This window comes from Aurantimonas sp. 22II-16-19i, assembly GCF_002088275.1.
Taxonomy (GTDB): Bacteria; Pseudomonadota; Alphaproteobacteria; order Rhizobiales; family Rhizobiaceae; genus Jiella.
In genome coordinates this window covers 1-57,023 of sequence record NZ_AQQS01000007.1, presented here as the reverse complement: position 1 = coordinate 57,023, position 57,023 = coordinate 1, and the positions used below count along the sequence as shown (strand labels likewise).

Below are 57,023 nucleotides of genomic sequence, written 5' to 3'. Positions count from 1 at the left end.
AGCCGTTGACGTAGCTCGACTGGTTCGAGCAGAGGAAATAGATCACGTCGGCGACCTCCGACGTCTGTCCGAGCCGGCGCAGCGGGATGTCGTCGATCATGTTCTCGGTCCCAGGCGACAGGATCGCCGTCTCGATCTCGCCCGGCGCGATGGCATTGACGCGGATTCCCGCCGGCCCGAAGTCGTGGGCCATCTCGCGGGTCAGCGAGTTCAGCGCCGCCTTCGACGTCGCATAGGCCGTGCCGGCGAAGGGGTGGACCCTGCCGCCGGCGATCGAGGTGACGTTGACGATCGAGCCCTTGGCGTTGGACAATTCCTTGAACAGCCCGCGCGCCAGCATGATCGGGGCGAAGAAGTTCACCTGGAAGACGTCGCGCCACATATGCATGGGCGTCTGGATCGAATCGAGCCGCGAGCCGCCCTGACCCTTCGGCGAGATCGCCGCATTGTTGACGAGGGCGTGCAGCTTGGAGCCGTTCGCCTCGAGCCGGCGGCGGATCTCGGAGGTCGCATAGCCGACATCCTCCTGGTCCGACAAGTCGACGCGGATGTGATCCTCGGGGCCGGCCGGCCAGGGGCAGTTCTCGGCAAAATCCTGCCGCGAACAGGTGATCACCCGCCAGCCTTCGCGCGAGAAGCGCTTCACGGTGGCATGGCCGATGCCCCGGGAGGCCCCGGTCAGCACCAGTGTCTTGCGTTCGTCGGTCATCTGCCGCGTCTCCTGAGCGAGCCCATGGCCCGCCGTTGAATCGTATGTCCGTCTCGGCATTCAATAGACGATGCGCGAGCGCTTGGCATCAGCCGATGCGTGCCGCGTCGGCATGCCTCGTGCCTGCCTGCTTTGCGGGCGCAGGTCGTGATGCGTCCGAGACGACCCGGTTCGGACCGTCGCTTGCCCGCAGGCGGTTCGTCGGGGTTGCGGAAACAAATTCAGCCGAGTGACGAAGTTATGTAGGAACGGGCGATACGTCGACGCAAGCGCTTGAAGCGGAGGAAGCATGATCGGATTTCGGATCGGGGCCATGATGCTGGCAGCCGGCATGTTGGTCTCGGGCGCGGCGAGAGGCGAGGCGGCCAGCGATCCCGGCTGGCAGGCCGTCCTCGAGGAGGCGAAGGGCGAGACGGTCTACTTCGCCGCCTGGGGCGGCTCGCAGAACATCAACGACTATGTCGCCTGGGTCGGCGATGAGGTGAAGCAGCGCTTCGACGTCACGCTGAACCACGTCAAGCTGGACGACACGGCGTCGGCCGTCGCCACCGTGCTGGCCGAAAAGGCGGCCGGCAAGGCCACGGGCGGCTCGATCGACCTCATCTGGATCAATGGCGAGAATTTCGCCGCCATGCAGGAACAGGGCCTGCTGTCTGCCGGGTTTGCCACCGATCTTCCCAACTGGGCCTATGTCGACACGCAGAACCCGACCGTGACGGTGGACTTCACCCTGCCGACCCTCGGACAGGAGTCACCCTGGGGCGGGGCCAAGCTGGTGTTCTTCGCCGATACCGCCCGCTCCGGCCCCGTCGAGACGATGCCGAAATCGGCAGGCGAACTACTCGAATGGGCGAAGGCCCATCCCGGCCGCTTCTCCTATCCGGCGCCGCCGGATTTCGTGGGTTCGAGCTTCCTGAAGCAGGTGCTGGTCGAGACGACCGCCGACCCCGCGGTTCTCCAGAAGCCGGTGGACGAGGCTAACTTCGAGGCGGTGACGAAGCCGCTCTGGGACTGGCTCGACGCGATCCAGCCGGTGCTCTGGCGCTCTGGCCGCGATCATCCGCAGAACTATCCGGCGATGAAGCAGCTGCTCGCCGACGGCGAAGTCGAGATCATCTTCGCCTTCAACCCGGCCGAAGCCTCGTCGGGCATCGCGGCGGGCGAGCTGCCGGACACGGTGCGCTCCTTCACCTTTCCAGGTGGCACGCTCGGCAACACCCATTTCGTCGCGGTCCCCTACAATTCCTCGGCCAAGGCGGCGGCCAAGGTCGTCGCGAACTTCCTGATTTCTCCCGAGGCGCAGCTCCGCAAGGAGGATCCGCGCTACTGGGGCGACCCGACGGTGCTGGCCATGGACAAGCTGCCCGAGGACGACCGCGACGCCTTCGCCGAGATCGATCGCGGCATCGCCACCCTACCGCCGTCGCAACTGGGCCCGGTGCTGGCCGAGCCGCATCCCTCCTGGATGACGCGGATCGAGGCGGAGTGGAAGCGGCGCTACGGGAGTTGAGGTGTGAGTGGCTGTTGGAGCTGTTGACAACGCATGGCAGCAGAGTCCTCATTGGCGTGAGATGAAGGCTGAACCTCTGATCCGTGAACGGCGCCAAGTTGCTCCAGACGCCTTCGTCGATGCGAAGGTCTGGCGTGTGCCTCATCCGGTTCGCGGCTCGGAACATGGATACAAGTATTCACTGGCACTTGTTGTCGAGGATGTCTGTGTCCTTCGTTATGACAATGAGGCCGGCAAGGGCGATCATCTGCACCATGGGGCGACCGAAATCCCCTATCTATTCACATCGATCGATCGACTGATCGACGACTTCACACGGGAGGTACGAGCATGGCTGGAAGACAGAACGTCGTGACCTTTTCCGTCGCTTCGGACGAAGATTTCAAACGGCGGATGAAAGATGCCTTCGCCGGCATCCCCCAGGGCAACCACATCAGCTTCGCGACCCCCGAGCTCTTGTGGCAGACCCTGACGGCAAAGCGCTGGGAGATTCTGAAGGCAATGACCGGCGCGGGGGCCTTGTCGATCCGCGAAGTCGCGCGCCGGGTCGGGCGCGACGTCAAGGCCGTCCACGGGGATGTCACCGCTCTCGTCCAGGCGGGCGTGATCGAGCGGAGCGAAGCGGGCGTGGCATTTCCCTATGATGAGATCCACGTGGATTTCGTCGTGAAGGCGGCTTGACCTCCAGATTGTTTCGGCCGTCGCCGGGTGTTAGTTGTACATGAATCTGTACGAGGATCGACCGATGCCCCATGTCAGCTTTTCCGAACTGAGGGCCAACATGGCCTCCCATTTCGACCGGATCGAAGCCGATCGGACGGAACTGATCGTCACCCGGCAGAACCACGAGCCGGTCGTCGTCATGGCGTTGTCCGAATGGGAGGCGATCCAGGAGACGATGCATCTTCTGAGTTCGCCGGCCAACGCCGAACGCCTTCTTCGCTCGATAGAGGATCTCGATGCGGGCAAGGGTGAGGCTCACGATCTGGTCGAAGATTGAAGATCATCTTCGCACCCAGCGCGTGGGACGATTACCAATATTGGTTGGTGAGCGACCGGGCGGTGCTGGAGCGTGTGAACGCGCTGATCAAGGATGTCAGCCGCTCCCCCTTCGCCGGTATCGGAAAGCCGGAACCGCTGCTCGGAAAATTCAAAGGCTGCTGGTCGCGCAGGATCAACAAGGACCACCGGCTGATCTACCGCGTCACCGGAACGGGCACCGAACAGAGCGTGGAGATCGTCGGTTGCCGCTGGCACTACAGCCGTTGAGAAGAATCGGGCTGGTCGCGACCGACAGCCGGCGGTGGTGCGTTGGCTGACGAGTGGAAGTCCCATTCCGGGAAGGGCGCAAGCACCGCAATCACCTTTGCCGTTCCTCTTCTCCTCGCCCTGCCGGTCGGCGTCGGGCTCGTCGGCGTCGTCCTGCCAGCCTTCGGCTACCTGCCGGCGCTGGGTGGCGAGGCTTTTTCCCTCGCCCCCCTCCGGCAGCTTCTGGCGGTGCCGGGGCTGGCGGCCTCGGTTCTCCTCTCCCTCGCCAGCGGCCTCCTCACCACGGCGATCTCGACGCTTGGCGTCGCTCTCTTCCTCGCCGCCTTCCACGGAACGGCTGGCGACCGCCTCGCGCGCCGGCTGCTGGCGCCGCTGCTTGCGGTGCCCCATGCGGCGGCGGCCTTCGGCCTCGCCTTCCTGATCGCGCCCTCGGGGCTGATCTTCCGTCTTCTCGCGGAGCCCTTCGGTCTGACGCAGCCGCCGGATCTCCTGATCATCGGCGATCCGCTCGGCCTTGCCATGATGGCCGGCCTCGTCGCCAAGGAGATGCCCTTCCTCCTCCTGGTCGCCTTCGCCGCGCTACCCCAGGCCGATCCCGTCCGGCGCAGCCGGCTCGCCGCCTCCCTCGGCTACGGGCGCATGGCGGGATTTCTCCTGACGGTCTGGCCCGGTGTCTACCGTCAGATCCGCCTGCCGGTCCTTGCGGTCGCGGCCTATGCATCGGGCGTGGTCGACGTCGCGCTGATCCTCGGGCCGTCGCTGCCGGCCCCGCTGGCGGTGCGGCTGGTCGCCTGGATGAACGATCCCGACCTGTCGCTGCGCTTCATGGCGTCGGCGGGCGCGCTGCTGCAACTCGCCATCACCGGGGCCGTGCTGCTCCTGTGGCTGATCGGCGAGCGCCTGGCGGGCCGGATCCGGCGCCGGATGGCGGCGAGCGGCCGGCGGCACGCACGCGACGGCGCCTGGCGCATCGCGGCAGGCGTTCCGGTGGCACTCGCCGGGGGCGCAGTGTTCTTCGGCCTCGCCTGGCTGTTCGTCTGGTCGATCGCCGGCTTCTGGGGCTTTCCGGCGATCCTGCCGCCGAGCGTCGGCCTCGCCACCTGGAGCCGCACGCTGGAGGCGGCCGGCGGCCCGCTCGCCACCACCTTCCTCGTGGCGATCCTGTCGGCCGGCATCGGCCTCGTCCTCGTCGTCATTCTCCTCGAGGCCCGGCGCCGACAGGTCCGTGCGTCGGCGGGCAGGGCGGTCCGCCTGTCGCCGGCAATCGCCGGGCTGATCTACCTGCCGCTGATCGTGCCGCAGATCGCCTTCGTCTTCGGGCTCCAGGTGGCGGTCCTGTCCCTCGGCCTGACGCCGTCGATCCCGCTGCTCGCCGCCGTCCATCTGGTCTTCGTCGCGCCCTACGTGGCGCTGGCTCTCGCCGATCCCTGGTATGCCGTCGATCCGCGCTACGAGCAGGTGGCGGCGAGCCTCGGCCATGGCGCCATGGCGCGGCTGTTCCGTGTCCGGCTGCCGATGGCGACGGCCGCGGTCCTGACGGCCCTGGCGATCGGCTTTGCGACCTCCGTCAGCCAGTATCTGCCGACGCTGCTGATCGGGGCCGGACGCTTGCCGACGATCACCACCGAGGCGGTGGCGCTCGCCTCGGGCGGCAATCGCCGGGTGATCGGCGCCTATGCGCTGTTGCAGACGCTGCTGCCCTTCCTGGCCTTCACCCTGTCCGCCACGCTGCCCCGCTTGCTCTTGCGCGGCCGAGGCGGCATGAGGCGGGCATGACGATCCACACGATGGCCGACGGCGCGACGGACGCTGGCGATCCGCAACCCGCGGACGGCCTCATCCTGCGCGACGTCGCGATCCGCCTCGACGGCCGGCGGCTGCTGGCCCTCGACCGCCGCATCGCGCCCGGCGAGACGCTCACCGTCATGGGGCCGTCGGGCTCCGGCAAGTCGACGCTCTTCGCCTTCGTCGCCGGCTTCCTCGATCCGGCCTTTTCGGCCACCGGCAGCGTCGTCCTCGACGGCCGCGAGCTGACGCATCTGGCGCCGCGACAGCGCCGCCTCGGCTTATTGTTCCAGGACGCGCTCTTGTTCCCCCACATGTCGGTGGGCGAGAACCTGCTGTTCGCCCTCGTCCCGACCCTTCGCGGCCGCCGGGCCCGCCGGCAGGCGGCCGAGCGGATGCTCGCCGAGGTGGGGCTCGAAGGCACGTTCGGCCGCGATCCGGCCACGCTGTCGGGCGGCCAGGCCGCCCGCGTCGCGCTCGCCCGTACGCTTCTCGCCGAACCGGGAGCACTGCTGCTCGACGAGCCGTTCTCGCGCCTCGACCAGGCGCTGCGCACCGCCACCCGCAATCTGGTCTTCGCACGGATCCGCGAGCGTCGGATTCCCGCCATCCTCGTCACCCACGATCCCGCCGATGCCGAGGCGGCCGGTGGCCCGGTGGTGGTCATCGGCGAGGACGGGCAAGACGGCCCGACCGACCAGCGGGTCCGGAATGGCGATGCGGCGGGCGCAGAGGGCGTGGCGGGCGTGGCGGGCGCGGAGCGGGCGCGATGAGCCCCGCTCATCCCGCCTTGCCGGAAGAAGCCCTCGGCCTGCCCGTCGTCGAGGTTCTGGCCGAGCTCTCCGACGCGCTCGCCCGTCATGGCAGCGCCGTGCTCGTCGCGCCGCCGGGGGCGGGCAAGACGACGCTGGTGCCGATCCATCTCCTGGCCTCGGGGATCGCCGGCAGGATCATCCTGATCGAGCCGCGCCGGCTGGCGGCCCGCGCCGCCGCCCGCCGCATGGCCTCGCTCATCGGCGAGGAGGTCGGCCAGACGGTCGGCTGGCGCATGCGGCTCGACACCAAGGTCTCGGGCCGGACCCGCATCGAGGTCGTCACCGAGGGCGTCTTCACCCGCATGATCCTCGACGATCCGGAACTCGCCGGCATCGGCGCGGTGATCTTCGACGAGTTCCACGAGCGGTCTCTCGACGCCGATTTCGGCCTGGCGCTGGCGATCGACGTCGCATCGGCCTTGCGCGACGACCTGAAGCTCGTCGTCATGTCGGCGACGCTCGACGGCGCCCGGGTGGCGGCGCTGCTCGGCGATGCGCCGGTCGTCGAGAGCCGGGGGCGCGCCCATCCGGTCACGATCACATACCGCGACCGGCCGGGCACGCTGCCGATCGAGGACGCCGTGGCCGGGGCGGTGCGCGCGGCCCTCTCGAGCGAGACGGGCAGCATCCTGGTCTTCCTGCCGGGCCAGAGGGAGATCCGCCGCGTCGCCGAGCGGCTGGGGGCGCACCTGCCGGCAGGCGTCCTCCTGGCGCCGCTCTACGGCGCCCTCGACGCCGCCGAGCAGGACCTCGCCGTGCGCCCGGCGCCGCGCGGCATTCGCAAGATCGTGCTTGCCACCGACATCGCCGAGACCTCGCTGACCATCGAGGGCGTCCGCGTCGTCGTCGATTCCGGCCTGAAGCGGCGGCCGGCCTTCGAGCCGGAGACCGGGCTGACGCGGCTGGAGACCGTGCGGGTGTCGCGGGCCTCCGCCGACCAGCGGGCGGGCCGCGCCGGGCGCACCGAACCCGGCACCGCGATCCGCCTGTGGCGGGCCGAGCAGACCGCCGCGCTGGAAGCCTTCGACCAGCCTGAAATCCTGGCGAGCGACCTGTCGGGCCTGCTCCTCGACTGCGCCGCCTGGGGGGTCGACGATCCGGCGCGGCTGCCGCTGCTCGATCCGCCCCCGCCGGCGGCGGTCAGGGAGGCCGCCAAGCTCCTCGCCGATCTCGGCGCCCTCGACGGGGCGGGGCGGCTCACCGGGGCGGGCGAGGCGATGCGGGCGCTGCCGCTGCCGCCGCGGCTCGCCCACATGGTCGCGGCCGCTAACCCGGACGACACGGCGACCGCCGCCGAACTCGCCGTTTTAATGACCGAGCGCGGCCTCGGCGGCACCGACGTCGACGTCGCCGAACGGCTGCGGCAGTTAAGGAGTGGCCGCGACCCGCGCTCGAGGGACGCGCAGACCCTCGCCCGCCGCATCGCCACAACGAGCCGCGAGGCGTCGCGCCGGCGCGGTGCTACTCTGGCGGACTGGACGACCGAGGGGGATGTGGGCGCGATCCTCGCCCTCGGCTATCCGGACCGCATCGCCCTGCGCCAGGGATCGCAGTTCACCCTCGCCAACGGTCGCGGAGGAACCATCGGCCAGACCAGCCGACTCGCCAAAGAGCGCGCCCTTGTCGCCGCCGAGATCGTCGGACCGGCGTCCGGCGGGACCATCGTTTCGGCCGCGGCGATGGGTAAGGCTTCGCTCGAGCGGATCATCGCCGCGCGTGCCGTCGAGGAGGAGATCGTCGCCTTCGTCCCCGAGGCGCGGGCGGTGCGCGCCTTCCGGCTGGCGCGGCTCGGCAGGGCCGTCTTGGGCCGGGTGCCGACGCCGCTGCCGCAGGACGAGCGGGTCGCGGCGGCGCTCGGAGACGGACTCCGTCGCTTGGGCATCAGGACGCTGGATTTCGGCAAGGAAGGGGAGCGGCTGCTCGGACGGCTGCGGTTTCTGGCCAAGGCGTTCGGCGAGCCGTGGCCGGACCTGTCGGATGCGGCTCTGTCCGAAGCGGCCGATACCTGGCTGCTCGCCTATGCCCCTGGCGCGGCGAGCTTCGCGGAGCTGACGCCGGACCGGGTCGTCGCCGCGCTCAACGGCCTGGTGCCGCCGGCCTTCCAGGGGCGGCTCGACGAGTTGGCCCCCGGTCATTTCGAGGCGCCATCCGGCTCGCGCGTGCCGATCCGCTACGAGGAGGACCAGCCGGTGCTGGCGATCCGGGTGCAGGAACTGTTCGGCCTGTCGGTCCATCCCGCCATTGCCGACGGCCGCCTGCCGCTGACGCTGGAGCTCCTGTCGCCGGCCCACCGGCCGATCCAGATCACCCGAGACCTTCCCGGCTTCTGGCAGGGATCCTGGCGGGACGTCCGCGCCGAACTTCGCGGACGCTACCCGAAACACGAATGGCCGGAAGATCCGGCCTCCGCAAAGCCGACGGCGCGGGCCAAGCCGCGCCGTTGACGTTCATCCAGCGCCACACGCCACGGGCGGCGAGCCTTGCAAGCTTCGCCGCCCGTGGGAGAGCTTCTGGATCCGGCCGCAGGCGGCGACCTGTCCGGTCCCGCGTCAGGCGGCTGCCTTGTTGACGCTGCCCTCGGCGATCTCGGTCATCGTCCGGTCGCCATGGGCGGTCGCGTCGAGGCATTTCTGCAGCTTGGCGGCATCGTCCTGGAGGCCGAGGCGCCTGGCGAAGGCGGCGAGGCAGCCATAGCCGGCGATGCCGTAATGGGTCATCCGCTGGTACTGGGTGATGATCATCGCGTCGCGGGCGTCGGCGTCGGTGATCTCTTCGTCGAGGCCGTGGGAGCGAGCCTCCCTGACGAGGCCTTCCATGCCCTTGCAGAACTCGCCCGTCGGATCCTCGCCATGCGCTTTGATGATCTCGGACAGCGTCTGGCGGCCTTCCTCGATCCCCTCGACGCCGGCCGCGAGGGCCTTCTTCAGATCCGGGTGATGGGCCGCTTCGGCGAGTTCCCGCGTGGCCTTGGCGGCCTGGGTGTCGGCGCTGTAGATGTCCTGCAGCTGGTCGATATAGATGTCCTTGAGGTTGGCAATCGCCATGAGATGTCTCCTTCGGTTTCCGAGGGGTCGGCGGAACGGCTCACCAGGGTGGAGCAAAGCTCGCAGCGGGCGCCGTCCTTGCCGAACCATTGCCGGTTAAAGATCTGACGGCGGGCTGGCGTTCCGCGCCGGGCGACGGGTTTGTGTAGCCGGCCACGGTTCTCCTCGCCTCGTCGACGGTCCCTTTGATGGGGCGCAATGCGGCGCGCGCCATCGGCGCGTCTTGCCCTATAGTCTCCCGAGTCAGGATGGGGGCAGCCGGAAGCGATGGGTCAGGAGAGCGCCAGGATGCGCAAGAGCGCGGAGACGCACGAGCCGCATTCGCTGGACCTCGCGACGGGCATGCGGGAGAGCCAGCGGCTGCGGCTGGCGACGCTGGTGCGGCTGCGCTGGCTGTCCGTGGCAGGCCAGGTGACCGCCTGCGTCTGCGTCGCCTGGATCCTGGAATGGTCGTTCCCCGTCCTGCCGTGCTTTGCGCTGATCGCCACGTCGGCAGGGCTCAATCTCTATCTCGCCAGCCGCTATTCCGGCAGCTTCCGCCTGTCCTCCACGGCGGCACTGGCGGTCCTCGCCTTCGACATCCTGCAGCCGACCGGGCTCCTGATGCTTACGGGCGGCATCCAGAACCCGTTCTCGATCTTTCTGATCGTCCCGGCGCTGATCGCCTCGGCGACGCAGCCGCCCCTGACGGTGGCCATCATCACCGGCTTTGCCGTCGCCGCCACCACGCTCCTTACCACGGTCCACATGCCGCTGCCCTGGTCCGAACCCGGCGGCGTGTCGCTTCCGGCGGGCTATGTCGGCGGCTTCTGGTTCGCGATCGTCGCGACCCTCGTCTTCGCGGCGGTCTACATCTACCGCGTGGCGGCGGAATCGCGGGCCCTTGCCGATGCCCTCGCGGCGACCGAACTCGTCCTGCAGCGCGAGCAGCATTTGTCCGCCCTCGACGGGCTGGCGGCGGCGGCGGCGCACGAACTGGGGACGCCGCTCTCGACGATCGCCCTCGTCGCCAAGGAAATGCAGCGGTCGGTCCCGCAGGACCAGCCGATCGCCGAGGACGTCATCCTTCTCGTCGAACAGGTGGAGCGGTGCCGGCTGATCCTGCGGCGGCTGACGTCGTTGTCGTCGTCCAGCGAGAGCCATCTCGCCAACCTGTCGCTCCTGGCGCTGCTCGACGAGGTCGCCGAACCCCATCGCAACTTCGGCGTCGAGCTCGACGTCGAGGTCGTCGAGCAATATGGCGAGGAGCCGCGCGCCCGGCGCAATGCAGCGGTGATCTACGGCATCGGCAACATCGTGGAGAATGCCGTCGACTTCGCCCAGTCCGCGGTGGTGATCCGGGCAGGGTGGTCGCAGAGTCTGGTCTGGATCGAGGTTCTGGACGACGGCCCCGGTTTCCCGCCGGCCGTTCTCGACCGGATCGGCGATCCCTACATGTCGAAGCGCGACTATCGCGATCAGCGCAGTGCCGGCGGTCTCGGGCTGGGCCTGTTCATCGCCATGACGCTGTTGCAGCGGTCCGGCGCGACGGTGAAGATCGAAAACCGGCCGAAGGCGGGAGCGATCGCGACCATCGTCTGGTCGCGGCATGCCTATTCCACCGGCCAATCCGCCGGGTGACGTTCCCGCCGCAGGAGGCTCGTCGCGCGGCGACTGATTCGCGGCCCTTGCGCGTGGTCTCCGCATCATGCAATCAAAGGGCGCGGAAACGTGTCGCACGGCCGGCCCGTCCGGGCGGCGAACCCGGACACGGAACGCCTTTGCCGATCGTCCCGGCTCACGACGCTTTGCCTCCGCCTCGATCCGGTTGCTGCAGGTGAGGCGTTCCCTGCCTGTTTCTGCGGCGGCTATGGTAACCTCGCGCGACCAAGAGCTTGCCAGGGGGCGTTGGCGCCGCCATCGACGCGGAGGCTGAAGTCCCGTGTCCGGCCGTTGTGCGGATGGCTGCCGGGCGTGACGACGTCTGGTGGCGGCCGGCAGCACCGCTGCGCAAAAAAGCGGCTGATCAACAAAAGTTTAGTTCACGTGTGATGCATCTGCGCAATTAGTCGCAGCGTAGTTTTGACGCGCACCGGCCCGGCCAGGACGGTTTTCTCCTGCGCACAGGCTTTCTGCCTGCGCCGAATGCCGGAGAGGTCGGCTGGGTGCGGGTGGCGGAGATCGGCCGGTTGCCGAAAAATGTATGGGACGAATAGATTGGGCCAGAGAATGCTCGACCAAACCATGATGCCGATCGACATGCCGCTTCCGGTCAGTGATCCGACCTTACTGCTCGTCGACGACGACAAGCCGTTTCTCCTCCGCATGAGCCGGGCGCTGGACCAGCGCGGCTTCCGGGTGAGCACCGCCGAGAGCATCGCCAGCGGCCTCAGCGCCCTCGAGGATCATGCGCCGGCCCATGCCGTGGTCGACATGCGGCTGGCCGACGGCAACGGACTGGAGGTGGTGGCGGCGCTGCAGCGCAAGCGGCCCGATGCACGGGCGATCATCCTGACCGGCTACGGCAACATCGCCACGGCGGTCACGGCGGTCAAGCTCGGTGCCATCGACTATCTGGCCAAGCCGGCCGACGCGGACGACGTGACGGCGGCCCTGCTTCGCTGCTCCGGCCTCAACGTCGAGATGCCGGAAAACCCGATGTCGGCCGATCGTGTCCGCTGGGAGCACATCCAGCGCGTCTACGAACTCTGCGACCGCAACGTCTCCGAGACCGCCCGGCGGCTGTCGATGCACCGGCGCACGCTGCAACGCATCCTCGCCAAGCGCGCGCCGCGCTGAGGCGCGCGGGGCCGCCGCCAGCATGATCCCGCGCCATTCGGCCCGGGCAAGCGACGCTTTCGCACTGGTGACCGGATGAGGGGACGACGGGGCGGGGCGGGACTGACGTTGCCCCCTCGGCTGAATCCCGTTCGAAGTTCGTTCTGGCCGATCGAGAGGATCAGGACATAACGCCGGAAGCGGCCTCACGGCTGGATGAGACTTGGGGCAGCGTCAATCACGATCGCACCAATCGCGCCCCACTGCTCTCTTCGAGGTGCTCGAGCACCCGCCCGCCGGCAACGTAGGCCCTGGGACGGCGCCGGGGCCACGCCGGCAACAGGCTCCTGCCGCGTAGACACCGCGGGAAGGCGTTTTCCTCTTATTTGGGCTGCAACCGCCTTTGTGACGAGAAGGACACCTTGGGCCTTGACCCTCCAACGGTGGGAAGGCGCACGTTTGCCCGATCACTCCGAATCGGGAAAAGAGACATGTCCGGATCGTTTCAAAAGCCCACACATTCCGCTCCTCACGACCATTCCGGGCATCGGCATGGGCCCGACCATCGGTGCCGTGACCACGAGGTCGCCGAGGGCCTGTCGGGCGAGGTCACCGACCCCGTGTGCGGAATGACGGTCGATGCAGACACTACGGAATATCGAGCCAAGGCAGACGGGAAGGCCTATTTCTTCTGCTCGCAGGGCTGCCTTGAGAAGTTCCAGGCGGACCCGGGTCACTTCACACGGCCCAAACCGGCCGCCGCGGCGGACGTTTCCGACGGTGCCATCTACACCTGCCCTATGCACCCGCAGATCCGGCAGGTGGGCCCCGGAAGCTGCCCGATTTGCGGCATGGCCCTGGAGCCGGAAACGATCACCGGTGAGGAGGGGCCAAGCGAAGAACTGCTCGACATGACGCGACGGTTCTGGATCGGGCTCGCCCTATCGGTCCCCCTGGTCGCCATCGAAATGGGCGGTCACTTTCTGGGAATCGACCGATACCTCAGTCCCGCGGTCTCCAACTGGGTGCAACTGTTCCTGGCGACGCCGGTCGTCCTTTGGTGTGGCTGGCCGTTTTTCGTCCGGGGCTGGAAATCGGTCATAGCCCGCTCGCTCAACATGTTCACGTTGATAGCGATGGGCACGGGCGTCGCATGGGTCTACAGCGTCGTAGGCACGCTGGTCCCGGAGATATTTCCGGACGCGTTCCGGGGCGACGGCGGAACGGTCGCGGTGTACTTCGAGGCTGCCGCGGTCATCACCGTGCTCGTGCTTCTGGGCCAGGTTCTGGAGCTTCGTGCCCGGGAGCGGACGTCAGGTGCCATCAAGGCTCTCCTGAACCTCGCCCCGAAGACAGCGCGTCGGATCGACGCCTCGGGCGGTGAGGAGGAGATCGCTCTCGAAAGCGTGAGGGTGGGCGACCTCCTGAGGGTGCGCCCCGGAGACAAGGTGCCACTCGATGGAGAGGTTTCCGAAGGCCGATCCAACGTCGACGAATCCATGGTCACGGGCGAGCCGCTCCCGGTGGTGAAGTCCGTCGGCGCAAAAGTGATCGGGGGAACCCTGAACGGGCAGGGCGGCTTCGTCATGCGGGCGGAGAAGGTCGGGCACGACACGGTTCTGTCTCAGATCGTCCAGATGGTGGCGAAGGCGCAGAGGTCGCGGGCGCCGATCCAGCGTCTCGTCGACGTCGTTTCGTCCTGGTTCGTTCCTGCGGTGATCGCGGTCGCGGCCGCAGCGTTCGTCGCCTGGTCCGTCTGGGGCCCAGAGCCGGCGATGGCCTATGGCCTTATCGCCGCGGTCAGTGTGCTCATTATCGCCTGCCCCTGCGCGCTCGGTCTGGCAACACCGATGTCGATCATGGTCGGGGTTGGACGCGGGGCGCAGGCTGGGGTCCTGATCAAGAATGCGGAAGCGCTTGAGCGGATGGAGCGGGTCGATGTCCTCGTGGTCGACAAGACCGGGACGCTGACTGAAGGCAAGCCCAGGGTGACCGGCGTTTTTCCTGCGGAGGGTTTAGACGAGAACGAACTGCTCGTCCTCGCGGCGAGCGTCGAACAGGCAAGCGAACACCCGCTCGCCGCGGCGATCGTTGCGAGCGCGAAGGAGCGCGGTCTGGCGCTTGTCCCGGTCTCCGATTTCAACTCTCCGACCGGAAAGGGTGTCGTGGGCACCGTCTCCGGAAGGAGGGTCCTTTTGGGCAACGCCCGATACCTAGCGGAAGCCGGTGCAATGGTCGACGCGATGGAAGCGCAAGCCGACCAACTCCGGCACGACGGCGCCACCGCTATCATTGCGGTCGTCGACGGACGTCCGGCGGGCGTGATCGCGATCGCCGATCCGGTGAAGGCGACGACCCCGGAAGCGATAGCCTCCCTCCACGAGGCCGGCATCCACGTCGTCATGTTGACAGGCGACAACCGAACGACGGCCGAAGCCGTCGCGAGGAAACTCGGTATCGACGAAGTTCGAGCGGACGTCCTGCCTCAGGACAAGGGCGACATCGTTGCCGGCCTGCGGTCACAGGGCCGCGTCGTCGCCATGGCTGGCGATGGCGTCAACGATGCACCCGCGCTTGCCGCGGCGGACGTCGGGATCGCCATGGGAACCGGCACGGACGTCGCCATGGAGAGCGCCGGGGTCACGCTCCTGCGTGGAGACCTGCGCGGCATCGCGCAAGCCCGTCGCCTCAGCCGAGCAACCATGAGCAACATCCGTCAGAACCTGTTCTTCGCCTTCGTTTACAACGCCGCGGGGATCCCGGTGGCGGCAGGCATCCTCTATCCGACTTTCGGGCTCCTGCTTTCGCCGATCATCGCTGCTGCGGCGATGGCGCTGTCGTCCTTCAGCGTGATCGTCAACTCGTTGCGGCTGCGATCGACCCAAATCTAGGAGGCGGACGTTCCGCCTCTTTCGACCGACGGGATCGATTTCCACTCGCTACAGGTTAGTCCCGACGAGTTTCCGTGGATTACACATCCGAAAGCAAGCAAGGAATACCAGTGACCTACACCCGCTTTGGCGCGATGATCGCCACCTCGACCATCGTCATGTTCGGTCTGATGTATCTGAACACCTACGCGCTGGATCACGTCTTCTACAGCCAGACGCGAACCTGGATGGCGATCTACATGGGCGCCGTGATGGCCGCCATCATGCTCGGCTTCATGTGGTCGATGTATCAGAACAAGGCCGCGAATATCGCAATTCTCGCGGCGGCGGTGATTGTCTTCGCGGGTTCGCTGTTTCTCGTCCGCAGCCAGGAGACGGTCGGCGATGTCGCCTACATGAAGGCGATGATTCCGCACCATTCGATCGCCATCCTGACCAGCGAGCGGGCGGAGATCACCGATCCGCGCGTGCGTCAGCTCGCCAACGAGATCATCGAGGCGCAGGTCCGCGAGATCGACGAGATGAAACGGCTGATCGCCGACCTGGAAGCAAATCCGCCCGCGGAGGGTGCCCCTGTGATCCCAGCGGTTGGTGTTGACGGATAAGGGTGTCGCCGGATGCACGGTCGATAGAGGATCAAGGGTCCGGGCGGCGTCAGTCTCCTCCCAAGAGACAGGTTGGCCCAAGGCCGGCTCCGCGTCGGAACCGGCCGTGGGCGCGACCTAACCCGCGACGACCACCGCAGGATAGCCGGCTGCACGAATGGCCTGCCTGATGAGTGCGCCGTCGGATTGGCTGGTTACCGAAACCGTTCCGGCTTTCAGGTCCACGGCGACGTCGGCAGCCGGGTCCACCGCGTGGACGGCCTTACCGACGCTCGAGGCACAATGGCCGCAGCTCATTTTGTCAACCTTCAACTTCATGATCGGGCTCCTGTGGTTCGATCACGTTCCAGATGGGGTTTCCCACGGTTGGAAGGTCAAGGCCGTCTCCCGCAATTGGGCCGTCATGCCCGCGAGAATTGTGTCGCTCGACGCTGACCTGGTTCTGGAGGCTCCGCGATCATGTCATGTGAAAGGCTCCCGATAATCGGGCAATCGGGTCGGCCATCGCCATGGCAATGCTCGGCGAGATGCCGGAGCGTCGATACAATCTCACCAAGCTCACGCATCCGCTTTTCCAGCTCTTCCACATGCGCGAGCGCGAGGCGCTTCACGTCGGCACTCGCTCGACCCCGGTCGATCCAGAGCGCCAGCAATTCCCGGATCCGTTCGATCGGAAAGTTGAGGTCGCGGGCGCGGCGGATGAACCGCAGGATGGCGACCTCCGATTGTGAGTACACCCGGTAACCCGCGTCGCTGCGTCCGGCCGCCTCGATCAGCCCGATGCTCTCGTAATATCGGATCATCTTGGAGCTGACGCCAGATGCCTCGGATGCCTTGCCGATGTTCATAGACAGCTCCTTGCCAGGGCGAGTAGACCAGAGATCCCGGCCGTCGATATCTGCTTTCGGTCCCGGGGGCGACGGCATCAATCCCGCAGACGGGGCGCAGGAAGCGCCCCCCGTCTTGGCGAGGGCTATCACGTTGGTGCTCGAATGAAGATGGAGCTTCCCCATCATGGGAGGTTCGAGCCCCCAATACTCAGGGGGCGGCATGCTTGCATCCCACCTTGCGTGTAGCCACGTGACTGAGAAGCAGGAGCGAAAGCGATGATGTCCGACGGAGCGATGATAAACCCGGGACAGATGGGGTGGATGATGGGAGGGATGGGTCTCATCGGCATCCTGGTGATCGTTGTGCTCGTCCTCGCTCTCTTCAGCCTGGTGAAATATCTTCGAAGCTAGGTGTCGTGCTCATCGCGGCCGTCGCGGGCGTTGCGACCAACCTATCTCCCCCCGCAGTGTCGGCCACAGGCGCGGACCATGGGAACGAGATCGTTCCCTGCGGTCAGGGGCGCTGGCTTCATCGCAGATGAGGCACGATTTGAAGAATTTGGTGCACGCGCCCCTCGCGACGTAGTTCGGCCGCAGTTCGAGTGTGTCGTTGTCTGGAAGTGGCGCGAGAGGTATACGCACCCGCATGTCGTTCCTTCTGAACAAGATGGCCTCGCTGCTCGCGACCTTGGTGGTCGTGGGTATCGCGCTGTTCTGTTCATCGTCGGCGCAGGCGCACACGAATCACGGGACCGAAACGGCCGAGGCTTTCGCACTGGCTCTTGCTGGCGATGTCGTCGCCGAAGATGCGGCGGCCGTCACAGGCGATGACGGGGAAGTGGCCGGGCATCGAGACAGCTCTCTATCATCATGCTGCGGGACGGGTGTCTCAACCTGCATGGCGGCGGCGACTAGCGCGCCGGCAATCCGCCTTCGTGCACCGCCCTCGGCGACGCATGGGCCCGCCCTCGAATCTGGGCTGCTTGACGGCACCAGTCTCGACGGCTTGATCAGACCTCCCAAAGCCCTCGTCTGACACCCCGCGGGCGCGCATGCGCGTCCCGAGCGATGTTCCAGACCTTGGGTTTTCCCGATGCACCTCCGTATCCTGACTGCGGCCGCGATGGCCGTCCTGACGCTTGCGTCGCCTGTTCGCGCTCACGAAGGGCACGACCACGGCACGCCGCCGCCGGTTGTCTCCGCACAGACCGCGCCCCGCGCCGAGGCGCAGAGCGCTCTCTTCGAACTCGTGGCGGTCGCGCGCGGACCTTCGCTCGAAATCCATCTCGACCGCTTCGACACCAACGAGCCCATCGTCGGCGCGACGCTGGACGTCGAGACCCCGGCCGGGCCCGTGACGGCGACGGTGGACGGCGATGTCTACCGCCTTGACGCCCCCTGGGCGGAGCAGCCGGGCACCTACGATCTCATCGCGACGATCGCCAGCGGCAGCGACATCGACTTTCTCACGGCGACGCTCGTCATTCCCGAGGCACCCGCGCCAGTCGTCGCGGCGAATTCCGGTTGGCTGGTCGGATCGGCCCTGGCGACCGAGATGCAGGAGGCGCTCGCCGTCGACCTGACGGATCGGCTGTCGCGCAATGACCCCGCCATCCTCGCGGTCGGAGCCCTCGGTTTCGGACTCGGTGTCCTTGCCATGGCGGTGTTTCGGCGGAGGGTCTTCGTGGCGGCCGGGACCGTCGCGGTCCTCGTCGTCCTTTTCACCGGATCGATCGCGGTTGCCCAAGAAGCAACCGCGGCGCCCGTCGTCGGCGTCCGCGACCTCGCCCAGCGGCTTCCTGACGGGTCGGTCTTCGTTCCCAAGCCCTCCCAACGCATTCTCGCCATCCGCACCCTCCTGACCGCCGCATCCGAGCATCGCCGCAGCGTCGAGATGCCCGGACGCGTCATCCCCGATCCCAATGCGAGCGGCTACGTCCAGGCCTCGATTGCCGGGCGGCTCTCGTCGCCGCCGGGCGGGTTCCCGCGGCTTGGCTCTAAGGTCGCGGCTGGTGACGTCCTCGCCTTCGTGACCTCGCCGATCCAGACGATCGACCAGTCCGACCTCCGCCAGCGCCTCAGCGAACTCGATCAGGCCATCTCGATCGCCGAGCAGCGGGTGCGCCGTTCCGAAACGCTGGTGAAGAGTGGCACGATCGCCCAGACGACGCTCGACGAGACGCGGATCGAGCTGGAGGGTCTTCGCGAACGCCGCGTGGCAATCGAGCAGGTTCAGGTCAAGCCGGAACCGCTGGTCGCCCCGGTCTCCGGGGTGATCGCGGCGTCGAACGCCATCGCCGGACAGATGGCGGAGAGCAATGCCGTCGTCTTCCACATCGTCGATCCCGAACGCCTGTGGGTCGAGGCACTGGCTTACGGCGGGGCCGGCTCCTTCGCCTCGGCCTCGGCTGAAGTCGGGGACGGCCGGGCGTTGTCCCTGACGTTCGAGGGCGCGGGTTTTGCCGGCACCTCGCCGGCGCTGCCAGTCCACTTCCGTGTCGAGGGCGAGACCACGGGCCTGCGGCCCGGGCAAATGCTGACGGTGCTTGGGCAGTCCGAGGAGACGGAAGCGGGCATCGCCTTGCCGCGGACGAGCGTGCTCCGAGGACAGAACGGACAGGACATCGTCTTCATCCATTCCGGCGCGGAACGCTTCGAGCCGAAGGAGGTTCGCGTCCTGCCGCTCGACGGGCAGCGGGTCCTCGTCGCCGCCGGCATCGAGGCGGGCAGCCGCGTGGTGACCGAGGGGGCCGAGCTCCTCAACCAGATCCGCTGAGGGCGAGCCGATGTTCACCTTTCTCGTCACGCAATCGCTGCGCAACCGCATGCTTGTCCTCGCCATCGCCGCTGTGCTGGTGCTCTACGGCGCCTTCGTCTCGATGCGCCTGCCCGTGGACGTTTTTCCCGACCTGAACCGACCCACCGTCACCATCATGACGGAAGCGGAGGGCCTCGCCCCGCCCGAAGTCGAGCAGCTCGTCACCTATCCGCTCGAGACGCAGATGAACGGCCTTCCGGGCGTCAGCCGGGTGCGCTCCGTCTCGGGTGTCGGCCTCTCGATCGTCTATGTCGAGTTCGACTGGGACACCGACATCTACCTGAACCGCCAGCAGATCGCCGAGAAGCTGGCACTGGTGCGCAGCCAGCTTCCGCCGGGCGTCTCGCCGCAGATGGGGCCGATCTCCTCGATCATGGGGCAGGTGATGCTCGTCGCCATGACCGCGCCCGACGATGTGTCGCCGATGGCGTTGCGCGAGGCGGCGGATGCGCTCGTGCGGCCCCGGCTCCTCGCCGTGCCGGGTGTCGCGCAGGTCATCCCGATCGGCGGCGAGGTCCGTCAGTACCGCGTCGCCCCGCACGCCGCCTCGCTCCGGGCGCTCGGCGTCACGATGGAACAGGTCGAAGGCGCGCTCGCCTCGTTCGGGGCCAATACCGGCGGCGGCTTCACCGACCAGTATTCCCGCGAGTTCCTGATCCGGAACATCGGTCGCAGCCTCAGCCTCGACGATCTGCGGGGCCTCGTGGTGGCGACAGTCGGAACGCGACCCGTCCTGCTCGACGAGGTCGCCGACGTCTCCTTCGGCGCCCGTCAGAAGCGCGGAGAGGCCGGGTACATGGGTCGCTCCGCCGTCATCGTATCGATCGAGAAGCAGCCCGACGTCGATACGCTTGCTCTGACCCGGCAACTCGAAGCGGCGCTCGGCGAGGTCAGCGCCTCGCTTCCGGACGGCATCCGGGCCGATCAGGTCCTCTTCCGGCAGGCGGACTTCATCGAGACCTCGATCAAGAATGTCCAGACGGTGCTGCTCGAGGCCATCGTGGTGGTGGCGATCGTCCTCTTCGCCTTTCTCCTGAACGTTCGCACGACGGTGATATCCCTGACGGCGATCCCCGTTTCCATCCTGGCGACGGGCATCGTCTTCCATCTGATGGGGCTCTCCATCAACACCATGACGCTCGGCGGACTCGCCATCGCCATCGGCGAACTCGTCGACGACGCGGTGGTGGACGTCGAGAACATCTTCCGGCGCCTCCGGGAGAATCGCGAGCTCGGCAACCCGCGCTCGGTGTTCGACGTCGTCGTCTCCGCCTCGCAGGAGGTCCGCTCAGGCATCGTCTACGCGACGGTCATCATCGTCCTGGTCTTCGTGCCGTTGTTCGCCTTGACCGGGATCGAGGGACGGCTCTTCGCGCCGCTGGGACAGGCCTACATCGTCTCGATCCTCGCCAGCCTCGTCGTATCGATCACCCTTACTCCGGTCATGGCCTACTACCTCCTGCCGAGCCTCAAGCGGCTGGACGAGCGCGAAGGCTTCATCGTGCGGTGGATTAAACGTGGCAATCGCGTCCTTCTGAACCGCGCGTTCCGCTGGCCGCGGCTCCTCATGGCGGGCGCCACGCTGGGCGTGGTTGTCGCCGCCGTCGGGGCGACGGCCTTGCCGCGGGCATTCCTGCCACCCTTCAACGAGGGGACGCTGACCATCAGCATGGCCTTCAACCCCGGCATCTCCCTGGCGGAGTCCCATCGCGTCGGGCTGATCGCCGAACGCATCATCATGGAGGTGCCGGAGGTGTCCGTCGTCGGAAGGCGCACCGGTCGGGCGGAACTCGACGAGCACGCCGAGGGCGTCCACTCCTCCGAGATCGAGGTCGACCTGGAGACGGGGCGAACCAAGACCGAGATCGAGGCCGACATCCGCTCGCGTCTTTCCGTCCTTCCCGTGGCGATCAATATCGGCCAGCCCATCTCGCACCGCCTCGACCACATGCTGTCCGGCGTGCGGGCGCAAATCGCGCTGAAGGTCTTCGGCGAGGATCTCGACACGTTGCGCACCGTCGCGGAGAGCCTGAGGGGCCGAATGGCGACGGTCCCGGGAATCGTCGACCTCCAGGTCGAGAAGCAGGTCCGCATTCCGCAGCTCGAGATCCGGATCGACTACGAGCGCGCCGCCCTGTTCGGGATACAGCCCGCGAAGATCACCGAGGAGTTGGAGCAGCTTTCCAATGGTCGTGTCGTCTCCCGCCTCGTCGACGGCAACCGCACCTACGATGTCGTCATTCGCCTGGGCGATGCGGAACGCACGACCGAGGCGCTCGGGGACCTTCTGATCGAGACGCCGGCAGGTTGGATACCGGTGCGCGAACTTGCCGAGGTGCGGGAGACCGACGGTCCGAACCAGATCCTGCGGGAAAACGGCCAGCGCCGCGTCGTCGTTCTCGCGAACGCCGCCGGTGATGCCGACATGGCCGGGGTAATCGAGCAAGTCCGGGCCGAGCTGGCCGCAGCAGAGCTTCCGCCCGGCTTCTCGACGAGCCTCGAAGGCACCTTCCAGGCGCAGGAAGAGGCGAGCCGCACCATCGGGCTGCTGTCGCTGGTGTCGCTCGCGATGATCTTCGCGATCCTCTACAGCCGCTATCGCTCGGCCGTCTTCACGCTGATCATCCTTGGCAGCATCCCGCTTGCCCTGATCGGCTCGGTCGCGGCGCTCTGGCTCTCAGGCCAGCCGCTGTCGGTCGCCTCGATGATCGGCTTCATCACGTTGACGGGAATCGCGGCGCGCAACGGCATCCTGAAGATCAGCCACTACATCAACCTCTCGATCCACGAGGGCATTCCCTTCGGGCGCGAGCTCGTCATGCGGGGAAGCCTCGAGCGGCTGACGCCCGTACTGATGACCGCCCTCTCGGCAGGCGTGGCGCTGGTGCCGCTGATGATCGACCCCTCGGCACCGGGCAAGGAAATCCTTCACCCCGTCGCCGTGACGATCTTCGGCGGCCTCGTCTCATCGACGCTGCTCGACACCTTCCTCACCCCCGTCCTCTTCCTGCGCTTCGGGGAAAAGCCCCTGAAGCGGCTCGTCGAGACGGCTCGCCTTCAATCAGCCCAAGGAACCCCGGACGCCGTGACCGACACGGCTGCGGCCCACACGTTCTGACCAACGGAGTTACCAATCATGATCGCTCGCACCTTCCTCCTCGCCGCCGCCATCGTCGCCTCGACGGCAGCCAACGCCCACGACCCGCGCAAGGGTCCGAACGGCGGGACGCTCGTGGACGCGGGAGCCCACCACGTCGAACTCGTCGCCGCGGGAAACGAAGTGAGGGTCTATGTCAGCGATGCCGCGGACGCACCCCTTCCCAGCGACGACTTCAAGGGCACCGCGATCCTGCTGATCGGCGGCAAGCCGGCGCGCGTGCCGCTCGCGCCGGCCGGCGCGTTTCTGTCGGGGCCGCTCGAGACGGCAGTCGAAGGGCCCGTGAAGGGGGCCGTGCAGCTCACGGCGTCCGACGGGAAGACCTCCCAGGCGAAGTTCGACTGAACGGCCGCCGAAACGGCGTTATGCCCGTGATCCGCAATCATCTGGCCCGAGGGCCATTCCAGGAGAACTACCATGCGCAAGACACTGATCATTGCCGCCACGATCGCTGCCCTTCCGTTCCTCGCTCATGCCCAGGATAGCCAGCCCATGTCCGGTCACTCGATGTCCGGCGGCGTGGCGGGGATGTCGGGGGAAGCGGAGCTTCCCGAGGCTTGCAACGGCGCCGTGGGAGCCATGGACATGTCGGCGATGACGGACGGCATGTCCGATATGATGTCGGGCATGGACGAAGCTCAGATGGCCAGCCACGCATCGATGATGAAGATGCACGGCCCGATGATGAGGGCTGCCATGATCGAGGACCCCGACCTGGCCTTCAACTGCGGGATGATCGCCCATCACTATGGAGCCATCGCCATGAGCGAGCTCGAACTGAAGATGGGCAAGGACGAGGCGTCGCGTAAGATGGCGCAGATGATCATCGATACGCAGAAGAAGGAGATCGAGGAGATGACCCTTCGCGTCGAGGCTCTTGCGAAGTAGGCCCGTTCCATGACGGGAGCGGCTTTCCCACCGCTGCCGAGTAGCGGTCAGCGGCGGCGCAGGCCGCTCAAACCCTGAAAAAACCAAAGAAGAGAGGACCAAGCCATGATGTCCAAGCGAACGACGTTCCTCGCCGGCGCGCTCGCCCTTTTGTCCACGTCGGTGCTCGCGGCCGAGAACGTCGAGATGTTCTCGACGTCGGGATGCGGGTGCTGCATCGGCTGGATGAAGCACCTCGAGGATGCCGGATTCGAGGTCGAGAACGAGAACCTCGCGATGGCGGATCTTTACGCGAAGAAGATGGAGGCCGGGCTTCGGCAGGGCCAGACCTCATGCCATACCGGGTTTGTGGGCGGCTACGTCGTCGAGGGTCACGTCCCGGCCGCCGAGATCAAACGGCTCCTCGCCGAAAAGCCCGACGCGATCGGCCTGACCGTTCCCGATATGCCTGCTGGCAGCCCCGGAATGGGGGAAAGCGACGAGCCCTACGAGGTGCTCCTGGTAGGGCGGGACGGCTCGTCCACCGTCTACGCACGCTATCCCCGGTGATGGATCTCCGGAGCCCTCGCTACGCGGCTCTTGCTTGCTTCCCGGTCCGGCCGCGCGACTGGCTGCGGGTGGGGGTTTCCGGTTGAACGTTGCGGATTACGGCCGCCGACGTCGGGCGCCGCGTCCGACAGGCGAGGGTGGGGTGCGCTTCAGTGGGGAATCATCATCACTGTGCCATCTTCGGCGCCGACTAGTTTCACCCTGTGTCAACGACGGCGCAAACAGGAAGCCGGTTCATTCATGAACTGAACAATACCGCGTTCGACCAGAGACCGATGCAAAGCGAATGCCATGAGGCTTTCGTGCGTCTTAACCGGTACCCGGCCTTCGCCATGAGGAAAGTCTACCTCACGCGGAGGTCGGACCATGGAATCGTCGCCGGTCTTCTCGAGCCATGGAAACCGATCCGACCCCTTTGGTCTGGTTCCCGAAATTCGATGTTCGTCAGAGGTTTGGCACCCGCGCTTGGGGCGGGCGTTTTGTGGCGGTGAGAGAGGGATTCGAACCCGCCAGTCTGACAGCTCAGCAAAATCAGGAACTTATGGAACGTTAGAGCGAAAGTGATCCGCGCCTGGGAACTTTGATGGGAACATAGAGACGCTTCTGTCCCTCGGCAACGCTCCGACATCTCGATATCTCCACCCATGGTGTCGTTATGGCGAGAAGTGAAGCGTTCCGGGCGTGTTTCGGGGTGCCGGTATGACCCCGCCCCCTGAATTGGGGGTGGAAAGGATTGCCGTGCAGCGTGGCTGGGAGGCCTTGTAGGCCTGCGGCTGGTCGATCCAGACGCCGCGCCCGAAGAACCCGAAGTCGGCATCGCCCGAGGTGGCGGCCGCGTTCAAAAAAAGCTTGCCGAAATCGTCGAACAGGAGGTCCAGACCCACCCCGAACGGCCGGTGGAGGTCTTCGCCAGCGACGAGCACCGGCTCGGCCTGAGGCCGGTCACACGGCGGGTCTGGGCGCCGGTCGACGAGCGGCCGACGGCGCTCGGCCATCATCGCTTCGCCTGGCTCTATGTCACGGCCTTTGTGTCGCCGGCCACCGGCGAGGTGTTCTGGTATCTGTCGAACGGCATCTCCAAGCCCTTGTTCGAAGCGCTGCTGGCCAGCTTCGCCTGGGAAGCCGGGGCCGGACGCGAACGCACCATCGTGCTGGTCATCGACAATGCGGGCTGGCACAGCGAGGCCGGCTTGACGGTCCCGGACGGGCTGCGGCAGGTCTTCCTGCCGCCCTACACCCCCGAGCTTCAGCCAGCAGAGACCCTGTGGGCGCTCGTCGACGAGCCTGTGGTCAACAAGCATATTGCCTCCATCGCCGAACTCGACGCCATTATCGCCGAGCGATGCTGCCACCTCGCCAAGCAGCCCGACATCATCAGAGGACGGGCCGGTTTCCACTGGTGGCCCAGAAAGACCAATCCGAACTAGTCATCCGGAAGTCGTATCACTTCAAGGGGTCGCAGAAGACCAGGTAGGACGAGACGATGTCGTTCCAGCCGTACTTTTCGAGATTGACCATGCCTTGCGAGCCCCAGAAGATCGCGTCGCCGCCGCCGATTCACAGACGTCGCGCCAGACCTCGGTCGAGCAACGTACGCTTGCACTGTCGTCGCAGCGAATGGAGGAGATCCTGTCGTTCCACCAGGGACCGACCGTGCTGACGGTCTGGGCGTAGGTGTCGGTCGAGCTGTTGCAGTAGGCGAGCCAACTGACGGTCTTGCGCCACGCCTGGCCGCCATGGCGGAGTCAGGGTCCTGGGATCAGACCAAGTTCCAACAGGCTTTCGGCACTCGCGACGATCGCCTCTCGCACCGGGCGCGGCGTCCAGCCGAAGAGACGCTGCGCCTTTTCGGATGACGCCGATCGCGGGACAGGCGGTTCCGAGCTTGCGCCGGAGCCCTCCCTGGTCGGAAGCCGATCGGCAAAGGCGGGAAAGGCCTCGCGCAGCATCGCCGCAATGGCGATCAGGGACGTGTCCCCGCCGGTTGCCAGAAAGCGCTCGCCGGCTGCGGCCGGATGGACCATGGCCCGCAGATGCAGGTCGGCGACGTCCCGCACGTCGACGGCGCCGAAATGCAACCGCGGCGCCTCCGCGATCTCGCCCGCCAGCATCTGCCGGATCATGTCGACCGATGTGGACAGAGACGGCCCCAAGGCCGGCCCGAAGATCCCGACAGGGTTGACGACGGCGAGTTCCGTATCGCCGCCATGCGCCTTCATGAAGTCCCAGGCGGCCCGCTCGGCGATGGCTTTCGACTGGATATAGGGATGCGCATCGGGCCCGGTGACGTCGGTCCAGTCGCGCTCGTCATAGGGTCGGCCTTCGACCACGTGGCCGTATCCCACGGCCGCGAAGGAAGACGTCAGGACGAGGCGCCGAACGCCGGCCGAAACGCCGGCGCGCAGCACGCGAAGCGCCCCGTCCCTGGCGGGGCGGATCAACTCCTGGGGGTCGGCGGGCACGGAGGCCGGGAATGGCGAGGCGACGTGCAGCACGTATTCGCAGCCGGCGACCGCCACGTCCCATCCCGCGTCGTCTTCGAGGTCGGCGGCAAAGAGGCTCAGCCGGTCGGCGCCGTCGACGCCGGCCCGCGCCAGCATGGCGCCGATCTCGGCTTCCCGCGAGAGCGAGCGGACGGTGGCGCGCACGCCGTGCCCGGCGGCAAGGAGCTGCGCGATGCAGTGGCTGCCGACGAAGCCGCTGCCGCCCGTGACGAGAATGCAGGCCATGAAATCTCCGAGGATGATCTTGTCGTTCGAACCGCTTGATCAGTGGGCGCGGCCGAAGCTGCGCCCACTGGGCTGAGAGGCTCAGCTTCGGATGAAGTCGAGAAGGTCCTTGTTGACCCGGTCCTGATGGGTCGCGGTGAGACCGTGCGGCGCGCCGGGATAATAGATCTCGACGGCGCCCTTCACGAGTTGCGCCGACTTCCTGGCAGAGTCCTTCACCGGGACGATCTGGTCGTCCTCGCCGTGCAGGACGAGCGTCGGCACGTCGATCTTCTTCAGGTCTTCCGTAAAATCGGTCTCCGAAAAGGCCTTTACGGATTCATAGGCGTTGTGCCGGCCTGCCTGCATGCTCCACAGCCAGAACTGGTCGAGGATGCCCTGCGAGACCTTGGCGCCCTCGCGATTGGCGCCGTAGAAGGCGATCGCCAGATCCTTGTAGAATTGCGAGCAGTCACCGGCGACACCGGCACGGATGTCGTCGAAGACTTCGATTGGGAGCCCCTCCGGATTGGCGTCCGACTTCAGCATGATCGGCGGTACCGCCGCCACGAGCACGGCCTTCCTGACGCGAGCGGTGCCGTGCCGGCCGATATAGCGGGCGACCTCGCCGCCGCCGGTCGAGTGGCCGATCATCGTCGCCTCCCGAAGGTCCAGCGCCTCCATGACCGCCGAAAGGTCGTCGGCGTAACCGTCCATGTCATTGTGTGCGAAGGCCTGTTCGGACCGTCCGTGGCCGCGGCGGTCCACCGCGACGCAGCGGAAACCCTGGTGGACGAGAAACAGGATCTGCGGATCCCAGGCATCGGAGTTGAGCGGCCAGCCGTGCGAAAAGGTGACGACCGGCCCGGTGCCCCAGTCGCGGTAGAAGATCTGCGTGCCGTCGAAGCTTTTGACCATACCCATCGTCTTGCGTCCCTGTGCTGCGGAGGTTGAAGGATTGGCGTCTGTCGCCGCCGATGCCGGCAGCGCCCATGCCGCGCCGGCAGCAAGGCCGGTCAGCATCAGGTCACGCCGCGTGAGTGCGGCGAATGCGTGTGAAGGCTGCTGCCCCATGGCGAGCTCCTCGCGGGTTCGATGGTCGGACGGTCGATCGTCGGCCGGGCCTCATGCCCGGAGGGAGATGTCCGCCGACGAGGAGAGAATGGCGGGCGGCGCCTTTCGCCGCGATCGCCCGCAGGGGGCGCCGGATCATCCCTTCGGATGAGTGCGCCGTGCGAGCGTGTGATGGCCGAGTGGGCGGCCGCAGGCTTCAATGCGCTCGAGGTTTTTCCCACGAAAGCTGGAGCGCAGAATGAAGATCGTGATCATCGGCGGAACCGGGCTGATTGGTTCCAGACTGGCGGCAAGGCTCCGGGCGAGCGGCCACGAGGTGGTCCAGGCGGCGCCGAAGACCGGGGTCGACGCCTTGACCGGCGAAGGCCTCGCCGAGGTCATGGCCGGAACCGCGGTCGTGGTCGACGTCTCGAACTCGCCGTCCTTTGCGGACGATGCGGTGATGGACTTTTTCGTCACCTCCTGCCGCAACCTCATGGCGGCCGAGAGCCAGGCCGGCATCCGCCACCATGTAACGCTGTCGATCGTCGGCACGGACCGTTTGCCAGACAGCGGCTATATGCGCGCCAAGGTGGCACAGGAGGCGATCGTCGAAGCCTCGGGGGTGCCCCATACGATCGTTCGCTCGACCCAGTTCTTCGAGTTCCTGACCGCGATCGCCGATGCCGGTGCTACGGCCGCAGGGGAGATCGTGCTCCCGGCCGTGCTCTTCCAACCGATCGCGGCGGACGACGTTGTGGAGATCCTGGCCGAGATCGCGACAAATCCGCCACTCAACGGCCGCGTCGAGATCGCCGGGCCGGAAAAGGCGCCCTTCGCCCGCTTCGTCAAGCCGCGCATCCGCGCCGCCGGAGACGGCCGGACGGTCAGAGCCGACAGGGACGCAGGCTATTTCGGGACGAAGGTCGACGACGGTTCCCTGACGCCCGGCGCATCGCCCCGCCTCGGATCCACCCGCTTTGATGCCTGGCTGAGCCGCCTCTGACCCCCTTGCAACATCAGGAGAACCGCCATGCCGAAACTTCTCTTCGTCATCGCTGCGGCAGCAGCGACATGTCTCAGCATGTCGAAGGCCGCGGCGCACGACAGCGCCAAGGACGCCAGCGTGACGCTCGTCTTCGATCAGGCCATCCCGAACGTTCCCGGCAAGAGCCTTCGCGCCGTCCTCGTCGAATACGGACCCGGCGGTCACTCGCCCTCCCACACCCATGCGCATTCGGCGTTCATCTATGCGACGGTGCTCGAAGGTGCGGTCAAGAGCCAGATCAATGACGGCCCTGCGCGGGTGTTCTCGGCCGGCGAGAGCTTCGTCGAGATGCCGGGCGATCATCATCGCCTCAGCGCCAATGCCAGCGCTACGGACCCCTCGAAGCTGCTCGCGATCTTCGTGGTCGATACCGGCGAGACCGAGCTGACGACGCCGGACCACGAATGACTGGGCTCGATGCCTTTCCTGAAGCTGCACGCGGAGCTTGAGAACATGACACGGATGCGTCTGATGGCGGGCGTCGAGGTGCCTGCGACGGCGGTCGTCGATCGGGCGATCGACCATGCCCGGCACCATTGCGAGCCCTACCTCTTCAACCATGTCATGCGCTCTTGGCTGTTCGCGGCAAGGCTGGCGCAGCTTCGGGAACGGCAGCACGACGCCGAAGTCCTGGCGGTAGCCACGCTCCTTCACGACGTCACCCTCAATGAGAGCTTCGCCGGCCCCCGCCGGTTCGAGGTGGAAGCGGCCGACATCGCCCGGGACTTTGCGAGAAGCGCCGGGTTCGAGGAGCGCCGGGCGCAACTCGTCTGGGACGCCGTCGCGCTGAACTCCACCCCCTCCATCGGGCTCCACAAGGAAGCCGAGGTCGCCCTCTGCACGGCCGGGATCGGCCTCGACGTCATCGGGTTCGACTATGACCGGCTGCCGCGCGAGACGGTCGCGGGGATCGTCTCGGTCTTCCCCCGTCTGGCGATGAAGCGCCGGATGAGCCACTGCTTCTGCCATATTGCCGCGCACTATCCCGGGACGACCTACGACAATTTCGTCCGCGACTACGGCGAGCGTCATGTTCCCGGCTATGCTGCGCCGTCGGTGGTCGATCTGGTCGACGGCACTCCCTTCGAGGAGTGACGGCACCTCGCTGCCGCGATGGGCCCGGGCCTGTCCGTCATGGAAAACCATGACAGGCATCGGCCGTCTCCTCGGCTATGATCGGCGCGTTCCAATTCGACCTGTCGAAGGTTCGCGCGGATGTTCTGGTCATGCCTGGTCTTTGCTATTTTGGCGGCCGTCGCCGGATTTGTCGGCGGTGTCTCGTGGGAGCGCCGGCGGGACAGGCGGGAGCGGACCATCGATCGCGTCGCCCGGCGGATCGTCGAGGGCATGCCCGCGCAGGGTTGGGCGGCGGATCCCGACGGCAACTTCACCTATATCAATCCCGTACTCGCCGGCTTCTATGGCCTCGGCGAGGCGTTTTTCCTGCTCGACAAGAACGCCACGCCGGATTTCGACGCGGCCTTTCGAAACTTGCAGAAGACGGTTCTGCATCCGGACGATTTCGAGCGCACCTCCGAGGCGTGGCGCCGCTGCCGGGCGGAGGGGACGCATTTTTCCAACGAGCACAGGGTCCGCCGCGCCGATGGCGTCTATCGCTGGATCCGGGCGGCGGCCAATCCGGCGCGCGACGCGAAGGGCAGGATCGTCGCCTGGTACGGAACCTCGCTCGACATCGACGATCTGAAGAAGACCGAACTGGCGCTGCAGCAGCGCGAACAGGCCCTGCAGCGGCTGATCGACACGGTTCCGGTCCATATCTGGTGTGCCGACCCGGACGGCGAGCCGACCTATATGAACGAGCGGTTGCGATCCTATCTCGGCCTCACCGTGGAAGACTTCGATCCAGCCCATCGATCCCGCCTGGCGCAGATCGTCGCGACGGTCGTCCATCCCGACGATGCTGCCGCGGTCGAGCGGGAGGTCAGACGGTCGGCAGAAGCCGGAACGTCCTTCGTCATGGAGTATCGGCAGCGTCGTTCCGATGGCGCCTACCGTTGGATCGAGGGGCGCTCGGAGCCGCTCAAGGGCGAGGACGGCGCCGTCCTCCAGCGATACGGGATCTGCATCGACATCGACGACCGCAAACGCGCCGACGAAACGCTGCGGCAGCGCGAGCGCGACCTGCAGCAGATCGTCGACACCGTGCCGGTGCAGATCTGGTGCATGTCGCCGGACGGTGAGACACTGTATTTCAACAAGCGACTGCAGGAGTATATCGGCATCGCGCCGGAGGCGCTCCCGGCGCCGGGTCGCCTGGCGCAGACGAACCGGGCGGTCATCCATCCGGACGATCTCGCCGTTGCGGAGGCCAGTCTTCTCGCAAGCCTTCAGACCGGTGCCTCCTTTGCCATGCGCTTCCGCGTCAGGCGGGCAGACGGGGTCTATCGCTGGTCCGACAACCGCGCCGAGCCGCTGCGCGACGAGGACGGGACCATCATCCAGTGGTACGGCCTCTGCCTCGACGTGGACGAGGTCAAGCAGGCCGAGGATGCCCTCAGGCAGAGCGAGGGCGCCTATCGCGAGATCATCGACACCCTGCCGGCGATGATCTGGTCGGTGCGGGACTATGACGGCCCGGCATTCTTCAACAAGACGCTCTTCGACGTGACGAACTATCGTCCCGACGAGCAAGCCCAGAACGATCTGGCGAGCGCCATCAAGGTGCTCGTCCATCCTGACGACTATCCCGCGCTGCGCGTCGTGCACGAGCGGGATTTCCGAGCGGGCATTCCCGTCACGCACCGGTTTCGCGTCCGCCAGGCTGACGGTTCGTATCGCTGGTTCGAGGGCCGCTCGGCCTCGCGCCGGGACGGGGCGGGCAATCTTGCCGGTCGCTACGGCATCCTGATCGACGTCGACAGCGAAGTGAGCTCCCAGCTGGCCCTGCGGCGCCTGCAGGATCGTCTGGCCGGGGCGATGCAGGCGGCCAGTCTGGCGGAGCTCTCCGCCTCGATTGCCCACGAGGTCAACCAGCCGCTGGCCGCCATCGTCGCCAATGCCCATGCGTGCCAGCGCTGGCTTGGCGCCGATGCGCCCAACATCGAACGGGCGCGGATCACTACGGAACGGGTCATCCGGGATGCCCATGCCGCAGCCGATGTCGTCGGCCGCGTCCGCGCCCTGTTCAAGCAATCGACGCAGACACGCACCACACTGGACATCAACCAGGTTCTCGGCGAGGCCTGCACGCTGATGGCCGACGATGCCCGCGCCGCCGGCATCGCCATCGTCACCGACCTCGATCCCGGCATTCCGTCCGTCGACGTCGATCGCGTCCAGGTCCAACAGGTCCTGATCAACCTCATCCGCAACGGCATCGAGGCGATGGAGTCCGGGCGAGTAACCGGAAGAACGGTCGCGATCCGCTCGCGGCTCGAAAATGGCGAACTTGTCGTCGAAGTCCGCGACGAAGGGCCCGGCATCGAGGACCCCGACCGGATCTTCGATGCGTTCTTCACTACCAAGCAGGGCGGGATGGGCATGGGCCTTTCGATCTGCCGCTCCATCGTGGAAGCCCACCGCGGCCGGCTCTGGGCCATCTGCGGCGAGCCGCGCGGCACCATCGTGCGCTTTGCCCTGCCGCTTCAGGCGGCAGCTGTATCATGAGTGGGGAAGAGATCGTCTATGTCGTCGACGATGACGCACGGGTGCGCGAAGCGCTCGAAGAACTCTTGACGGCCTGGGGTCTACCCAGTGTCGGCTTCGCGTCGGCGGCCGATTATACGAGGTTCGAGCGGCCCGAAGGGCCTGCATGCCTCATTCTCGACGTCGAGTTGCCCGACATCAACGGTCTCGATTTCCAGCAGCGGATCGCCGGCGCCTCTCATCCGCCGATCGTCTTTCTCACCGGGCATGGTGACATCCCGTCCTCGGTCCAGGCCATCAAGGCCGGGGCGATCGACTTCCTCACGAAGCCGGTCGGGGAGGATGCGCTGCTTGCGGCCGTCAGGGCCGGCTTGAAGCTGGACAGGCTCGGCCGGTCGGCACAGGCGGAGACCGAGGGCCTGAGGGCCAGATTTCAGACCCTGACGCCGCGCGAGCGGGACGTTCTGCCGCTTGTCGTCGGCGGGCTCCTCAACAAGCAGGCGGCGTCCGAACTCGGCATCAGCGACGTCACGCTTCAGATTCACCGCCGCAGGATCATGCAGAAGATGCAGGCGGCTTCGCTCGCGGATCTGGTTCGCATGGCTGCTAGCCTGCGCATTCCCGTGACCCACACACGGCGCACGAGAAGGCCTGCCGAATGAACCATCCGAAGACTGTCGCGATCGTCGACGACGACATGCGGCTCCTGGAATCCCTCCGCGAATTGCTGGAGTCGGTCGGCTACGAGGTATTGACCTATCCGTCGGGCCGGCACCTGGTCCGCAGTGACGGGGTCGCGCGGATGGACTGCCTGATCACCGATATCGGCATGCCGCGCCTGGACGGATTTGCGCTCGAGCGCCTGGTCGGCGAGCGCCGCCCCGAGGTGCCGGTCTTCTTGATCACCGGTCGCCACGAACTCGCCGAAGGACGCGTAGTCGGGGATGGCATGGGTCATCGAATCTTCCGCAAGCCGTTCGACGGGCAGGCACTTCTGACTGCCATCGACAAAGCGCTGAACAACGCTGAAAGGGGTAATGGATGATGTCGACAGCGCAACAGTCTCGAACACTCGAAGCGAATGGCAGCGCGACAGGCAAGCGCTCTCGAAAGATTCATGACGTCCCGCCCCGGATCTACGTCGTCGATGACGATATGCGGTTGCGCGACGCTCTGGGGGATCTGTTCCTTTCGACCGGATATGAGGTGGCGGTGTTCGCCTCGCCGCAGGATTTCTTGGCCGGGAAGCGGCCCGAGGTGCCGAGTTGTCTCGTGCTCGACATTCGGCTGCGCACCCAGAGTGGCCTCGATTTCCAGCAGCGGCTTCTCGAAGCCGGCGAACGGATTCCCGTCGTCCTGACGACCGCCCACGGCGACATCCCGATGACCGTACGGGGAATGAAGCAGGGCGCCGTCGATTTCCTCCCCAAACCGTTCCGCGAAGAAGAGATGCTCTCCGCCGTCGCGACCGGCATTCGCCTCGACCGCAAGCGCCGCGCGGAAGACGCCGCAGCGGCCGACCTTCGCCGGCGCCATGCCAGCCTGTCCGACCGCGAACGACAGGTGATGGCCCTCGTTGCGGCCGGGCTTCTCAACAAGCAGGTCGCCGGTCGTCTGAAAATTTCCGAAGTCACCGTGAAGATCCATCGCGGCAAGGCGATGCGCAAGATGGGTGCCCGGTCGCTGCCTGATCTGGTTCGCATGGAGGAGCAACTTTCGTCAGAGGAGGGCACGGCGTCGCCGCTCCGCCGAGACGAATTGCATCACCCCTTCGTATGAGACATGCTGCCGAATGAACGAGGGTTTCCGCCCTGCGTCCTTGCTACGGTCGGTTTTGACCATAAGGGCAGGGGCGGACAAGATGGGTGTTCTCGAGGGAAAAGTCGCCGTTATCACGGGCGGCGGAAGCGGCATCGGCCTCGCCACGGCGCGGCTTTTCGCACAGGAAGGCGCGCAGGTCGTCGTCACCGGGCGGCGCGCCGAGGTGATCGCGGCAGCCGCCGCGAGCATCGGAAAGAATGCCCTTGCCGTCGCCGGCGACATCGCCGAGGCGGCGCATCGCGAAGAGGTCGCGGCAACGGTCGCAAGCCGCTTCGGGCAACTCGACATCTATGTCGCCAATGCCGGGCGGATCGCCATTGCGCCGTTTTCCGAGGTCTCGGAAGAGGCGTTCGACGCGCAGTTCGACACCAACGCCCGAGGCGTCTTCTTCGGGGTCCAGAGCCTCCTGCCGGTCATGTGCGACGGTGGCTCCATCATTCTCGTCGGGTCGATCGCCAGCGACAAGACGCTTCTCGGCCATGCCGCCTATGCCGGATCGAAGGCGGCGCTGGTCGCATTCTCGCGCGTCTGGGCACTGGAACTGAAAGCGCGTCGCATCCGCGTCAACGTCCTCAGCCCCGGTCCGACAGACACCGGCATCATCGCGAAGCTGGGTCTCGAACCGGAGGAGGGCCGGGCCTTCGTCGCATCGCTCGTTGGGCAAATCCCTCTCGGCAGGATCGGCGATCCGGTGGACGTCGCCAAGGCGGCCCTCTTTCTCGCCTCCGATGCCGGCAGATATCTCACCGGCGTCAACTTGCGCGTCGACGGCGGCATGGCCTTGACCTGAGGCGGACTGGCTCATCAGCCGGCTTGCCCTTGGCGGGATACGTGTCGACGCTGGCTTTCCAACGGCGTCATGGCTCGACAGGGCGAGCCAGATGGTAACGATCGGATCGCCGGCCAACGCAGTGACCAGACGATGAAGTCAGCGCCGATCCGGAGACCAGCCTAAGACCAGCCAGTCTGCTGGCCGGATCGAGGCGGCAGTGATTTTCGCGTTGGCCCGCCTCGTCCAAAGTGCTTCTTCTCAGACTTGCCAGACGGGACACGTCCACACGCGATGGATGATCGACTGACCCACAAGCGTTACCCGTTCGATCGCGGTGGATCTCAAAACTGCCAGTTGGCGGGCACCCAGGCATAGGCGTCATCGGTCTTCAGCATCCGGCCGAGGCCCGGAAACGGGAAGTGGAAGCCGAGCACCGGAATCCGGTCGGCAGCCGCTCTGTCGAAGATGCGACGGCGGGAGGCAAGGGCGGTCTCCTTGTCGCGGTCGGGGCCGGGAAGCCAGGAATTGTCGACATTGACGACCGGGTGGTAGGCGAGATCCGCTGTCAGGAGGAGTTGGTCGTCGCCCGAGTGGACGAGGAAGGTCGCCATGCCCGGCGTGTGACCGGAGGCGGCTAGGGTCGTAAGGCCCGGCGCGATCTCGGCGCCGGCCTCGTAGAGTTCGACATCCTGCGTGACCGGTTCGAGGCTGGTCTTGATGGCCGCGCCGAAGCGCCGGCGAAAATCTTCCGGAACGGGCATGTAGGACAGATCGGGATCGTTGCGGACGAAGAAATCCCAGTCCGCCTTCGGCAGGAAGACGGTCGCCCTCGGGAACGCCTTACCGCCATCCGCGGTTCGAAGGTTGCCGACATGGTCGGGATGAGTGTGCGAAATGACGATCGTGTCGATGTCCGCGGGGGTGAGGCCGATCGCCGCCAGATTGTCGAAGATCCGGCCGCCATTCGGTCCCATCATCGCGCCCGCGCCGGCTTCGATGAGGATTCGCCGTCCACCGGTCTCGATCAGAAGCGTGTTCAGGTTGAGCGTCAGGTGATCGGTCGGCAGGAAGGCTCGCCTGAGGACCTCCCGAAGCGTCGCCTCGGGGGCGTCGCTTGCATAGATGGAGGGCGGGCCGCCGATGACGCCGTCGCTCAAGACCGTCGCAGCAATCTCGCCGACTTGGAAGCGATAGTGCCCGGCGTTGCCGTTCGCGGGCCTCGGCGCTGTCTGCGCATATGCGCGGCCGCCACCGCCGGGGACGAGCACGGAAGATGCCCCGGCGACGGCGGTGAGCATGACGGCGCGTCTGTTCAGGGTGAGCGTCTTCATCGATATTTCCTTCCGATTGGTCGCTCGCTCGCAGCATCCAGCCCGCGAGACTGTCAGTCGACCGGTGGGAGGCGATCGGAGCGCGGTAGAATTGCCCATCGACCATGACACCAGGGGACTGTGCTGATAAGTAGGGTAAAATTTACCAACTTGATTAGCCTGGCTTCGCAATTAACCCGCTTCGTCTCGACAGTTTCGATGTCTTCGTCGCCATCGTCCGGTGTGGCGGGTTTCGGGCGGCAGCGCTCGAGCGAGGCGTTTCCGCATCAGCCTTGAGCCAGACGATCAATGCGCTGGAAGAGGCGCTAGGGATCCGACTCCTCAACCGGACGACGAGAAGCGTCTCGCCGACGGAGGCAGGTCAACGCCTCCTCGATCGTCTCGCCCCGGCTCTGAGCGACATCCAGCTCGCGATCGCCGAGGTCGACGAATTGCGGGACAGCCCGTCGGGGACGCTCCGGATCAATGCGCCGGCACCCGCCGTCGACCATTTCCTCTGCCCCCTCGTGTTCCATTTCATGGATCGCTTTCGCGAGGTGAAGATCGAGATCATCAGCGATGCGGCGGTGATCGACATCGTGGCGCAAGGCTTCGACGCCGGCGTCAGGTTCGGCCGGCAACTGGCGCAGGACATGATCGCGGTCCCCCTGGGACCATCGCTTCGCTATGCGATCGTCGCTTCACCGGATTACGTCGCAAGACGAGGCACTCCAGACACGCCGCATGATCTCGTCGGTCACGACTGCATCAAGCGCAGATTTCCCGGCGGCGCTCTCGTCACGTGGCGATTCGCTTTCGGAGAGGAAGAGCTGGAAGTCACGCCCAGCGGACGCCTCACGGTCAGTTCGGCGCAGAACGAGCTTCAGGCGGCCCTGGCGGGCAAGGGAATCGCCCACGTCTTCGACGACTATGCCAAATCCCATATCCGCGAGGGTCGGCTGGTCGAGCTTCTCCCGGACTGGAGCGCCACCCTGCCGCACTGGTTTCTGTATTATCCCAATCGTCGCCACCCGAGTGCGGCCATGCGGGCGTTCCTCGATCACATGAAGAGCTACGCCTGGGAGGCCCGCCGCTGACCGGACCTCGAGAACGTGTGGTGAATTTCCCTGCCTCGACTGACAGCCAGGGGTTTTCAGTCTCCGCTGCGGCTTCGGCACTTTTGCAAAGGCAGGCAAGCGGCAGGAGAGGTGGCTTCAGGTCCGGGTAGCGATCGAGCGTATCATAAGGGTCGGAAAAGTTGCCATTCGACCCCGTCATCGGCCACGCGCCGGGGCGTCTTCGTGATCGCGCACCTCAGCCGAGCGATCGGGCATCATTCGGCTCCCGCTCGCGCCCACGGCAGGTAACGGGCTCTTGCGACGAATGCGATAGACCGATGCCGGCGGAAGATTGGCGAAGGTGCCGCCGATCCGTTCCGCTTCGAGACCGAGATGTTCCAGCAGCCTGCCGGATACCGGGCAACGCGGCCCATAGGTGAACTGATAGAACGCGCCGTCCGATCTCATCTTGCGGAAGGCGCCGGTCAGGATCCCAAACACCTCGCGCGGCCGCATCGACAACAAGGGCAATCCGCTGATGGTGGCGCCGGCGGGCCTGCCGCCGAAGAGTTCGACGCTGCGCAGGCGCGCGGCATCCATGCAGAGCGTCTGGGCGTCCGGGTAGCGCCGGTGCAGGCTGGCGGCGAAATCCGCACCGAACTCGATCAGAGCAAGGTCGTCCGGCCTGACACCGCGTGCGATGAGGGCGCGCGTGAACGAACCCATGCCTGGCCCGAGCTCGATCACCGGGCCGGTCGCCCTCGTGATTTCGCAGGTCATGAGAGTGGCCAGAGCGCGTCCTGACGGAGCAACGGCCGCGACGCGCAAGGGGGCCCTCAGCCATGCCTGGAAGAAGCCGAGTGTTTCGGTCATGTCTTGCGGTACCTTGGGAAACAATCTTGACCATGCAAAGGGCTGGGCAGTTGCGTGACCGGTCGTGCAGCGGCGCTCGAACATCAGCCCGTCTCCCGCAGCCGGGCAGCGAGACTGCGGCGAATGCGCCGTCTGCGGATGACGAAGAACAGGCTACCCTGCGCGACCAGCAGAATGCCGAGTGCGCCCAGGGCGAGTGACGTGGCATTGATCTCTCCCGTTGCGCGGGAGGCGGCGTAGCCGAGACCGATGAACAGGCCGTTCCAGATCGCGATGCCAGCCGCCGAGGCGGCGAGGAATTGTCCCGAACCGCCCTCGATCAGTCCCGCGAGCGACGGGGCAAGCAGCCGTGCCGTGGGAACGAGTTGGGCAGAGAAGGCCAGAGCCGTGCGGTTTCGGCGCAGGGCTGCCAGCTTGTGCTCCATCCCGTCGGGGGACATCCCGAAGATCCGTCCGGTTCCGGCGAGGAGGCGCGTGGCGCGCGCCGGCCCGAGTGCCCGGACGGCAAAGAAGCAGGCCATGCAGCCGAGAGCGCTGCCGAAGGTCGTCGCGACGACCGCCGATGTCAGCAGCCGGACATCGTCCGCGACGGAAACGCCGACGGCGAGGAGCAGCGCATGGGATGGCACCATGGGCACGAAGCGTTCGGCCAGGGCGACCGCGAACAGACCGCCAGCGCCGTAGACGGCGATCCAACCGACAAGGCCTCCGATAGGGTCCATTTCTAGGCCTTCGCGCTCAGGGCGGAGACATGCCGGGCCACGGTCTCCGGCACATCGCCTTCGGCACCGAAGTCGACGGCGGCCAGCCGCTCTGAGAGGTTCCACAGCCGGCGCGCGACATCGTCCTCAAGGGCCGCCTCCGGAGGCGTCGCTGCGGCCGGAAAGCCGCGGGTCTCGCCCAACCCGCCTGGGCCGAAATAGCCGCCCGCCTGGGCATCGGGCGAGGTGGCGGCAAACAGTGTCGGCAAGGCGCCGCGCGACGCCGGCTGGAACAGGAACCAGAGAAGCGAACGGGCAATACCCGCGGTGCTCGATCGGCCCGGCGCATTGTGCAGGAGATCGGTCCGGGCAATGCCGGGATGCGCCGCAAGGCTCTCGATGCCCCAGCCGGCCACGTCGCTGCGACGCTGCAGTTCGAAGGCGAACATCAGGCAGGCGAGCTTCGACTGGCTGTAGGCTCGCATGGGCTTGTAGCTTCGTTCGGACTGCAGATCGTCGAAGTCGATCGTACCGGCACGCGCCGCGACGCTGGAAAGCGTCACCACGCGCGGATTTCTGCCTCGCCTGAGCCATGGCAGGAGATGTGCCGACAGGGCGAAGTGAGCGAGATAGTTGACGCCGAACTGCAGCTCGTAGCCGTCCTGGGTGATCTGGCGACGAGGCGGTGTCATGACGCCCGCATTGTTGATGAGGATGTCGATCTTGTCGTGGATCGAGCCGAGCCTCGCACCAAAGGCAGCAACCGAGTCAAGTCTGGCGAGATCCAGCACCTCGAAGCTGATCGAGGCATTGGGCACGCTCGCCCTGATCCGGTCGACGGCCTCCTTGCCCTTGGCGGGATTTCGCCCGGCGAGGATCACGTCGCCGCCGGCACGGGCGAGGGCCAGCGCGTCCTCGAAGCCGAGGCCGCCGGTGCCGGTGACGACGATGGTGCGTCCCCTTTGGGAGGGGATGTCCTGGGCGGTCCAACGTTTGGTCATTGGTGCGGTCTTTCGGTTCGCGCCGCGGCATCGTCCGTGCCTGCGGCGTTCGGGATCGGAAATGGGAAATCAGGCCGGAAGCACGGTGCGGCTGCGCCGCTCTCCGATGGTCTGCGTGACGGCGAGCGGCAGCGAGCGCAGGCGCCGTCCGGTTGCCGCGAAGATCGCGTTGGCGATGGCTCCGGCCACGGGCACGATGCCGGGTTCGCCGGCTCCGCCCGGCGGCAGCGGGCTGTCGACGATCGAGACCATGACGTCCGGCGCATTGGCCAGGCGCTGCATCGGGAAATCGTGGAAGTTCGATTGCACGACCACGCCATTCTCGAGCGTGATCGCGCTGAGGAGAGCGCTCGTCACTCCGAAGACGATGCCGCCTTCCATCTGGGCGATGACGGCGTCCGGGTTCACCACCGTTCCCACGTCGATCGCGCAGAAGACCTGGTCGACGGTGATCTCGCCGTCCCCCGCCACCGTGACTTCGGCGACCTGCGCGACGACGCTCCTGTAGCATTCCTCGATGGCGATGCCGCGCCCGCGTCCCGGCGCGAGGCCCGTCCCCCAGCCCGCCATCTCGGCGACGCGCTCCAGAACGGCGAGGTGGCGTGGGCTGTCGCGCAACAGCGTGCGGCGGTAGTCGAGCGGATCGACGCTTGCCGCGAGCGCGCACTCGTCGACGAAGCTTTCGGTGAAGAAGGTGTTGAAGGAGTAGCCGTTCGACCGCCAGAGACCGATCGGCATGTGGCTCGGCACGTTCTGGCTCCGGATCCGCCGGTTGGGAATGGCGTAATGACGCTTGTCGAGCCCCTCGACCGTCAGCCTGTCCCCCTCGGGGCCGGGATTGAAGGGCAGGTTGCGGTCGGCGACCGACTGGATGATCGATTGCGAGGCGACCTGCGCGTCGTAGCCGACGGGCAGGCCGTCTTCGCCGAGCGCAGCTCGCAGCCTCGCCGCCGCATGGCTGCGGAAGAGGCCGCGGCCGATATCCTCCTCGCGCGACCAGATCAGCTTGATCGGGCGGCCCGTGTGTCGGGTGGCCAGGAATGCCGCCTGCGCGGTGACGTCCTGGTCGCTGCGTCGGCCGAAGGCGCCGCCGTTCATGGTGACGTTGCAGGTGATCGAGGTCGGCTCGACACCGGCCCAGCCGGTGCCGGTGGTGACACCCACACGGATGGCGAGCGGCCCCTGAGCGGGAACCCACGCTTCCGCCGTCCCGTCTTCCCGCACGACCACGGTGGCGTTCATCGGTTCCATGCAGGCATGCGCCAGGAATGGGACTTGGTAGTCGGCCTCAACCACGAATGCCGCCGGCTCGGCGAGCGCCGCTTCCACGTCGCCCTCGTCGAGGCTGTCATACGGCTCGTCGGCGTCGAGCGCGGCCTTCAGCCGGGCCGACATTGCGGCGCTCGACACGCCGTCCGACTCGGTCTGCGTCCATGCGATGTCGAGGAGCCAGGCGGCCTGTTCGGCCCGCCACCAGGAATCGGCGACGATCGCCACCTGCCGCTCGTTGATGACCGCGAGGTCGAGCACGCCGGGCTGGGCGCGCAGGTCTACCTCGTTCAGGATCTGCGACACCCGCGCGCCGAACACCGGGGCGTGCCGGATCGCGGCGTAAAGCATGTTGGGCTGCACCACATCCATGCCGAACACGGGCTCGCCCCGGATCTTGGCCGGGAGGTCGACGCGCGGCTGGGAGCGCCCGATCAGCCGCCATTGGTCGGCGGTCTTGAGCGACGGCTCGTCCGGTGGCGGCAGGACCGCCGCTTCGGCGGCGAGTTCGCCATAGGACAGGGTACGGCCGGATGCATTGTGGCGGACGAAGCCATCGGCCGTCGTCAGTTGCGAGGCCGGAACGCCGAGGCGCGCCGCGCCGGCGGCAAGCAGCATCTGGCGTGCCGAGGCACCGGCGACGCGCATCGGGTGCCACATCGCCATCGTCGAGGCCGACGCGCCCGTGGAGATGAAGCCGAGTTCGCCGAACACCCGCCGGGCGAGCCATGCGGCCGGGCCGCTCGCCTCTTCGGGGCGGACCTGGAGGACATTCGCCCAGTTCGAATAGGCCGGATGCGCCTCCGTCGGGAATTCGACGCTGATCCGCTCGTCGAACGGAACGTCCAACTCCTCGGCGACGATCATGGCGAGCCCGGTATAGATGCCCTGGCCCATTTCGGCGCGCGGTACCTGAACGACCACCCGGCCGTCGCCGTGGATCGTCAGGAAGGCGTTGAGGACGGCGCGTTCGCCGTCGACGAAGCCATCGAGGCCGTCGACGTCGACGGTGGCGAGATAACCGACGCCGCCGACTGCGGCGACGAGGGCGGTTCCGCCGAGGGCTGCGCCGGTGATCAGGAAGCTGCGTCGGGAGAGAAGTCGAGCCATGACGAAAACCTCAGTCTCGAGCCTGCGCCGCTGCGGCGCGGTGGATGGCGCGGCGGATGCGCGGATAGGTGCCACAGCGGCAGATATTGGTGATCGCCTCGTCGATTTCGGCGTCGCTCGGCCGGGCGTTTCGGGCGAGGAGCTCGGTCGCGGCGATGATGAAGCCCGGCTGGCAGTAGCCGCACTGCGGCACCTGCTCGTCGATCCAGGCCTGCTGCACGGCCGATAGCGTGCCGCCGGGGCCCGAGAGGCCCTCGACGGTGACGATCGTCGCGCCGGCAACGTCACCGAGGGTGATCGCACAGGACGGCGTCGACACGCCGTCTACCAGCACGCGGCAGGCACCGCATTGCGCGATGCCGCAGCCATATTTGGGGCCGAGGATGCCGAGATCCTCGCGCAGCGCCCACAGGAGCGGTTTGTCGTCCTCGTCCGTGATGGACACGGGCAAGCCGTTGACGATGAAGGCGACCATGCAATCTCCGTTGTGTTGCTGGGCTTTGCCGCAGCCGCGGCGCTCGCCTCGAGCGCTGCGGGGGCTGCCAGCCAGAACCTCCGGCCTCCGCGGCAAGCGAAGGCCGGAGGTTCTGGCTGTTCCGGATCAGCGGCTGCGGGGCTGCCTCGACTTCGCGCCGCCGGGCCCGTTGAGACCGAGGTCGCTGGCGAACGGGGCCGCTTCGCTGCGGCGGGCACCCGCGGAATAGCCGAACGTCGTGGCCGTGCCGGGGACGGTGTCCGGGACGGGGCGGCGCGTGGCCGCCCTTCCGGCGGACGCCGCGCCGTTCGCGACGCGATGGCGCTCCGTTTCGTCGCGCCGGTCCGCATAGTGGCCGGAGCCCGGAACCACCGCGAGGGCGGGCGCGGCGAGAAGAAGGCTCGTGGAGGCGAGAAGAGCGGCCGAGACAGTCTGGAGGAGGGACATGGTCTTGCCTTTCAGGTGAGGGGCTGATGATCGCAGGCGCCGGAGCCTTTCGGCATGATCCGCGCTTGCGGGAAGCGCCAGGACCGATCGGTGGCGGCCTGGCGGAGGGCCTTGCGGGATGGGGGGATCCCGTTCCGTCGACCCTGGCGCTTCGAGGATCAAATTAGCCGGCACCTGTCGCAGCCCTGTGCCGGGGATGTCGGAAGATGTATTCGATTGTATCGGGGAGGCGTCTCCAAGGCCGCAACTGCGGAGATGCGGGTACATTCTGATACAGTTTCGCCGAAGCATCCCTTGCGCGAACAAGGTACAAAGTCTCGAATGTCCAGCGTTCGAGGCGGATCATGGAGCCCGTGCCCCACATCATCGTCGTCGACGACCACCGCGATATCCGCGATCTCGTCGGCAAATACCTGCAGCAGCAGGGCTACCGCGTCAGCACGGCCGAGAACGGTTCAGCGCTTCGACGTCTGCTCGGGCGCGCCGCCGCGGACCTCATCGTCCTCGATATCATGATGCCGGGCGAGGACGGCCTCACCCTCTGCCGTGAGCTTCGCTCGGGCGCCGGCCCGGACATCCCGGTGATCTTCCTGACCGCCCGCGCCGACGAGACCGACCGCGTCATCGGCCTCGAGCTCGGGGCGGACGACTATCTCGTCAAGCCGTTCTCATCGCGCGAATTGCAGGCCCGCATCAAGGCGGTGCTGCGCCGCGTCAACAGCCTGCCGCCCCAGCGCGCCGCGCGCCGCACGGGCCTGATGCGCTTCGAGCGCTGGGTGCTCGATCTCGGGCGGCGCGAGTTGCAGGGCGACGACGGCGTGGGCGTGCCGCTTTCCACGGCGGAGTTCCGGCTCCTCAAGGTCTTCGTCGAGCATCCCGGCGTCGTGCTCAGCCGCGACCAGCTCCTCGACCTCACCGTCGGGCGCGAGGCCGATCCCTTCGACCGCAGCATCGACAACCAGGTCAGCCGTCTGCGTCGCAAGGTCGAGGCCGACCCGAAGAACCCGTCCATCATCCAGACCCATTGGGGTGGCGGCTACAGTTTCATGCCGGAGGTCTCCGCGGCGTGACGCGCCTTCTCACCCTGTGGCGCAAGAGCCTGTCGGTCCAGCTCCTGGCCTCGATGCTGGTCGCTCTCTTCGTGTCGCAGGCGATCGGCATGTGCATCTCCTGGGACAAGTTCATCGCGGATCTTCGCGCCGCCTCGCGCTACGAGCTCAGCAGCCGGTCCGAAGCGGTGGCCCGGCTGGTCGAGACCGTGCCGCCGGCGCTCCAGTCGGAGATCGCGCGCGTCAACGCCACCGACTACACCCGCTTCTGGATATCGGAAGATCCCGCACCCGATCTGGAAGACTGGGTGACCGCCGCCTTCGAGCGCTTCCAGGTGCCGCTGCGCGATCTGTTGAACGGCTCGGGCGAGGGCGCCCCGACCGATGGCGCTTCGGAAAAGACGCAGATCCCGGCGGGCGCGAGCGAGGCGCTCTTCATGGAGGGGCTGGCCTGGACGGGGCCGGCTGCAGGCGGGGGCAACCTGCCGGCGCAGGGGCGCACGCTCGATTTCGCGACGCGCAACGGCGCCGGCGTCATCGTCCCTCTGAGCGACGGGCGGGCGCTCAACGTCGCCTATTACAAGCAGATGATGCCGACGATCTGGAAGACGCATCTTCCACTGGCGCTGACCCTCACCGCCATCTTCGTCTCGCTGATCGGCGTCCTGACGGTGCGCAGTATCATCCGTCCCTTGCGACAACTGACCAGAGCGGCCGAGACGCTCGGGCGCGGCGAGGCGGTGACGCCCTTGCGCGCCTGCGGTCCCGACGACATCCGCCATACCGCCGAGGCCTTCAATCGCATGCAGGAACGCCTGCACCGGTTCGTCGAGGACCGCACGCGCATGCTGGCGGCCATCGGTCACGACCTCAGGACCCCGCTGACGACGCTGCGCCTGCGCGCCGAACTGGTCGAGGACCCGGATCTCCAGGAGCGGATGCTGGCGACCATCGCGGAAATGCAGGCGATGACGGAGGCGACGCTGTCGCTGATGCGCCAGGAAACCAACGCCGAGCCGACGCGCACGATCGATCTGTCGGCGCTCGTCGAGAGCATCTGCGAGGATCTGGCCGAGATCGGCCAGAAGGTGATTTTCGTCGGCGGCGAACGCGTGAACTATCGTTGCCGGCCGGACGGGCTCAGGCGTTCGATCCGCAACCTCGTCGAGAACGCGGTGCGCTATGCGGGAAAGGCCGAAGTGCGTCTGGTTTCGACACGCTCGGCCATCGAGATCGTCGTCGAGGACGACGGACCCGGGATCCCGCTCGACCGGCTGGAGGAGGTCTTCGCGCCCTTCTTCCGTCTGGAAGGCTCGCGCTCCCGCGAGACCGGCGGCATCGGGCTCGGCCTGTCCATCGCCCGCGCCATCGCCCGCCAGCACGGCGGCGACATCGTCCTTTCGCTTCGTCAACCCGGTCTGAAGGCCGCTATCGTCCTGCCGGCCTGAGGGCGCCCATGAACCGACGGCATTTTCGCGGGGGTTCGTCTTGCCGATCACGGAACCGTTTCAGACGGCGACAGCAGCGACTGCGGCGACCGCGGCAGCTCGAGAGCGCCAGGGTTGCGATCTGGATGATCGCCTGGCCGGAGCGCGCGCGCCGGTTCAATCGGCCATCGCCCTGAAGGGTTTGCTGCGGCCTGACGGGGCACCGCCATCGCGTGGAACGGGCGGAAGCGCCGGGCCGCATCCCGGCGATGCCCGCGATGTCGTCTGCGAAACGACAGGATGGACACGGCCTCGCACGCGATCTGCGCAAAGGCGCATCCGGTGGCACGCGGCCGGCGCGGTCGCCGTGCGCGGCCGCTTTGAACCTGTCCGGCGAGCGGCGCTGTCCCTGCTTCGCGCGCCGCCCGCACGGATCTCATCGGGACGGACGCCAGGCCCGGTCTTCGTCAGGAGGAAAGATATGGCCCATATCGACGACTTTCTCGCCAAGCTGCGCCTGGAGAGCACGGTCTTCTGCCGGATGATCCTTGCCGGCGAGTGGGGCTTTGCGAAGGAGGCGCTGCTCGGCGCGCCGTTCCACATCATCCTGTCGGGCGAGGCGTCGGTCGATGTTTCGGGACGGAGCATCGCCCTGGCGGCGGGGGACGTCGTCGTCCTTCCGAGTGGTGAGCCGCATCGGCTGCTCGCGCGGCCGGGCGCCGACGCGGTTCCCTGGAGCCGCGTTGCCGACGAGATGGGTCTCGTCCCCTGGCAGCCGGGCGCGCGGTTCAAGATGCTCGAGCTGACCTTCGGTGTCGACGGACCGAAGACGAGCTTGATCTCGGGCGTCTTTGCGTTCGACGATCAACGCCGCAACCCGCTGCTCGCGGCGCTTCCCCCCGTCATGCACCTGCGCTCGGCGGTGGCGTCGACCTCCACCGCCGCATCGCTCGTGTCGTTGCTGCAGGTGGAGCTGAAGCCGGACACGCCGGGCTCGGTCGAGGTGAGTTCCCGCATCGCCGACCTTCTCCTCCTGCAGGTCGTGAGGCACTACCTCGGCAGCGCGGACCTGCCGTCAGGATGGCTGCGAGGCGTCGCCGATCCGCAGATCGCACCCGCTCTGGTCCTGATGCAGAATGCACCGCAAAAGCGCTGGTCGGTGGCGATGCTCGCAACGGCCGTCGGGATGTCGCGGTCATTGTTCGCCGCCCGTTTCAAGGACGTCGTCGGGCAGTCGCCTCTCGAGTTCCTGACCGAATGGCGGATGTACTCGGCGACGCTCCAGCTCGTCGACGCCCGCCTCCCGGTCAAGTCGATCGCCGACGCAGTCGGCTACGCCTCGGATTCCTCGTTCAAGAAGGCCTTCAAGCGCTGGAGCGGACGATCCCCGGCGGCCTACCGTCGCCAGCACGGCGCCTGCGACCGGTCCTTCGTGGCGTGAATTCGCCTGGACGATCGGTGCGGTTACTTGGACTCCCGGACCGGCGCGGTCACGGCTTCATTGCTGTAGCTGTTGGTCGAAAGGAGTTTGAGCATGACCAACACCCTATTGGAACACTCCGACCATCCCGACCATCCCGACCGGCTTGACGACCGCGACGCTGGCAGCACGGTCGGCCCCGACCGTCCGTTCACGGTCACCCGCCGGGCCGTTCTGGCGACCGGTGCCGCGGCAGCCGCAACGGCACCGCTCCTGCAGATGGAATTTGCCTCGGCACAAACCGGCTCACCCTTGCCGTCGCCGTCTCAAGGCGCGATCGCCTTGCGCACGACGGTCAACGGCGAGGCCGTGACCGTCTTTCTCGATACGCGGACCTCGCTTCTCGACGTGCTGCGCGAGACACTGAACCTCACCGGAACGAAGAAGGGCTGCGACCACGGCCAGTGCGGCGCCTGCACCGTGCATGTGGACGGCCGGCGCGTCGCCTCGTGCCTGACGCTGGCGGCGAAGGCCGAGGGACGCTCCGTCACAACGATCGAGGGATTGTCCTCCGGCGACGCGCTCCACCCGATGCAGCAGGCCTTCATCGACCACGACGCGCTGCAGTGCGGCTTCTGTACCCCCGGCCAGATCATGGGAGCGGTGGCGTGTGTCAACGAGGGCCATGCGACTTCGCCCGAGAGCATCCGCGAATCCATGAGCGGCAATCTGTGCCGCTGCGGCGCCTATGTCACGATCGTCACAGCGATTTCGGACGCTGCCCGCAGGATGGGAGAAGCCTGATGCAACCGTTTACGTACATGCGTCCCGCGACGACGGCCGAGGCGGTCAGCGCCTTCGCCGGGGCCGGGGAGGGCGCGCGCTACATCGCTGGCGGCACCACGCTCTACGATCTGATGAAACTGAAGGTCGAACGCCCACGGCATCTCATCGACGTCACCGCCATCGCCGGCATGGACGCGGTCGCGACGGAGGGCGAGGTCATGCGTTTCGGCGCGCTCGCCCCGATGAGCGCCGTTGCCGCCGATCCCGTGGTTGCGGCCGAATACCCGGTCCTCTCGGAGGCACTCCTGAAGGCCGCCTCGCAGAATCTGCGCAACATGGCGACCATCGGCGGCAACCTCCTGCAGCGCACACGGTGCCTCTATTTCCGCAATCCCGGCGGTGCGACCTTCGCCTGCAACAAGCGCCAGCCCGGCAGCGGCTGCTCGGCCATCGGAGGGCTCGACCGGGGGCAGGCCGTGCTCGGCATCAGCGAGGCCTGCACGGCCGTCTCGCCGGGCGACTGGCCGGTCGCCCTGACGGCGATGGACGCCGTCGTAGAGATCCTCGGTCCCGGTGGCACCCGCACGCTGCCGGTCGTCGAACTCTACCGTTTGCCGGGAGCGACGCCGCATCTGGAATTCACGTTGGACACCGGCGAGATCATCACTGCCATCATGGTGCCGAAGACGCCCGCCGGCACTGCCTCGACCTACCACAAGATCCGCGATCGGGAGTCCTACGCCTTCGCCCTTGCCTCGGCCGCCGTGGCGCTGGAGCTCGAAGGCGATCGCGTCACCAGAGCCCGGATCGCACTCGGCGGGGTCGCGACACGGCCGTGGCGCGCCGTGGCGGCCGAGACCGAGCTTGCCGGCACGCGGCTGACGCCCGAGGCCGCACTCGCCGCCGGCCATGCGGCAATGCGCGACGCGACGCCCGGCCGGCACAATGCCTTCAAGATCGAACTCGGAGCGCGCACGGTCGCCGACGCGCTCCTGATCGCTGCCGAACGGAGCCGCGCATGACCACTCCCTATCCAGATCGCAGCCGCGTCGACGCCTATGCCAAAGTCCGCGGCGCTGCGACATACGCCGCCGACGCGCAGTTCGCGGACCTCGTCCACGCGATGACCGTTCCTTCGCCCGTGGCGAAGGGGACGCTGACCGCGCTCGACACCGAGGCCGCCTCACGGGTTCCCGGTGTTCTGCGCATCCTCACCGCGGCGGACTTCGCCCACGCGGTGCCGGAGGGCACCCATATGGGCGCACCGCCGCCGACGCTCGAGACCCGCATCGCCTATCTCGGGCAGCCGCTCGCGCTCGTCGTCGCCGAGACGCTGGAAGGCGCGATCGAGGCGGCGGAGGCTGTCCGCCCGATCATCGAGGAGGAGCCGTTCGCGGCCCTGATGACCTCGCCGGGTGCCGTCCGTGAGAACGCCGAAGGAATGGAGGCGGGAGACGTCGAGGCGGCCTTCGCCGAAGCCAGGACCATCATCGAGGCCGAGTACCACTCGCCGACCCAGCATCACAATCCGATGGAGATGGTCTCGACGACCGCCGTCTGGGCAGACGGCCGGCTGACGATCCACGAAGGCACGCAGAACTCCGGGGCCGTCCGCTCGGCGGTCGCCCGCCTGCTGCGGCTCGACCCGGCCATTGTCGAGGTGAAGAGCCCGACCGTAGGCGGCGCGTTCGGCCAGAAGGGCTGGGCGCAGCGCCAGACGGCGATCGTCGCCCACGCGGCGATGCTCCTCGGGCGGCCCGTCAAGCTGGTGATGCCGCGGGCGCAAGTCTTCCATGTCGCCACGCATCGGCCGCACATCGTGCACCGGATCCGGCTCGGCGCCGATGCGTCGGGACGCATGGTGGCGATCGAGCACGACGCGGCGCAACAGAACTCGCGCCAGGGGCCGTTTCCGCCGGAATATCACGAGGCCGCCATCAGGCTTTACGGTATCGCCAGCTATCGCGGAACGGCGGCGGACGTGCGGACCGACGTCTCGAATCCCGCCCACATGCGTGCGCCCTACGAGCACCCGGCCATCTTCGCCATGGAGAGTGCCGTCGACGAGCTGGCCGCGGCGCTAGAGCGCGACCCCGTCGAGTTCCGCATGGCCAACGATGCGACCCACGACCCGCATACCGGCCAGCCTTATTCCTCCCGCTTTCTCAACGAGTGCTTCGCGGAGGGCGCGTCGCGGTTCGGCTGGTCTAGCCGCTCGGCGGCGCCCGGTTCGATGACGGCGCCCGACGGAACGCAGATCGGTTGGGGCGTCGCGGGCGGCGTCTATCCCGCCCTCGTTCACCCGGTCATCGCCAGGCTCCGCATCTATGCCGACGGACGCACGCGCTTTTCCGTCGCCGGACACGAATTCGGCCAGGGCATCCGCACGGTCCTCGCCAACGTGTTGTTGCGCGAGCTCGAGGTGCGGGACGACCAACTGGAGATCCTGATCGGCGACACGACGGTCGCGCGCCAACATCTGACCGCCGGCTCATGGGGCAGTTTCAGCGCTGCGCCCGCAGCCGCTGCGGCCGCGCAGAAGATGCAGGCGGCCGTCACGGAGCTCCTCGACGGCCGACGCATCGGCGGCTCGCTGCACCAGCAGCTCGCCACGGTCCGTCGCCCTTTTGTCGAGGTCGAGGTCACCCAGTTCGGCCCCGGCCAGGATGCGGCCCTTCTGGAGCAATGGCAGAACTACAATTTCGCCGTTACGGGGCCGGCCTATCCCGGCTTCACGGCCATGAGCTACATCGCGCATTTCGTCGAAGTGCGCGTCGAGCCGCGGACCCGCCGCGTGCGCGTGCCGCGGGTCGTCAGCATTGCCGATTGCGGCCGCGTGCTCAGCCCTCGCACCGCGGAGAGCCAAGTGCGCGGCGGCGTGATCTGGGGCATCGGCCACGCCTTGCGCGAGGCGACGGAGACCGACCCGCGCTATGGCGGCTACCTCAATTGCGACTTTGCGGACTACGTCGTTGCCGTGAACGCGGACATCGGCGAGATCGATGTCGGCTTCATCGACCGGCCTGATCCGCTCGCCAATTCACTTGGTGCCAAGGGGCTCGGAGAGGTCGCGATGGTGGGCGTCTCCGCTGCCGTCGCCAATGCCGTGTTCCACGCCACGGGCCGGCGCATTCGCGAGCTGCCCATCAGGATCGAGCATCTTCTTTGAGATCGCCGGCGACAAAGATCTGCTGCGACCGGATCTTCTCCTGATGGTGTCCCGCTGCGTGGGAGCTGGCTGCAATCATCGAGCTGTCCGGCTTGGCTAGGCTGATCAGCGATCAGCGCGCCGTGGTCGGAAAGCGACCCGCAGCGGGTCACCAGGGCGTCCGGTAATCGAATGATCTTCCTCGCTGCAACGAAGATCGTGCAGAATCGATTTCGCACTTTGCACCTGCCACGACTGGTGCCGTTGCCGTTCATCGACTCTGGCCCCCGGAAGCAGTCGTCCACGGGCATGCGTCGGCTCACCCATTCGTATCCCGGCGCTCAAGGCGCGGTCGCGACATCATTTTCCGCCGCGCTGCGAGGTGTCGCCGCATGCTTCCTGCCGAAGATCGACCTGATGGCGACGTAGAAGACCGGCGTCAGGAACAGCCCGAAGATCGTCACGCCGAGCATGCCGGAGAACACCGCCGTGCCGAGCGACTGGCGCATCTCGGCGCCGGGGCCGGTGGCGATCATCAGAGGCACGACGCCGAGGATGAAGGCGAAGGCGGTCATCAGGATCGGCCGCAGCCGCAGCCGGCACGCCTCGACGACGGCGTCGACGGGGCTCTCGCCCTGATCCTCGGCCTGGCGGGCGAATTCGACGATCAGGATGGCGTTCTTCGCCGCCAGGCCGATCAGGACGACGAGGCCGATCTGGGTCAGGATGTTGTTGTCGAAGCCGCGGAAGGCGACGCCGAGGAGGGCGGCGAGGATGCCGAGCGGCACGATCAGGACGATCGCCAGCGGCAGCGTCCAGCTCTCGTATTGCGCCGACAGCGCCAGGAAGACGAACAGCACCGACAGGCCGAAGATCAGGATCGCCGTGTTGCCGGTGTTGCGCTCCTGGAAGGCGAGTTCGGTCCATTCGAAGCCGGTGCCGGGCGGCAGCACGCCCTCGGCCACGGCTTCCATGCTCTGCAGCGCCTCGCCGGTCGAGACGCCGGGCGCCGGATTGCCCTGGATCGGCACCGAGACATACATGTTGTAGCGCTGGACCAGCGCCGGCCCGGTGACGTCGCGGATCGTCGTCAGCGTTCCCATCGGCACCAGCGCGCCGTTCGCCGAGCGGACTTTCAGCCGCAGAATGTCGCTCTGGTCCAGGCGGAAGGCCTGATCGGCCTGCGCCCGCACCTGATAGACACGGCCGAAGGCGTTGAAGTCGTTGACATAGGCCGTGCCGAGATTGATCGACAGCGTCTCAAAGATGTTGGGGATCGGCACGTCGAGCATGCGCGCCTTGTCGCGGTCGATCTCGAGATAGAGCTGCGGGCTGGAGGCCGAGAAGGTGGTGAAGACGCCGGCAAGCCCCGGTGTCTGGTTGGCGCTGGCGATGATGTCCTGCGCGACGCCCATGATCTGCCGGACGTCGGAACCCGAACGCTCCTCGACGAGCATCTTGAAGCCGCCGGAATTGCCGACGCCGCGGATCGAGGGTGGCGGGACGGCGATGATGAAGGCCTCCTCGATCGCCTGCAGCCGCTGGAACAAGGAGCCGATGACGGCATCGGCGGATTCGCCCTTCTCGATCCGCTCCTCGAAGCCGTCGAAGCCGGCGAAGATCACCCCCTGGTTGGAGGCGTTGGTGAAGGTCGCCCCGGAAAAGCCGGCGAAGGCGATCGCATCTTTGACGCCCGGCGTGTCCTGGACGATGCTTGAGGCCTCGCGGATGACCGCGTCGGTCCTTTCCAGGGAAGCCCCGTCCGGCAGCTGCACGACGACGATGGCATAGCCCTGGTCGAGGGTCGGGATGAAGCCGCGCGGCACCGTGGACAGCATGTACCAGGTGGCGAAGACGAGGCCGCAGAAGACCAGCAGCATCGCGCCCAGCGCCAGCCACGTCCCGGTCAGGAAGCGCACGGTGCTTGCATAGCCGTTGGCCAGCCGGTCGAAGCCGCGATTGAAGCCGTTGGCGAGCGATGTGCCGATCCGGGTCAGGAAGAAGCGCGGCCGGCTGTGGTCGTGTTCCTTCAGGAGGATCGCCGCGAGCGCCGGCGACAGGGTCAGCGAGTTCAACGCCGAGATCGCCGTCGCCGAGGCGATGGTGATGGCGAACTGCAGATAGAACTGCCCGGAAATGCCGGGGATGAACGCCGTCGGCACGAAAACCGCGATCAAGACGATCGAAATCGCCAGGACGGCTGTGCCGACCTCGTCCATCGTCTGATGCGACGCCTGCTTGGGCGTCATGCCTAGGGCGATGTTGCGCTCGACGTTCTCGACCACGACGATCGCGTCGTCGACGACGATGCCGATGGCCAGCACCAGGCCGAACAGCGTCAGCATGTTGAGCGAGAAGCCGAAGGCGAGAAGCAGGGCGAAGGTGCCGATCAGGGAGACCGGGATCGCGGCGATCGGGATGAGCGCCGTGCGCCAGGACTGCAGGAAGACGATGATGACGATGACGACGAGCAGCACCGCCTCGAAGATCGTCCGATAGACCTCGTCGATCGATTCCGAGATGAATTCGGTCGGGTTGTAGACGATCTGGTAGGCGAGGCCGGGCGGGAAGTCGGCGGACAGGCGCTCCATCGTCGCCTTGATCTCGTCGGATGTGGCAAGTGCGTTGGTGCCGGGCCGCTGGAAGATCGCCATCGCGACCGCAGGCTTGCCGTTCAGATAGCTGTTGGTGACGTAGTCGCGGGCGCCGAGCTCGATGCGGGCGACGTCCTGCAGCTCGATCAGCCGGCCCTCGCCGGCGGACTTGACGATGACGTAGCGAAAGTCGCGGGCGTCGTCGAAGCGCCCCTGCGTCGTCACGGTATATTGGAAGGCGTTGCCGCCGTCGTTGGGCGGCGCGCCGATCGAGCCGCCGGAGACCTGGACGTTCTGCTGGCGCAGGGCCTCGACCACGTCGCCCGCGGTCATGCCGTAGGCCGACAGCTTGTCGGGGTCGAGCCAGATCCGCAGCGAATATTCGCGCTCGCCGAAGATGATCAGATCGCCGACGCCGTCGAGGCGGAGCAGCTGGTCGCGGGCCCGCGAGCGGGCATAGTTGGAGACGTAGAGCTGGTCGTAGCGTTCGTCCGGCGAGAGCATGTGGACGACCATCATCAGGTCCGGAGAACTCTTCGCCGTGGTCACGCCGATGCGCCGGACCTCCTCTGGCAGGCGCGGCTCGGCGATGGCGACGCGGTTCTGGACGAGCACCTGGGCGAGATCGAGATCGGTCCCGAGCCTGAAGGTGATGGTCAGGCTCATCGCGCCGTCGCTGGTCGAGTAGGACGACATGTAGAGCATGTTCTCGACGCCGTTGATCTCCTGCTCGATCGGCGTCGCGACGGTCTTCGCCACGGTCTCGGCATCGGCGCCGGTATATTGCCCCCGCACCACGATGGTGGGCGGGGCGATTTCCGGATACTGGGCGATCGGCAGCTGGGTATAGGCGATCCAGCCGACGACAAGCAGCAGGATCGAGATGACGCTGGCGAAGATCGGCCGGTCGACGAAGAAGTGAGCGAACCTCATAGTGCTTCCTCCGCCACGACCCGTTCGGGCGGCAGGACTTCCAGCCTGGGCGTGACGGTGATGTCGGGGCGCACGCGCATCAGGCCGTTGACGACGACCGTCTCGGTGCCGGTGAGGCCGGAGCGGATGACGCGGTAGCCGTCGAGCTTCGGGCCGGTGCGCACGGGCTTCGCCGAGACCTTGCCGGCGTCGTCGACGACATAGACGATGCGCTGGTCCTGGTCGGCGCCGATCGCCTCGTCGGGCAAGAGAACCCCTTGATGCGGCAGCGAGCCGGGAACGTTGATCCGGCCGAACAGGCCCGGCAGGACGCGCAGATCGGCATTGGGAAAGCGGGCGCGCACGCGCATCGTGCCGGTGTCCCGATCGATCCGGTTCTCGGCGAAGTCGAGCCTGCCCTCGATCGGCGCTTCGCGGCTGTCGGCGAGATGGACGGTGACGGCCAGGCCGCCGACCCCCTCCTGGAGATTGCTGCCGCGTTCCCGCGCATCGCGGGAATAGGCGAGGAACTGGCGCTCGTCGATGTCGAAGTAGAAGTCGATCGGGTCGAGGGAGACGATGCTGGTGAGAACCGTCTGGTCCGCCTGGACGAGATTGCCGACCGAAATCCGCCGGCGGTCGATCCGCCCGGCGATCGGGGCGGCGATGTCGGTATAGCCGAGATTGAGGTCGGCCGTCGCCTTCGCCGCCGTGGCGCCGGCGAGGGTGGCCTGGGCCGACAGGAACTCGCGCCTCCGATCGTCGAGGGTCGAGGCGGGGATGTTGCCCGTCCGCGTCAGGTCCTCGGCCCGGCGCAGCTGGCTCTCGGCAAATTCCAGCGCCGCCTCTGCGACGCTCATCTGCGACTGCGCCTCGGAGAACGCGAATTCGAACGGCCGCTTGTCGATGGTGAACAGCGGATCGCCCGCCTTCACCAACGCGCCGTCCTTGAAGTGCGTCGTCTGGAGATAACCGCCGACCCGGGCCCGCAGTTCGACCTCGTCCACCGCCTCGAACCGGCCGATGAACTCGTCGTCCTCGACGATTTCCCGCACGACGGGTTTGGCGACGGTGACCGTGGGCGGCGGGGGAGCCGACTGGGCGAGGGCCGGCCAGGGCACGAGGCCTAAGGTGAACAGCAACCCGAACACGGCGCCGGTCGAACGACCGGACGCACGCGCATGCAAATCAAAAGCCATGGATCTTCCACCCGTGGAGGACGAAGAATGCACTGCAGCATTAACTTTCGGTAACTGAGATGCCGTTCGACCGGCTGCAAGGGCGTCTCGCTTCCTTGGCCACTCTGTTCACGAAACCAGCGCCTGCCCTCGTCGCTACGTCGCCGGCTGCAGATCGCCCGCAAGTGTCGGAATGAGTTCGGAAACAGTCGGATGGATGGGAACGGCGCGCTCGAAGATCGTGTAGGGCAGGTCGGCAGCCATCACGTCGAGGATGCCGTGGATCGCCTCGTCGCCCTCGACGCCGAGAATGCTCGCGCCGAGGATGCGTCTGGTCTGCGCGTCGGCGATGAGCTTCATGAACCCTTTCGTCTCGCCTTTTTCCTTCGCCCGGCCGACACGGCTCATCGGGCGGGTCGAGATCAGCAACGGCCGGCCGCTGGCACGGGCCTGCGTCTCGGTCATGCCGACGCGGCCGAGCGGCGGATCGATGTAGAGCGCATAGGCGGGAATGCGGTCGTCGAGGCTGCGCGTGCCGTCGCCCAGAAGGGTGGCGGCGACGATCTCGTAGTCGTTGTAGGCGGTGTGAGTGAATGCACCGCGGCCGTTGCAGTCGCCGAGGGCGTAGATGCCGGTAACATTCGTCTGCAGCCGGGCGTCGACCTTGATGTAGCCGCGGCCGTCGGTTTCGATCCCGGCGGCCTCAAGACCGAGGTCGTCGGTGTTGGGGCGGCGACCGACCGCCATGAGGACATGGCTCCCGACGATGTCGGGGGGCCCTTCCCGGCAATCGACCCGCACCGCGACCCCATCGGCGTGGGCGGCGAAGGCGATGCACTCGGCACCGGTGCGGACAAGGATATCCTCGGCTTCCAGGATCTCGCGGATGGCCGACGACACGTCCTCGTCCTCCCGGGAGACGAGGCGGGGGCCCTTTTCGATCACCGTGACCTTCGCGCCGAAGCGTCGGTACATCTGCGCGAATTCCAGGCCGATATAGCTGCCGCCGATCACCACGAGATGGCGCGGCAGGACGTCCAGCGCGACGATGTCGGTGTTGGTCATCACCGCGACGCCGCCGATGCCGGGCATGTCCGGCACGATGGCGCGGCCGCCGACATTGAGAAAGATCAGCGGGGCCGAGAGGGTTTCATCGCCGACCGCGAGGGTGCGTGCGTCGAGGAAACGGGCGTGGCCGCGCAGGAAGGTCAGCCGATCCATACCCTCCAGCCAGCGCTCGTTGTTCTCCCGGGCCTCGCGCGACACCGTTTCGGCCCGTGCCCGGACGCGCCTCATGTCCACCGAAACGTCGCCGGCAAGCGTGACGCCATAGTCGCCGGCGCGGCGCGCCATGGCGGCCACCTTGGCGCTGGCGACGAGCGTCTTCGTCGGCATGCAGCCGGTGTTGACGCAGGTGCCGCCGACGAGATGGCGCTCGATCAGCGCAACCGTCATTCCACTCGCGGTCAGACGGCCGGCGAGCGAGGGACCGGCTTGGCCAGCGCCGACGATGATGGCGTCGAATTGCCGGGTCACGAGACTGCCCCGACGATCAGGAAGGCGCCAAGGACGGCGACGCCATCCTCGATCAGCGCGGCCGGAAGGTCTCGCCCGAGGGCCGCGGCGAGCC

Annotated in this window: 50 protein-coding genes and 1 pseudogene (1 of these 51 running past the window's edge); 34 read left to right on the top strand and 17 right to left on the bottom strand. The window is 67.0% G+C overall.

All coding sequences use genetic code 11. From position 1 onward, the window contains the following. Positions 1-709: the 5' portion of an SDR family oxidoreductase gene (locus ATO4_RS08045; RefSeq protein ID WP_083590922.1), read on the bottom strand. 35 nt of this gene lie to the left of the window's left edge; the window shows 709 of its 744 coding nt (coding positions 1-709); the start codon lies at positions 707-709; its stop codon lies beyond the left edge, outside the window. Positions 710-998: 289 nt separating this feature from the next. On the opposite strand from ATO4_RS08045, the gene ATO4_RS08040 reads away from it, so the two are divergent. From ATO4_RS08040 to hrpB, 8 genes are all read left to right on the top strand, one after another. Beyond that, positions 999-2,219: an ABC transporter substrate-binding protein gene (locus tag ATO4_RS08040; protein ID WP_083590921.1), complete on the top strand. Its 1,221-nt coding sequence runs from the start codon at positions 999-1,001 to the stop codon at positions 2,217-2,219. 7 nt (positions 2,220-2,226) lie between these two features. After that, positions 2,227-2,574 (top strand): DUF6516 family protein, encoded by a 348-nt coding sequence (locus ATO4_RS08035; protein WP_245308634.1) that lies wholly within the window; start codon positions 2,227-2,229, stop codon positions 2,572-2,574. Beyond that, positions 2,571-2,900, top strand: a complete 330-nt coding sequence (locus tag ATO4_RS08030) for a winged helix-turn-helix transcriptional regulator (protein WP_245308632.1) — start codon at positions 2,571-2,573, stop codon at positions 2,898-2,900. The genes ATO4_RS08035 and ATO4_RS08030 overlap by 4 nt, the downstream gene beginning before the upstream one ends. Before the next feature lie 64 nt (positions 2,901-2,964). Further along, on the top strand, positions 2,965-3,219 hold the full coding sequence (locus tag ATO4_RS08025) for a type II toxin-antitoxin system prevent-host-death family antitoxin (RefSeq protein WP_083590918.1): 255 nt from the start codon (positions 2,965-2,967) through the stop codon (positions 3,217-3,219). Next, the gene (locus tag ATO4_RS08020) at positions 3,216-3,488 is read left to right on the top strand and encodes a Txe/YoeB family addiction module toxin (RefSeq protein ID WP_083590917.1); all 273 of its coding nucleotides are present in this window, start codon (positions 3,216-3,218) and stop codon (positions 3,486-3,488) included. Before ATO4_RS08025 ends, ATO4_RS08020 begins: the two co-directional genes overlap by 4 nt. A 90-nt stretch (positions 3,489-3,578) precedes the next feature. Beyond that, complete coding sequence (locus tag ATO4_RS08015) at positions 3,579-5,264, top strand: ABC transporter permease subunit (RefSeq protein WP_083591038.1); 1,686 nt, start codon at positions 3,579-3,581, stop codon at positions 5,262-5,264. Positions 5,265-5,275: 11 nt separating this feature from the next. Continuing rightward, on the top strand, positions 5,276-6,046 hold the full coding sequence (locus tag ATO4_RS08010; RefSeq protein WP_083591037.1) for an ATP-binding cassette domain-containing protein: 771 nt from the start codon (positions 5,276-5,278) through the stop codon (positions 6,044-6,046). After that, complete coding sequence (hrpB, locus tag ATO4_RS08005; protein ID WP_083590916.1) at positions 6,043-8,532, top strand: ATP-dependent helicase HrpB; 2,490 nt, start codon at positions 6,043-6,045, stop codon at positions 8,530-8,532. The genes ATO4_RS08010 and hrpB overlap by 4 nt, the downstream gene beginning before the upstream one ends. Positions 8,533-8,637: 105 nt before the next feature. Here hrpB and ATO4_RS08000 read toward each other — a convergent pair whose 3' ends face one another. Further along, positions 8,638-9,132 carry a DUF892 family protein gene (locus ATO4_RS08000; protein ID WP_083590915.1) on the bottom strand — a complete coding sequence of 165 codons (495 nt, stop codon included), beginning with the start codon at positions 9,130-9,132 and terminating at the stop codon, positions 8,638-8,640. 288 nt (positions 9,133-9,420) lie between these two features. Here ATO4_RS08000 and ATO4_RS07995 point away from each other — a divergent pair, with 288 nt between their 5' ends. The 4 genes from ATO4_RS07995 to ATO4_RS07980 all read left to right on the top strand — a co-directional run bounded on the left by ATO4_RS07995 (position 9,421) and on the right by ATO4_RS07980 (position 15,385). Next, complete coding sequence (locus ATO4_RS07995; RefSeq protein ID WP_083590914.1) at positions 9,421-10,752, top strand: ActS/PrrB/RegB family redox-sensitive histidine kinase; 1,332 nt, start codon at positions 9,421-9,423, stop codon at positions 10,750-10,752. 603 nt (positions 10,753-11,355) lie between these two features. After that, positions 11,356-11,910 carry an ActR/PrrA/RegA family redox response regulator transcription factor gene (locus ATO4_RS07990; RefSeq protein WP_245308645.1) on the top strand — a complete coding sequence of 185 codons (555 nt, stop codon included), beginning with the start codon at positions 11,356-11,358 and terminating at the stop codon, positions 11,908-11,910. Between the two features lie 470 nt (positions 11,911-12,380). Then, entirely contained in the window at positions 12,381-14,780 is a 2,400-nt protein-coding gene (locus ATO4_RS07985) for a heavy metal translocating P-type ATPase (RefSeq protein ID WP_083590912.1), read from the top strand. A gap of 110 nt (positions 14,781-14,890) precedes the next feature. Then, positions 14,891-15,385 carry a DUF305 domain-containing protein gene (locus tag ATO4_RS07980; RefSeq protein WP_083590911.1) on the top strand — a complete coding sequence of 165 codons (495 nt, stop codon included), beginning with the start codon at positions 14,891-14,893 and terminating at the stop codon, positions 15,383-15,385. 117 nt (positions 15,386-15,502) lie between these two features. Here ATO4_RS07980 and ATO4_RS07975 read toward each other — a convergent pair whose 3' ends face one another. Both ATO4_RS07975 and cueR read right to left on the bottom strand, forming a co-directional pair. Beyond that, positions 15,503-15,703 carry a heavy-metal-associated domain-containing protein gene (locus ATO4_RS07975; protein WP_245308631.1) on the bottom strand — a complete coding sequence of 67 codons (201 nt, stop codon included), beginning with the start codon at positions 15,701-15,703 and terminating at the stop codon, positions 15,503-15,505. Between the two features lie 83 nt (positions 15,704-15,786). Next, positions 15,787-16,233, bottom strand: coding sequence for a Cu(I)-responsive transcriptional regulator (gene cueR, locus ATO4_RS07970; protein ID WP_083591036.1), 447 nt, complete (start codon positions 16,231-16,233; stop codon positions 15,787-15,789). A gap of 628 nt (positions 16,234-16,861) precedes the next feature. Here cueR and ATO4_RS07965 point away from each other — a divergent pair. The 7 genes from ATO4_RS07965 (at position 16,862) to ATO4_RS07935 (ending at position 25,054) form a co-directional block, all read left to right on the top strand. After that, positions 16,862-17,251, top strand: coding sequence for a hypothetical protein (locus ATO4_RS07965; RefSeq protein WP_083590909.1), 390 nt, complete (start codon positions 16,862-16,864; stop codon positions 17,249-17,251). 57 nt (positions 17,252-17,308) lie between these two features. Next, the gene (locus ATO4_RS07960; RefSeq protein ID WP_083590908.1) at positions 17,309-18,991 is read left to right on the top strand and encodes an efflux RND transporter periplasmic adaptor subunit; all 1,683 of its coding nucleotides are present in this window, start codon (positions 17,309-17,311) and stop codon (positions 18,989-18,991) included. A 10-nt stretch (positions 18,992-19,001) separates the two neighbouring features. Continuing rightward, the gene (locus ATO4_RS07955) at positions 19,002-22,151 is read left to right on the top strand and encodes an efflux RND transporter permease subunit (RefSeq protein WP_083590907.1); all 3,150 of its coding nucleotides are present in this window, start codon (positions 19,002-19,004) and stop codon (positions 22,149-22,151) included. An 18-nt stretch (positions 22,152-22,169) separates the two neighbouring features. Beyond that, positions 22,170-22,535, top strand: a complete 366-nt coding sequence (locus ATO4_RS07950) for a hypothetical protein (RefSeq protein WP_083590906.1) — start codon at positions 22,170-22,172, stop codon at positions 22,533-22,535. A gap of 72 nt (positions 22,536-22,607) precedes the next feature. Next, complete coding sequence (locus ATO4_RS07945; protein WP_083590905.1) at positions 22,608-23,078, top strand: DUF305 domain-containing protein; 471 nt, start codon at positions 22,608-22,610, stop codon at positions 23,076-23,078. Positions 23,079-23,183: 105 nt separating this feature from the next. After that, positions 23,184-23,627 (top strand): DUF411 domain-containing protein, encoded by a 444-nt coding sequence (locus ATO4_RS07940; RefSeq protein WP_210191039.1) that lies wholly within the window; start codon positions 23,184-23,186, stop codon positions 23,625-23,627. A 716-nt stretch (positions 23,628-24,343) separates the two neighbouring features. Further along, positions 24,344-25,054, top strand: a complete 711-nt coding sequence (locus ATO4_RS07935) for an IS630 family transposase (RefSeq protein WP_083590904.1) — start codon at positions 24,344-24,346, stop codon at positions 25,052-25,054. Between the two features lie 318 nt (positions 25,055-25,372). Here ATO4_RS07935 and ATO4_RS07930 read toward each other — a convergent pair whose 3' ends face one another. Then, positions 25,373-26,356 carry an aldehyde reductase gene (locus tag ATO4_RS07930; protein ID WP_083590903.1) on the bottom strand — a complete coding sequence of 328 codons (984 nt, stop codon included), beginning with the start codon at positions 26,354-26,356 and terminating at the stop codon, positions 25,373-25,375. A gap of 81 nt (positions 26,357-26,437) precedes the next feature. Next, positions 26,438-27,259 carry an alpha/beta hydrolase gene (locus tag ATO4_RS07925; RefSeq protein WP_245308629.1) on the bottom strand — a complete coding sequence of 274 codons (822 nt, stop codon included), beginning with the start codon at positions 27,257-27,259 and terminating at the stop codon, positions 26,438-26,440. 388 nt (positions 27,260-27,647) lie between these two features. Here ATO4_RS07925 and ATO4_RS07920 point away from each other — a divergent pair, with 388 nt between their 5' ends. The 8 genes from ATO4_RS07920 to ATO4_RS07885 all read left to right on the top strand — a co-directional run bounded on the left by ATO4_RS07920 (position 27,648) and on the right by ATO4_RS07885 (position 34,653). Beyond that, on the top strand, positions 27,648-28,394 hold the full coding sequence (locus tag ATO4_RS07920; RefSeq protein WP_083590901.1) for an SDR family oxidoreductase: 747 nt from the start codon (positions 27,648-27,650) through the stop codon (positions 28,392-28,394). A gap of 27 nt (positions 28,395-28,421) precedes the next feature. Then, positions 28,422-28,844, top strand: a complete 423-nt coding sequence (locus ATO4_RS07915) for a cupin domain-containing protein (protein WP_083590900.1) — start codon at positions 28,422-28,424, stop codon at positions 28,842-28,844. A gap of 45 nt (positions 28,845-28,889) precedes the next feature. After that, on the top strand, positions 28,890-29,531 hold the full coding sequence (locus tag ATO4_RS07910; RefSeq protein ID WP_139802314.1) for an HD domain-containing protein: 642 nt from the start codon (positions 28,890-28,892) through the stop codon (positions 29,529-29,531). Positions 29,532-29,651: 120 nt separating this feature from the next. After that, on the top strand, positions 29,652-32,063 hold the full coding sequence (locus ATO4_RS07905) for a PAS domain-containing protein (protein ID WP_083590898.1): 2,412 nt from the start codon (positions 29,652-29,654) through the stop codon (positions 32,061-32,063). Further along, on the top strand, positions 32,057-32,704 hold the full coding sequence (locus ATO4_RS07900; RefSeq protein ID WP_139802326.1) for a response regulator: 648 nt from the start codon (positions 32,057-32,059) through the stop codon (positions 32,702-32,704). Before ATO4_RS07905 ends, ATO4_RS07900 begins: the two co-directional genes overlap by 7 nt. Further along, a complete protein-coding gene (locus ATO4_RS07895) occupies positions 32,701-33,087 on the top strand; it encodes a response regulator (RefSeq protein ID WP_083590896.1) in 387 nt (128 codons plus the stop codon). Before ATO4_RS07900 ends, ATO4_RS07895 begins: the two co-directional genes overlap by 4 nt. Further along, positions 33,084-33,821: a response regulator gene (locus tag ATO4_RS07890; RefSeq protein ID WP_280940484.1), complete on the top strand. Its 738-nt coding sequence runs from the start codon at positions 33,084-33,086 to the stop codon at positions 33,819-33,821. Before ATO4_RS07895 ends, ATO4_RS07890 begins: the two co-directional genes overlap by 4 nt. An 82-nt stretch (positions 33,822-33,903) precedes the next feature. Continuing rightward, on the top strand, positions 33,904-34,653 hold the full coding sequence (locus tag ATO4_RS07885) for a glucose 1-dehydrogenase (protein ID WP_083590894.1): 750 nt from the start codon (positions 33,904-33,906) through the stop codon (positions 34,651-34,653). Between the two features lie 323 nt (positions 34,654-34,976). Here ATO4_RS07885 and ATO4_RS07880 read toward each other — a convergent pair whose 3' ends face one another. Continuing rightward, entirely contained in the window at positions 34,977-35,966 is a 990-nt protein-coding gene (locus ATO4_RS07880; protein ID WP_083590893.1) for an MBL fold metallo-hydrolase, read from the bottom strand. 170 nt (positions 35,967-36,136) lie between these two features. On the opposite strand from ATO4_RS07880, the gene ATO4_RS07875 reads away from it, so the two are divergent. Continuing rightward, complete coding sequence (locus ATO4_RS07875; protein WP_083590892.1) at positions 36,137-37,042, top strand: LysR family transcriptional regulator; 906 nt, start codon at positions 36,137-36,139, stop codon at positions 37,040-37,042. A gap of 177 nt (positions 37,043-37,219) precedes the next feature. Here ATO4_RS07875 and ATO4_RS07870 read toward each other — a convergent pair whose 3' ends face one another. The 6 genes from ATO4_RS07870 to ATO4_RS07845 form a co-directional block, all read right to left on the bottom strand. Further along, positions 37,220-37,876 carry a phospholipid methyltransferase gene (locus tag ATO4_RS07870; protein WP_245308628.1) on the bottom strand — a complete coding sequence of 219 codons (657 nt, stop codon included), beginning with the start codon at positions 37,874-37,876 and terminating at the stop codon, positions 37,220-37,222. Positions 37,877-37,959: 83 nt separating this feature from the next. After that, a complete protein-coding gene (locus tag ATO4_RS07865) occupies positions 37,960-38,598 on the bottom strand; it encodes an LPXTG cell wall anchor domain-containing protein (protein WP_083590891.1) in 639 nt (212 codons plus the stop codon). A 2-nt stretch (positions 38,599-38,600) separates the two neighbouring features. After that, entirely contained in the window at positions 38,601-39,578 is a 978-nt protein-coding gene (locus tag ATO4_RS07860; RefSeq protein ID WP_083590890.1) for an SDR family oxidoreductase, read from the bottom strand. 69 nt (positions 39,579-39,647) lie between these two features. Then, positions 39,648-41,957: a molybdopterin cofactor-binding domain-containing protein gene (locus tag ATO4_RS07855; protein WP_083590889.1), complete on the bottom strand. Its 2,310-nt coding sequence runs from the start codon at positions 41,955-41,957 to the stop codon at positions 39,648-39,650. Between the two features lie 10 nt (positions 41,958-41,967). Further along, entirely contained in the window at positions 41,968-42,432 is a 465-nt protein-coding gene (locus ATO4_RS07850) for a (2Fe-2S)-binding protein (RefSeq protein ID WP_083590888.1), read from the bottom strand. A 126-nt stretch (positions 42,433-42,558) separates the two neighbouring features. Beyond that, positions 42,559-42,879, bottom strand: a complete 321-nt coding sequence (locus ATO4_RS07845) for a hypothetical protein (RefSeq protein ID WP_083590887.1) — start codon at positions 42,877-42,879, stop codon at positions 42,559-42,561. A gap of 344 nt (positions 42,880-43,223) precedes the next feature. Here ATO4_RS07845 and ATO4_RS07840 point away from each other — a divergent pair, with 344 nt between their 5' ends. From ATO4_RS07840 to ATO4_RS07815, 6 genes are all read left to right on the top strand, one after another. Next, entirely contained in the window at positions 43,224-43,949 is a 726-nt protein-coding gene (locus tag ATO4_RS07840; RefSeq protein ID WP_083590886.1) for a response regulator, read from the top strand. Further along, complete coding sequence (locus ATO4_RS07835; protein WP_245308627.1) at positions 43,946-45,376, top strand: ATP-binding protein; 1,431 nt, start codon at positions 43,946-43,948, stop codon at positions 45,374-45,376. The genes ATO4_RS07840 and ATO4_RS07835 overlap by 4 nt, the downstream gene beginning before the upstream one ends. 460 nt (positions 45,377-45,836) lie before the next feature. Continuing rightward, complete coding sequence (locus ATO4_RS07830) at positions 45,837-46,796, top strand: AraC family transcriptional regulator (RefSeq protein ID WP_083590885.1); 960 nt, start codon at positions 45,837-45,839, stop codon at positions 46,794-46,796. A gap of 93 nt (positions 46,797-46,889) precedes the next feature. Next, on the top strand, positions 46,890-47,579 hold the full coding sequence (locus tag ATO4_RS07825) for a (2Fe-2S)-binding protein (protein WP_083590884.1): 690 nt from the start codon (positions 46,890-46,892) through the stop codon (positions 47,577-47,579). Beyond that, the gene (locus ATO4_RS07820) at positions 47,579-48,583 is read left to right on the top strand and encodes a xanthine dehydrogenase family protein subunit M (protein ID WP_083590883.1); all 1,005 of its coding nucleotides are present in this window, start codon (positions 47,579-47,581) and stop codon (positions 48,581-48,583) included. The genes ATO4_RS07825 and ATO4_RS07820 overlap by 1 nt, the downstream gene beginning before the upstream one ends. After that, the gene (locus ATO4_RS07815) at positions 48,580-50,730 is read left to right on the top strand and encodes a xanthine dehydrogenase family protein molybdopterin-binding subunit (protein WP_083590882.1); all 2,151 of its coding nucleotides are present in this window, start codon (positions 48,580-48,582) and stop codon (positions 50,728-50,730) included. The genes ATO4_RS07820 and ATO4_RS07815 overlap by 4 nt, the downstream gene beginning before the upstream one ends. Positions 50,731-51,050: 320 nt before the next feature. On the opposite strand, the gene ATO4_RS07810 is transcribed toward ATO4_RS07815, so the two are convergent. The 4 genes and pseudogenes from ATO4_RS07810 to ATO4_RS28260 all read right to left on the bottom strand — a co-directional run. Next, entirely contained in the window at positions 51,051-54,236 is a 3,186-nt protein-coding gene (locus ATO4_RS07810; protein WP_083590881.1) for a multidrug efflux RND transporter permease subunit, read from the bottom strand. Then, a complete protein-coding gene (locus ATO4_RS07805) occupies positions 54,233-55,414 on the bottom strand; it encodes an efflux RND transporter periplasmic adaptor subunit (RefSeq protein WP_083590880.1) in 1,182 nt (393 codons plus the stop codon). Before ATO4_RS07805 ends, ATO4_RS07810 begins: the two co-directional genes overlap by 4 nt. A gap of 135 nt (positions 55,415-55,549) precedes the next feature. After that, entirely contained in the window at positions 55,550-56,929 is a 1,380-nt protein-coding gene (locus ATO4_RS07800; protein ID WP_083590879.1) for an FAD-containing oxidoreductase, read from the bottom strand. Then, a pseudogene (locus ATO4_RS28260) lies at positions 56,926-57,023 on the bottom strand (DUF4126 domain-containing protein); the annotation flags it as partial. The pseudogene ATO4_RS28260 and the gene ATO4_RS07800, both read right to left, overlap by 4 nt.

What these genes read in the sequence shown, in the direction of transcription:
- ATO4_RS07885 (WP_083590894.1), top strand. Translation starts at nt 33,904, where the DNA reads ATGGGTGTTCTCGAGGGAAAAGTCGCCGTTATCACGGGCGGCGGAAGC.
- ATO4_RS07995 (WP_083590914.1), top strand. Translation starts at nt 9,421, where the DNA reads ATGCGCAAGAGCGCGGAGACGCACGAGCCGCATTCGCTGGACCTCGCG.
- ATO4_RS07940 (WP_210191039.1), top strand. Translation starts at nt 23,184, where the DNA reads ATGATGTCCAAGCGAACGACGTTCCTCGCCGGCGCGCTCGCCCTTTTG.
- ATO4_RS07975 (WP_245308631.1), bottom strand. Translation starts at nt 15,703, where the DNA reads ATGAAGTTGAAGGTTGACAAAATGAGCTGCGGCCATTGTGCCTCGAGC.
- ATO4_RS07910 (WP_139802314.1), top strand. Translation starts at nt 28,890, where the DNA reads ATGACACGGATGCGTCTGATGGCGGGCGTCGAGGTGCCTGCGACGGCG.
- ATO4_RS07905 (WP_083590898.1), top strand. Translation starts at nt 29,652, where the DNA reads ATGTTCTGGTCATGCCTGGTCTTTGCTATTTTGGCGGCCGTCGCCGGA.
- ATO4_RS07915 (WP_083590900.1), top strand. Translation starts at nt 28,422, where the DNA reads ATGCCGAAACTTCTCTTCGTCATCGCTGCGGCAGCAGCGACATGTCTC.
- ATO4_RS07845 (WP_083590887.1), bottom strand. Translation starts at nt 42,879, where the DNA reads ATGTCCCTCCTCCAGACTGTCTCGGCCGCTCTTCTCGCCTCCACGAGC.
- ATO4_RS07825 (WP_083590884.1), top strand. Translation starts at nt 46,890, where the DNA reads ATGACCAACACCCTATTGGAACACTCCGACCATCCCGACCATCCCGAC.
- ATO4_RS07985 (WP_083590912.1), top strand. Translation starts at nt 12,381, where the DNA reads ATGTCCGGATCGTTTCAAAAGCCCACACATTCCGCTCCTCACGACCAT.
- ATO4_RS07890 (WP_280940484.1), top strand. Translation starts at nt 33,084, where the DNA reads ATGATGTCGACAGCGCAACAGTCTCGAACACTCGAAGCGAATGGCAGC.
- ATO4_RS07880 (WP_083590893.1), bottom strand. Translation starts at nt 35,966, where the DNA reads ATGAAGACGCTCACCCTGAACAGACGCGCCGTCATGCTCACCGCCGTC.
- ATO4_RS07865 (WP_083590891.1), bottom strand. Translation starts at nt 38,598, where the DNA reads ATGGACCCTATCGGAGGCCTTGTCGGTTGGATCGCCGTCTACGGCGCT.
- ATO4_RS07860 (WP_083590890.1), bottom strand. Translation starts at nt 39,578, where the DNA reads ATGACCAAACGTTGGACCGCCCAGGACATCCCCTCCCAAAGGGGACGC.
- ATO4_RS07810 (WP_083590881.1), bottom strand. Translation starts at nt 54,236, where the DNA reads ATGAGGTTCGCTCACTTCTTCGTCGACCGGCCGATCTTCGCCAGCGTC.
- ATO4_RS07895 (WP_083590896.1), top strand. Translation starts at nt 32,701, where the DNA reads ATGAACCATCCGAAGACTGTCGCGATCGTCGACGACGACATGCGGCTC.
- ATO4_RS07965 (WP_083590909.1), top strand. Translation starts at nt 16,862, where the DNA reads ATGTCGTTCCTTCTGAACAAGATGGCCTCGCTGCTCGCGACCTTGGTG.
- ATO4_RS07830 (WP_083590885.1), top strand. Translation starts at nt 45,837, where the DNA reads ATGGCCCATATCGACGACTTTCTCGCCAAGCTGCGCCTGGAGAGCACG.
- ATO4_RS07820 (WP_083590883.1), top strand. Translation starts at nt 47,579, where the DNA reads ATGCAACCGTTTACGTACATGCGTCCCGCGACGACGGCCGAGGCGGTC.
- ATO4_RS07925 (WP_245308629.1), bottom strand. Translation starts at nt 27,259, where the DNA reads ATGGGTATGGTCAAAAGCTTCGACGGCACGCAGATCTTCTACCGCGAC.
- ATO4_RS07955 (WP_083590907.1), top strand. Translation starts at nt 19,002, where the DNA reads ATGTTCACCTTTCTCGTCACGCAATCGCTGCGCAACCGCATGCTTGTC.
- ATO4_RS07840 (WP_083590886.1), top strand. Translation starts at nt 43,224, where the DNA reads ATGGAGCCCGTGCCCCACATCATCGTCGTCGACGACCACCGCGATATC.
- ATO4_RS08010 (WP_083591037.1), top strand. Translation starts at nt 5,276, where the DNA reads ATGGCCGACGGCGCGACGGACGCTGGCGATCCGCAACCCGCGGACGGC.
- ATO4_RS08025 (WP_083590918.1), top strand. Translation starts at nt 2,965, where the DNA reads ATGCCCCATGTCAGCTTTTCCGAACTGAGGGCCAACATGGCCTCCCAT.
- ATO4_RS08000 (WP_083590915.1), bottom strand. Translation starts at nt 9,132, where the DNA reads ATGGCGATTGCCAACCTCAAGGACATCTATATCGACCAGCTGCAGGAC.
- ATO4_RS07960 (WP_083590908.1), top strand. Translation starts at nt 17,309, where the DNA reads ATGCACCTCCGTATCCTGACTGCGGCCGCGATGGCCGTCCTGACGCTT.
- ATO4_RS07870 (WP_245308628.1), bottom strand. Translation starts at nt 37,876, where the DNA reads ATGACCGAAACACTCGGCTTCTTCCAGGCATGGCTGAGGGCCCCCTTG.
- ATO4_RS07945 (WP_083590905.1), top strand. Translation starts at nt 22,608, where the DNA reads ATGCGCAAGACACTGATCATTGCCGCCACGATCGCTGCCCTTCCGTTC.
- ATO4_RS07815 (WP_083590882.1), top strand. Translation starts at nt 48,580, where the DNA reads ATGACCACTCCCTATCCAGATCGCAGCCGCGTCGACGCCTATGCCAAA.
- ATO4_RS07950 (WP_083590906.1), top strand. Translation starts at nt 22,170, where the DNA reads ATGATCGCTCGCACCTTCCTCCTCGCCGCCGCCATCGTCGCCTCGACG.
- ATO4_RS08040 (WP_083590921.1), top strand. Translation starts at nt 999, where the DNA reads ATGATCGGATTTCGGATCGGGGCCATGATGCTGGCAGCCGGCATGTTG.
- ATO4_RS07930 (WP_083590903.1), bottom strand. Translation starts at nt 26,356, where the DNA reads ATGGCCTGCATTCTCGTCACGGGCGGCAGCGGCTTCGTCGGCAGCCAC.
- ATO4_RS07850 (WP_083590888.1), bottom strand. Translation starts at nt 42,432, where the DNA reads ATGGTCGCCTTCATCGTCAACGGCTTGCCCGTGTCCATCACGGACGAG.
- hrpB (WP_083590916.1), top strand. Translation starts at nt 6,043, where the DNA reads ATGAGCCCCGCTCATCCCGCCTTGCCGGAAGAAGCCCTCGGCCTGCCC.
- ATO4_RS07920 (WP_083590901.1), top strand. Translation starts at nt 27,648, where the DNA reads ATGAAGATCGTGATCATCGGCGGAACCGGGCTGATTGGTTCCAGACTG.
- cueR (WP_083591036.1), bottom strand. Translation starts at nt 16,233, where the DNA reads ATGAACATCGGCAAGGCATCCGAGGCATCTGGCGTCAGCTCCAAGATG.
- ATO4_RS07990 (WP_245308645.1), top strand. Translation starts at nt 11,356, where the DNA reads ATGATGCCGATCGACATGCCGCTTCCGGTCAGTGATCCGACCTTACTG.
- ATO4_RS07855 (WP_083590889.1), bottom strand. Translation starts at nt 41,957, where the DNA reads ATGGCTCGACTTCTCTCCCGACGCAGCTTCCTGATCACCGGCGCAGCC.
- ATO4_RS07805 (WP_083590880.1), bottom strand. Translation starts at nt 55,414, where the DNA reads ATGGCTTTTGATTTGCATGCGCGTGCGTCCGGTCGTTCGACCGGCGCC.